This window comes from Streptomyces sp. NPDC015032, from assembly GCF_043080425.1.
In the GTDB taxonomy this organism is placed as follows: domain Bacteria; phylum Actinomycetota; class Actinomycetes; order Streptomycetales; family Streptomycetaceae; genus Streptomyces.
On record NZ_JBIBVN010000006.1, the window covers coordinates 113,100 to 169,406 of the forward strand.

50 protein-coding genes, 2 pseudogenes and 1 riboswitch (2 of these 53 running past the window's edge) are annotated in these 56,307 nt (G+C 70.9%); of the genes and pseudogenes, 32 read left to right on the forward strand and 20 right to left on the reverse strand.

What is annotated here, in order from left to right; all coding sequences use genetic code 11:
• Together ACF08M_RS12270 and ACF08M_RS12275 are read left to right on the forward strand one after the other, a co-directional pair.
• Positions 1-552: the 3' portion of a DUF3516 domain-containing protein gene (locus tag ACF08M_RS12270; protein ID WP_392185159.1), read on the forward strand. It extends 1,962 nt beyond the left edge of the window; the window shows 552 of its 2,514 coding nt (coding positions 1,963-2,514); the start codon falls outside the window, past its left edge; its stop codon occupies positions 550-552.
• Between the two features lie 49 nt (positions 553-601).
• The gene (locus ACF08M_RS12275; protein WP_392185160.1) at positions 602-1,474 is read left to right on the forward strand and encodes an acyl-CoA thioesterase; all 873 of its coding nucleotides are present in this window, start codon (positions 602-604) and stop codon (positions 1,472-1,474) included.
• Between the two features lie 12 nt (positions 1,475-1,486).
• On the opposite strand, the gene ACF08M_RS12280 is transcribed toward ACF08M_RS12275, so the two are convergent.
• Complete coding sequence (locus tag ACF08M_RS12280) at positions 1,487-1,750, reverse strand: DUF6011 domain-containing protein (RefSeq protein ID WP_392185161.1); 264 nt, start codon at positions 1,748-1,750, stop codon at positions 1,487-1,489.
• A gap of 68 nt (positions 1,751-1,818) precedes the next feature.
• Here ACF08M_RS12280 and ACF08M_RS12285 point away from each other — a divergent pair, with 68 nt between their 5' ends.
• On the forward strand, positions 1,819-2,538 hold the full coding sequence (locus ACF08M_RS12285; protein WP_392185162.1) for a hypothetical protein: 720 nt from the start codon (positions 1,819-1,821) through the stop codon (positions 2,536-2,538).
• A gap of 57 nt (positions 2,539-2,595) precedes the next feature.
• On the opposite strand, the gene ACF08M_RS12290 is transcribed toward ACF08M_RS12285, so the two are convergent.
• The 3 genes from ACF08M_RS12290 to ACF08M_RS12300 form a co-directional block, all read right to left on the reverse strand.
• On the reverse strand, positions 2,596-2,877 hold the full coding sequence (locus ACF08M_RS12290; RefSeq protein ID WP_392185163.1) for an SHOCT domain-containing protein: 282 nt from the start codon (positions 2,875-2,877) through the stop codon (positions 2,596-2,598).
• 103 nt (positions 2,878-2,980) lie between these two features.
• Positions 2,981-3,427, reverse strand: a complete 447-nt coding sequence (locus tag ACF08M_RS12295) for a DUF6325 family protein (RefSeq protein ID WP_392185164.1) — start codon at positions 3,425-3,427, stop codon at positions 2,981-2,983.
• A 265-nt stretch (positions 3,428-3,692) separates the two neighbouring features.
• Positions 3,693-4,130 (reverse strand): hypothetical protein, encoded by a 438-nt coding sequence (locus ACF08M_RS12300; RefSeq protein WP_392185165.1) that lies wholly within the window; start codon positions 4,128-4,130, stop codon positions 3,693-3,695.
• A gap of 496 nt (positions 4,131-4,626) precedes the next feature.
• Between ACF08M_RS12300 and ACF08M_RS12305 the strand changes: the two genes are divergently transcribed.
• Positions 4,627-5,115: a glutathione peroxidase gene (locus ACF08M_RS12305; protein ID WP_392185166.1), complete on the forward strand. Its 489-nt coding sequence runs from the start codon at positions 4,627-4,629 to the stop codon at positions 5,113-5,115.
• A gap of 145 nt (positions 5,116-5,260) precedes the next feature.
• Here ACF08M_RS12305 and ACF08M_RS12310 read toward each other — a convergent pair whose 3' ends face one another.
• Positions 5,261-6,487: an acyl-CoA dehydrogenase family protein gene (locus tag ACF08M_RS12310; protein WP_392185167.1), complete on the reverse strand. Its 1,227-nt coding sequence runs from the start codon at positions 6,485-6,487 to the stop codon at positions 5,261-5,263.
• A 173-nt stretch (positions 6,488-6,660) separates the two neighbouring features.
• Between ACF08M_RS12310 and ACF08M_RS12315 the strand changes: the two genes are divergently transcribed.
• Positions 6,661-7,311 carry a TetR family transcriptional regulator gene (locus ACF08M_RS12315; RefSeq protein WP_392185168.1) on the forward strand — a complete coding sequence of 217 codons (651 nt, stop codon included), beginning with the start codon at positions 6,661-6,663 and terminating at the stop codon, positions 7,309-7,311.
• Positions 7,312-7,323: 12 nt separating this feature from the next.
• Here the strand turns inward: ACF08M_RS12315 and def are convergent, their stop codons facing one another.
• A complete protein-coding gene (gene def / locus ACF08M_RS12320) occupies positions 7,324-7,869 on the reverse strand; it encodes a peptide deformylase (protein WP_392185169.1) in 546 nt (181 codons plus the stop codon).
• Between the two features lie 114 nt (positions 7,870-7,983).
• Here def and ACF08M_RS12325 point away from each other — a divergent pair, with 114 nt between their 5' ends.
• The 5 genes from ACF08M_RS12325 to ACF08M_RS12345 all read left to right on the forward strand — a co-directional run bounded on the left by ACF08M_RS12325 (position 7,984) and on the right by ACF08M_RS12345 (position 12,441).
• On the forward strand, positions 7,984-9,222 hold the full coding sequence (locus ACF08M_RS12325) for a MurT ligase domain-containing protein (protein WP_392185170.1): 1,239 nt from the start codon (positions 7,984-7,986) through the stop codon (positions 9,220-9,222).
• A gap of 34 nt (positions 9,223-9,256) precedes the next feature.
• Positions 9,257-9,982: a type 1 glutamine amidotransferase gene (locus ACF08M_RS12330; RefSeq protein WP_392185171.1), complete on the forward strand. Its 726-nt coding sequence runs from the start codon at positions 9,257-9,259 to the stop codon at positions 9,980-9,982.
• 143 nt (positions 9,983-10,125) lie between these two features.
• Positions 10,126-11,154 (forward strand): 6-phosphofructokinase, encoded by a 1,029-nt coding sequence (locus tag ACF08M_RS12335; protein ID WP_392185172.1) that lies wholly within the window; start codon positions 10,126-10,128, stop codon positions 11,152-11,154.
• Positions 11,155-11,265: 111 nt separating this feature from the next.
• The gene (locus tag ACF08M_RS12340; protein ID WP_392185173.1) at positions 11,266-12,216 is read left to right on the forward strand and encodes a cytochrome c oxidase assembly protein; all 951 of its coding nucleotides are present in this window, start codon (positions 11,266-11,268) and stop codon (positions 12,214-12,216) included.
• Positions 12,217-12,282: 66 nt separating this feature from the next.
• The gene (locus ACF08M_RS12345; RefSeq protein WP_389799927.1) at positions 12,283-12,441 is read left to right on the forward strand and encodes a hypothetical protein; all 159 of its coding nucleotides are present in this window, start codon (positions 12,283-12,285) and stop codon (positions 12,439-12,441) included.
• A gap of 35 nt (positions 12,442-12,476) precedes the next feature.
• On the opposite strand, the gene ACF08M_RS12350 is transcribed toward ACF08M_RS12345, so the two are convergent.
• Positions 12,477-12,872, reverse strand: a complete 396-nt coding sequence (locus ACF08M_RS12350; protein ID WP_392185174.1) for an SSI family serine proteinase inhibitor — start codon at positions 12,870-12,872, stop codon at positions 12,477-12,479.
• Positions 12,873-13,315: 443 nt separating this feature from the next.
• Positions 13,316-14,920: an alkaline phosphatase D family protein gene (locus tag ACF08M_RS12355; protein ID WP_392185175.1), complete on the reverse strand. Its 1,605-nt coding sequence runs from the start codon at positions 14,918-14,920 to the stop codon at positions 13,316-13,318.
• 310 nt (positions 14,921-15,230) lie between these two features.
• On the opposite strand from ACF08M_RS12355, the gene ACF08M_RS12360 reads away from it, so the two are divergent.
• The 5 genes from ACF08M_RS12360 to ACF08M_RS12380 are packed head-to-tail and all read left to right on the forward strand — an operon-like array spanning position 15,231 to position 25,379.
• Positions 15,231-18,149, forward strand: a complete 2,919-nt coding sequence (locus ACF08M_RS12360) for a family 78 glycoside hydrolase catalytic domain (protein ID WP_392185176.1) — start codon at positions 15,231-15,233, stop codon at positions 18,147-18,149.
• The gene (locus ACF08M_RS12365) at positions 18,146-19,453 is read left to right on the forward strand and encodes an extracellular solute-binding protein (RefSeq protein ID WP_392185177.1); all 1,308 of its coding nucleotides are present in this window, start codon (positions 18,146-18,148) and stop codon (positions 19,451-19,453) included. The genes ACF08M_RS12360 and ACF08M_RS12365 overlap by 4 nt, the downstream gene beginning before the upstream one ends.
• Positions 19,450-20,412 carry a carbohydrate ABC transporter permease gene (locus ACF08M_RS12370; RefSeq protein WP_392185178.1) on the forward strand — a complete coding sequence of 321 codons (963 nt, stop codon included), beginning with the start codon at positions 19,450-19,452 and terminating at the stop codon, positions 20,410-20,412. Before ACF08M_RS12365 ends, ACF08M_RS12370 begins: the two co-directional genes overlap by 4 nt.
• Positions 20,409-21,293: a carbohydrate ABC transporter permease gene (locus tag ACF08M_RS12375; protein ID WP_392185179.1), complete on the forward strand. Its 885-nt coding sequence runs from the start codon at positions 20,409-20,411 to the stop codon at positions 21,291-21,293. Before ACF08M_RS12370 ends, ACF08M_RS12375 begins: the two co-directional genes overlap by 4 nt.
• A gap of 9 nt (positions 21,294-21,302) precedes the next feature.
• Positions 21,303-25,379 carry a hypothetical protein gene (locus tag ACF08M_RS12380; protein WP_392185180.1) on the forward strand — a complete coding sequence of 1,359 codons (4,077 nt, stop codon included), beginning with the start codon at positions 21,303-21,305 and terminating at the stop codon, positions 25,377-25,379.
• Positions 25,380-25,404: 25 nt separating this feature from the next.
• On the opposite strand, the gene ACF08M_RS12385 is transcribed toward ACF08M_RS12380, so the two are convergent.
• The 3 genes from ACF08M_RS12385 to ACF08M_RS12395 are packed head-to-tail and all read right to left on the reverse strand — an operon-like array spanning position 25,405 to position 29,833.
• The gene (locus tag ACF08M_RS12385; protein WP_392185181.1) at positions 25,405-27,585 is read right to left on the reverse strand and encodes a trehalase family glycosidase; all 2,181 of its coding nucleotides are present in this window, start codon (positions 27,583-27,585) and stop codon (positions 25,405-25,407) included.
• A complete protein-coding gene (locus ACF08M_RS12390) occupies positions 27,582-29,615 on the reverse strand; it encodes a beta-galactosidase (protein WP_392185182.1) in 2,034 nt (677 codons plus the stop codon). Before ACF08M_RS12390 ends, ACF08M_RS12385 begins: the two co-directional genes overlap by 4 nt.
• Positions 29,612-29,833 (reverse strand): hypothetical protein, encoded by a 222-nt coding sequence (locus tag ACF08M_RS12395; RefSeq protein WP_392185183.1) that lies wholly within the window; start codon positions 29,831-29,833, stop codon positions 29,612-29,614. Before ACF08M_RS12395 ends, ACF08M_RS12390 begins: the two co-directional genes overlap by 4 nt.
• A 296-nt stretch (positions 29,834-30,129) precedes the next feature.
• Between ACF08M_RS12395 and gcvPA the strand changes: the two genes are divergently transcribed.
• The 6 genes from gcvPA (at position 30,130) to ACF08M_RS12425 (ending at position 37,081) form a co-directional block, all read left to right on the forward strand.
• Entirely contained in the window at positions 30,130-31,521 is a 1,392-nt protein-coding gene (gene gcvPA / locus ACF08M_RS12400; RefSeq protein ID WP_392185184.1) for an aminomethyl-transferring glycine dehydrogenase subunit GcvPA, read from the forward strand.
• Positions 31,518-33,110, forward strand: a complete 1,593-nt coding sequence (gcvPB, locus tag ACF08M_RS12405) for an aminomethyl-transferring glycine dehydrogenase subunit GcvPB (protein WP_392185185.1) — start codon at positions 31,518-31,520, stop codon at positions 33,108-33,110. Before gcvPA ends, gcvPB begins: the two co-directional genes overlap by 4 nt.
• On the forward strand, positions 33,107-34,354 hold the full coding sequence (locus ACF08M_RS12410; protein WP_392185186.1) for an ATP-NAD kinase family protein: 1,248 nt from the start codon (positions 33,107-33,109) through the stop codon (positions 34,352-34,354). The genes gcvPB and ACF08M_RS12410 overlap by 4 nt, the downstream gene beginning before the upstream one ends.
• A gap of 37 nt (positions 34,355-34,391) precedes the next feature.
• Entirely contained in the window at positions 34,392-35,138 is a 747-nt protein-coding gene (locus tag ACF08M_RS12415; protein ID WP_392185187.1) for an SDR family NAD(P)-dependent oxidoreductase, read from the forward strand.
• A 49-nt stretch (positions 35,139-35,187) separates the two neighbouring features.
• On the forward strand, positions 35,188-35,850 hold the full coding sequence (locus tag ACF08M_RS12420; protein WP_392185188.1) for a GntR family transcriptional regulator: 663 nt from the start codon (positions 35,188-35,190) through the stop codon (positions 35,848-35,850).
• A 181-nt stretch (positions 35,851-36,031) separates the two neighbouring features.
• Positions 36,032-37,081 (forward strand): NAD-dependent epimerase/dehydratase family protein, encoded by a 1,050-nt coding sequence (locus ACF08M_RS12425; RefSeq protein WP_392185189.1) that lies wholly within the window; start codon positions 36,032-36,034, stop codon positions 37,079-37,081.
• A 75-nt stretch (positions 37,082-37,156) separates the two neighbouring features.
• Here ACF08M_RS12425 and ACF08M_RS12430 read toward each other — a convergent pair whose 3' ends face one another.
• From ACF08M_RS12430 to ACF08M_RS12445, 4 genes and pseudogenes are all read right to left on the reverse strand, one after another.
• Positions 37,157-38,734, reverse strand: coding sequence for an alpha/beta hydrolase (locus ACF08M_RS12430; protein WP_392185190.1), 1,578 nt, complete (start codon positions 38,732-38,734; stop codon positions 37,157-37,159).
• Positions 38,735-38,892: 158 nt separating this feature from the next.
• A pseudogene (locus ACF08M_RS12435) lies at positions 38,893-39,415 on the reverse strand (urease accessory protein UreD); the annotation flags it as partial.
• A gap of 294 nt (positions 39,416-39,709) precedes the next feature.
• Entirely contained in the window at positions 39,710-39,994 is a 285-nt protein-coding gene (locus tag ACF08M_RS12440) for a type II toxin-antitoxin system Phd/YefM family antitoxin (protein ID WP_392185191.1), read from the reverse strand.
• 561 nt (positions 39,995-40,555) lie between these two features.
• Entirely contained in the window at positions 40,556-40,891 is a 336-nt protein-coding gene (locus ACF08M_RS12445; RefSeq protein WP_392185301.1) for a DUF1214 domain-containing protein, read from the reverse strand.
• A gap of 71 nt (positions 40,892-40,962) precedes the next feature.
• Here ACF08M_RS12445 and ACF08M_RS12450 point away from each other — a divergent pair, with 71 nt between their 5' ends.
• Positions 40,963-42,591, forward strand: coding sequence for an IS200/IS605 family accessory protein TnpB-related protein (locus ACF08M_RS12450; protein ID WP_392185302.1), 1,629 nt, complete (start codon positions 40,963-40,965; stop codon positions 42,589-42,591).
• A gap of 42 nt (positions 42,592-42,633) precedes the next feature.
• On the opposite strand, the pseudogene ACF08M_RS12455 reads toward ACF08M_RS12450, so the two are convergent.
• The 3 genes and pseudogenes from ACF08M_RS12455 to ACF08M_RS12465 form a co-directional block, all read right to left on the reverse strand.
• Positions 42,634-43,500, reverse strand: a pseudogene (locus tag ACF08M_RS12455) (DUF1254 domain-containing protein); the annotation flags it as partial.
• A gap of 937 nt (positions 43,501-44,437) precedes the next feature.
• On the reverse strand, positions 44,438-45,235 hold the full coding sequence (locus ACF08M_RS12460; protein ID WP_392185192.1) for an APH(3') family aminoglycoside O-phosphotransferase: 798 nt from the start codon (positions 45,233-45,235) through the stop codon (positions 44,438-44,440).
• A gap of 81 nt (positions 45,236-45,316) precedes the next feature.
• Complete coding sequence (locus tag ACF08M_RS12465; protein WP_392185193.1) at positions 45,317-45,604, reverse strand: hypothetical protein; 288 nt, start codon at positions 45,602-45,604, stop codon at positions 45,317-45,319.
• A 107-nt stretch (positions 45,605-45,711) separates the two neighbouring features.
• Between ACF08M_RS12465 and ACF08M_RS12470 the strand changes: the two genes are divergently transcribed.
• From ACF08M_RS12470 to ACF08M_RS12480, 3 genes are all read left to right on the forward strand, one after another.
• On the forward strand, positions 45,712-46,347 hold the full coding sequence (locus ACF08M_RS12470) for an ATP-dependent Clp protease proteolytic subunit (RefSeq protein ID WP_392185303.1): 636 nt from the start codon (positions 45,712-45,714) through the stop codon (positions 46,345-46,347).
• Between the two features lie 7 nt (positions 46,348-46,354).
• Positions 46,355-46,663 carry a hypothetical protein gene (locus ACF08M_RS12475; protein ID WP_392185194.1) on the forward strand — a complete coding sequence of 103 codons (309 nt, stop codon included), beginning with the start codon at positions 46,355-46,357 and terminating at the stop codon, positions 46,661-46,663.
• A 403-nt stretch (positions 46,664-47,066) separates the two neighbouring features.
• Positions 47,067-47,231, forward strand: a riboswitch (cyclic di-AMP (ydaO/yuaA leader).
• Positions 47,232-47,234: 3 nt separating this feature from the next.
• A complete protein-coding gene (locus ACF08M_RS12480; RefSeq protein ID WP_392185195.1) occupies positions 47,235-47,708 on the forward strand; it encodes a C40 family peptidase in 474 nt (157 codons plus the stop codon).
• Between the two features lie 745 nt (positions 47,709-48,453).
• Here ACF08M_RS12480 and ACF08M_RS12485 read toward each other — a convergent pair.
• A complete protein-coding gene (locus tag ACF08M_RS12485; RefSeq protein ID WP_392185196.1) occupies positions 48,454-48,885 on the reverse strand; it encodes an ATP-binding protein in 432 nt (143 codons plus the stop codon).
• A gap of 203 nt (positions 48,886-49,088) precedes the next feature.
• On the opposite strand from ACF08M_RS12485, the gene ACF08M_RS12490 reads away from it, so the two are divergent.
• The 3 genes from ACF08M_RS12490 (at position 49,089) to ACF08M_RS12500 (ending at position 51,184) form a co-directional block, all read left to right on the forward strand.
• A complete protein-coding gene (locus ACF08M_RS12490) occupies positions 49,089-49,949 on the forward strand; it encodes a helix-turn-helix domain-containing protein (protein ID WP_392185197.1) in 861 nt (286 codons plus the stop codon).
• 24 nt (positions 49,950-49,973) lie between these two features.
• Positions 49,974-50,180, forward strand: coding sequence for a DUF397 domain-containing protein (locus ACF08M_RS12495; RefSeq protein ID WP_392185198.1), 207 nt, complete (start codon positions 49,974-49,976; stop codon positions 50,178-50,180).
• A 545-nt stretch (positions 50,181-50,725) separates the two neighbouring features.
• Entirely contained in the window at positions 50,726-51,184 is a 459-nt protein-coding gene (locus tag ACF08M_RS12500; RefSeq protein ID WP_392185304.1) for an NUDIX domain-containing protein, read from the forward strand.
• Positions 51,185-51,219: 35 nt separating this feature from the next.
• On the opposite strand, the gene ACF08M_RS12505 is transcribed toward ACF08M_RS12500, so the two are convergent.
• Positions 51,220-52,401, reverse strand: coding sequence for an 8-amino-7-oxononanoate synthase (locus tag ACF08M_RS12505; protein ID WP_392185199.1), 1,182 nt, complete (start codon positions 52,399-52,401; stop codon positions 51,220-51,222).
• Positions 52,402-52,543: 142 nt separating this feature from the next.
• Here ACF08M_RS12505 and bioB point away from each other — a divergent pair, with 142 nt between their 5' ends.
• The 4 genes in view from bioB to ACF08M_RS12525 are tightly spaced (at most 60 nt apart) and all read left to right on the forward strand, a layout consistent with a single transcriptional unit that may run on beyond the window.
• Positions 52,544-53,722, forward strand: a complete 1,179-nt coding sequence (gene bioB / locus ACF08M_RS12510; RefSeq protein ID WP_392185200.1) for a biotin synthase BioB — start codon at positions 52,544-52,546, stop codon at positions 53,720-53,722.
• The gene (locus ACF08M_RS12515; RefSeq protein ID WP_392185201.1) at positions 53,715-55,019 is read left to right on the forward strand and encodes an adenosylmethionine--8-amino-7-oxononanoate transaminase; all 1,305 of its coding nucleotides are present in this window, start codon (positions 53,715-53,717) and stop codon (positions 55,017-55,019) included. The genes bioB and ACF08M_RS12515 overlap by 8 nt, the downstream gene beginning before the upstream one ends.
• A gap of 1 nt (position 55,020) precedes the next feature.
• A complete protein-coding gene (gene bioD / locus ACF08M_RS12520; RefSeq protein ID WP_392185202.1) occupies positions 55,021-55,728 on the forward strand; it encodes a dethiobiotin synthase in 708 nt (235 codons plus the stop codon).
• 60 nt (positions 55,729-55,788) lie between these two features.
• On the forward strand, positions 55,789-56,307 hold the 5' portion of the coding sequence (locus tag ACF08M_RS12525; protein ID WP_392185203.1) for a class I SAM-dependent methyltransferase. Its footprint extends 159 nt past the window's final position; only the first 519 of its 678 coding nucleotides appear in the window; its start codon is at positions 55,789-55,791; its stop codon lies beyond the right edge, outside the window.

Sequence of the window (56,307 nt, forward strand, 5' to 3'; positions counted from 1 at the left end):
CTCGAGCACACCATCCCGGACGACATCAAGTCCGAGGACCTGGAGGACCTGATCGCCTGGCTCGGCGAGATGGTCCGCCAGGTGGACTCCAGCCTGCTCGACGAGTGGGAGCAGCTGGCCAACCCGGAGGTGGAGACCGCCGAGGAGGCACAGGAGCGGGCCGACGAGGTGAAGCCGGTCACGGCCAATGCCCGCGCCTTCCGGGTACTGGTGCGCAACGCGATGTTCCGCCGGGTCGAGCTGGCCGCGCTGGACAAGGTGGGCGAACTCGGTGACCTGGACGGCGACGCGGGCTGGGACGAGGACGCGTGGGGCGAGGCGATGGACGCCTACTGGGACGAGTACGACGACCTGGGCACCGGTCCGGACGCCCGCGGGCCGAAGCTGCTGAAGATCGACGAGGACGCCGCGCACGGTCTGTGGCGGGTGCGGCAGACCTTCGCCGACCCGAACGGCGACCACGACTGGGGCATCAGCGCGGAGATCGACCTGGCCGCTTCCGACGAGGAGGGCCGGGCCGTCGTCCGGGTCACCTCGGTGGGGCAGCTGTGAGGGCGTACGCCGTGGGGGCGGCGCCGCTCGGGGAATGGAGACGAACCGCATGACGAACCCCGCCGAGCGCCTGGTCGATCTGCTCGACCTGGAGCGGATCGAGGTCAACATCTTCCGTGGGCGCAGCCCCCGGGAGTCCCTGCAGCGGGTCTTCGGCGGGCAGGTGGCCGGGCAGGCGCTGGTCGCGGCCGGCCGTACCACCGACGGGGACCGGCCGGTCCATTCGCTGCACGCCTACTTCCTGCGTCCGGGGCGTCCGGGTGTGCCGATCGTCTACGAGGTGGAGCGCGTCCGGGACGGCCGGTCGTTCACCACCCGCCGGGTCACGGCGGTCCAGCAGGGCCGGACGATCTTCGATCTGACGGCGTCGTTCCACCGGCCGGAGGAGCCGGGGTTCCAGCACCAGCTGCCGCCCGCCCGCGAGGTCCCCGGCCCCGAGGAGCTGCCGACCGTCGCCGAGGAGGTGCGTGAGCACCTCGGTGCGCTGCCGGAGGCGCTGGAGCGGATGGCGCGTCGGCAGCCGTTCGACATCCGGTACGTCGACCGGCTGCGGTGGACGCGGGAGGAGGTCGAGGGCGCGGACCCGCGCAGCGCGGTCTGGATGCGCGCGGTCGGCCCGCTGGGCGACGACCCGCTGGTGCACACCTGCGCGCTGACGTACGCCAGCGACATGACGCTGCTCGACGCGGTCCGCATCCCGGTGGAGCCGCTGTGGGGCCCGCGTGGATTCGACCTTGCGTCGCTGGACCACGCGATGTGGTTCCACCGGCCGTTCCGGGCGGACGAGTGGTTCCTCTACGACCAGGAGTCGCCGATCGCCACCGGCGGCCGGGGGCTGGCGCGCGGCCGGATCTACGACCGCGGGGGCAATCTGCTGGTGTCCGTGGTGCAGGAGGGACTCTTCCGCAGCCTCGGCGCGTAGCCGGGTGACGGTTCAGATGCCGGGGAGCGGGTCCTGTTCGACCTCGTGGCGACGGGTGCGGATCTCCGGGGGTGCCGGGTGCAGTTTGGCGTCGCAGGCGGGGCCGAGACCGGTACGGCGTGACTCCGTACCGGTGAGCGGGCGACCGCACATGCGGCAGCGCACCACCGGTCGGCGGGCGGACGGGCCGGCCGGACCGTCCTCGGGGAGGGGCTCGGCTCCGGACTCGGGGAAGGGTCCGGGCCGGGGTTCGGGGAGGGGGTCGGCGCAGTCCACGAATCGATCTTCTCAGGCACCCGTCTACTCTGCGACTTCCCAGTAGCGCACGACGGAGGAGTTCGCGGGTGAGCAGCGTGCTGACATTGAAGCCGGTCCCCCGGCCGACGAAGGACAGGCAGGCGGAAAAGAAGGCGGAACAGGACGCCGCCCGGGAAGCGGTCGCGCCCATCGGCCATGTCGTCGAGTTCACCGACGCCCCCGGCGGCGATTCCCGGGTGGTCGCCCATGTGGAGCGCGAACTCCCGCCCGGCGGGATACCGGCGTATCTGGAGGCCCGCAAGACGGGTGCGCGTTCCTTCGTCCTGTGGGCCGACCCCGACCGCCGGGCCCGGCTGGCCACCCTGTCCACCGCCTCGGCGGCCGACGGCGTCGCCACGTACCAGGTGTGGGGCGCGCAGGGCGAGCTCATCGGCACGCTCGTCCGTGAGAAGGCCCTTTCCGGGAAGGGGCTGCGAACCCGCTGGACGGTCGCCCAGACCGGTTGCCCGGAGGCGGTCGGCCTCAAGGGCCGGATCTTCTGGTGGTACGTGTGGTGGCTGCTGCTGCCCATCCAGGTGGCCATCGGTGTCGGCAGCCTCCTGAGCGGCAGCGGCGATGCGGCGCGCGGGCCCCGGCGCATCATCTGGCGGGCCGGCCAGGAGGTCCCGTTGGAGTTCCGGTCGGACGACGACGAGGTCCATGTCCACGCCGCGTGGGTCGACTGGCGGCTCGCCGCCGCGCTGTCGGCGCTGATCCGCACCTTCGACAGCTGGATGGGCACTCCTTGGGACGACAAGCGCCGGTGAGCCGGGCGCCCGTCCGGAGATGGCTGCGGAGCGGGCCCCGAACGCGCCCCCGACCGGTCAGGAGGCGAGGATTCTGGCCTTCTGCGCCTCGAATTCGGTGTCGTTCAGCACTCCTCGGTTCTTGAGGTCACCGAGCTCCTTGAGCTGGCCGATCTTGTTGCTCATCTCTTCCTCCGGCGCGAGGGACGTGGGAGCGGGCGGCGGCGGGGCGGCCTGGGCCCGGGAGGCGTCCTGCCGAGCCCAGCGGCCCGCCTGCCGCCGGGAGACCCGGTTGGACACCGAGGTGGCGGTTCCGGCGATCACCGCTGTACGGGCGACGCCACGAAGAAGGCCTGGCATGGTGCATCTCCTTTGACTGACTCTGCGGGGTCGGCGGGCCCGGCGGAGCTCCGCCGGGACGGCCGGCCCGGCGGTTCCGCGAACGGTTCGGGCCCCGAACGGGTCAGGCCCTGGACTCGGCCGCGTCGAGCGAGGCCAGGACTTCCTGGATGGGGATCCGCCCGTTGGCGACGAGGCGTCCGCCGGAACGGCGCAGGGCGGCCGCGAACGGTGCCGCCCACACGTTCTCGTAGATGAGGATTCCGGCAGCGCTGCCGGGTTCGAGGACCGTGCTCGCCTCGTCGATGTCGTCACGGCCGATCAGTCCCGAGGACACCCCTTCGAACACGATGAGTTCGTCGCCGCCGTCCCCGGTCAGCTCGGAGAGTTCCACGCCCTCGACCGAACCGTCCGGGTTCTTCCTGACGAACGTCAGATCCAGGATCCGGATGATGCCCCGGTCGACCAGGTCGACCAGCAGGGGCAGTCCTTCACCCGTCACCCGGTTTCCCGCCGGGAACTCGACCACCAGATAGTCGATCGGTCCCGTCTCGTCGCTCTCGCCGGTCACGTCAGCTCCTCAGACATCTCGACTGCCCCGGTTCCGCCGGAGGCCACGGCCTCCGTCATTGCACCAGCGGGCGGACCGGAACGCATCTCGGCCACGGGCCCGGAGGGCGTGGTCCCTCGTTGGGCCATTGGACTGATGGCGAGTCACTCGCCCGGCCGAGTGGTGCGAGCCGTACCACTCCTGTCCCCGCCGCCGCGGATGGTGGTCGCGCGCGGACGGTCGGTGGGGCAGGCCCGCGTTCCTGCGGGGAAGGCGGAGAGATGCGTCAGGCGATCTTCTCCTGCTGCGGTTCCGCGCACAGTGCCCAGAGGATGAAGACGTTGATCGCGATGAGCACGATGGACCAGAACGGGTAGAAGGGCAGCCAAAGGAAGTTGGCGAGTGCGCCCAGGCCCGCCAGCACGATGCCCACGACGCGTGCCCAGGTCGCACCGGTGAGCAGCGCACAGCCCGTGAGGAGGATGACGGCGCCCAGGATGAGGTGGATCCAGCCCCATCCCGCGAGGCTGAACCGGTACACGTAGTTGTGCGTGGCGATGAACAGGTTGTTCTTGGTGATGGCCGCGATCCCTTCGAAGATCGCCATCGCCCCGCCGAAGATCATCAGAACCGCGGCGAAGGCGGTCCAGCCGTACCGGATGGGAAAAGGCGTACGCGGGGTGGCGTCACGCGCCACACTCGGCCCGCTGCTGGCACTGGCCATATCGGCCTCCTCGGGTAGCAGAGCAGCCCCGGTGGCACCGCGTGGGCTCGCCGGGACCTCCCGAACCAGCGTGGCACGACAATGTCCTGTCAGCAGAACAACCGTGTCCCGGCCGCACCTCCGGGCCCTTCGCGCTTCCACTGCCCGGGGCCGGATCAGGTCCGCTACGCGCTGTTGATCGTCCTGCCGTGAAGACCGTGCACTATGTGAACCCGCCGACGGCCGCGAAAGCCGTGAGACCCCTGGGAGGACCTGCCTCATGACCGGGGGTGTTCCGGTTTCCCGACCCGAACTGGTCACCTAAGCCGATGAGTTGGCTACCCTCCTGGTGGAGAACGCGGACGGCGGATCATCGACGGGCCGTTGCCCCGCACATGGGGAACCCGCGGACCGGCCGCCGAATCCGAACATCCGGGCGCTGGGGGGTTCGGGTTCGTGGTGATCAACCGGTGGGCACGACAATGGCTGTGGAAGCCACCCTCACAAGGAGAACCTCATGACGCTGTACGACATCCCCCTGCGCACGCTCACCGGCGAGCCCACCTCCCTGGCCGACTACCGCGGCCGGGCGGTCCTCCTGGTGAACGTCGCGTCGAAGTGCGGGCTCACCCCGCAGTACGCGGGCCTGGAACGGCTCCAGAACGCGTACGGGGACCGCGGTTTCACCGTGCTCGGCGTGCCGTGCAACCAGTTCGCCGGCCAGGAGCCCGGAAGCGCGGAGGAGATTCGGACCTTCTGCTCGACGACGTACGGCGTCAGCTTCCCGCTGCTGGAGAAGACCGACGTGAACGGCGAGGAACGCCACCCGCTCTACGCCGAGCTGACCGCCCTCGCGGACGAGGACGGCGAGGCCGGTGACGTCCAGTGGAACTTCGAGAAGTTCCTCATCTCCCCGTCGGGCGAGCCGGTCGCACGTCTGCGCCCGCGCACGGAGCCGGAGGACCCGGAGCTCATCGCCGCCATCGAGTCCCAGCTGCCCGCCTGACCGGTTCCGCTCTCGGCGCTGGACGTCCGCCCTTTCCGGCGATGGCCGGACGGCCGGGATTCCGGCCCGTCCGGCCATCGAGGACCGCGGGGTGCGGGCGGCACAAGCAGGAACCGCGCGCACCACCGCCCCACCCCGCCCCGCGTCAGCGGATCGGCATGCCCGAGAGGGTGCGGGCGATCACCAGGCGCTGGATCTCGCTCGTGCCCTCGAAGATCGTGTAGATCGCCGCGTCCCGGTGCATCCGCTCCACCGGGTACTCGCGGGTGAAGCCGTTGCCGCCGAGGATCTGGACGGCCTGCGCGGTGACCTTCTTCGCCGTCTCGCTCGCGTACAGCTTGGACATGGAGCCCTCGGCCGAGGTGAACGGCTTGCCGGTGGTCGCCATCCAGGAGGCGCGCCAGACCAGCAGCCGGGCCGCGTCGATCTGCGTACGCATGTCGGCGAGCTGGAAGGCGACGCCCTGGTTGTCGATGATCGGCCGGCCGAACTGGGTGCGGGTCTTCGCGTAGTCCAGTGCGACCTCGTACGCCGCACGGGCGGTGCCGACCGCCATGGCGCCGACCGCGGGGCGGGAGGCCTCGAAGGTCGCCATCGCCGCGTTCTTCACCCGCTCGCCACCGGACGCGGCGCGCTCGCGGGCCCGGGCCAGGCGCTGGTCGAGCTTCTCCTTGCCGCCGAGCAGGCAGTGGCCGGGGACGCGGACGTCCTCCAGGACGACCTCGGCGGTGTGCGAGGCACGGATGCCGTGCTTCTTGAACTTCTGGCCCTGGGAGAGGCCGGGGGTGCCCGGCGGCACGATGAACGAGGCGTGCCCCTTGGAGCCGAGCTCCGGGTCGACCACGGCGACGACGACATGGACGTTGGCGATCCCGCCGTTGGTCGCCCAGGTCTTGGTGCCGTTCAGCACCCACTCGTCCTTGGCCCGGTCGTACACCGCACGGGTGCGCATCGAGGCGACGTCGGAACCCGCGTCCGGCTCGGAGGAGCAGAAGGCCGCGACCTTGACGTCGTCGGCGTCGCCGTACATCTGCGGGATCCAGGTGCCGATCTGCTCCTCGGTGCCGTTGGCGAGGACGCCCACGGCCGCCAGGCCGGTACCGACGATCGACAGGGCGATGCCCGCGTCCCCCCAGAAGAGCTCCTCCATCGCCATCGGGATCCCGAGCCCCGTCGGGTCGAAGAACTGCTGGGCGTAGAAGTCGAGGGAGTAGATGCCGACCTTGGCCGCCTCCTGGATGACGGGCCAGGGCGTCTCCTCACGCTCGTCCCACTCCGAAGCCGCGGGACGGATCACATCCGCGGCGAAGCCGTGAAGCCAGTCACGGACCTGCTTCTGGTCATCGTTGAGTTCGAGCGTGAACTCCGACATGTTCCCCTCCACGTACTACCCTGAAAACCACTCGTTACCTACGGTAACAGCAGTCTGTTACCGACAAGTAGCCTCTGTCAACCGCCCGGGTTCCCATCCGCACGCCGCCGGGCGGGGTGTTACGTTGCGCAGGCAGGACCCAATGTGCATGGCCAGGGGCGGGGAGAGGCGACATGGAGACCACACGACAGGCCGAACGGCAGCGGACAGCGGCCGAGAGCCGCCGCCGCGAGCTGCTCGAAGCCGCCGACCGCGTGGTGCTCAGGGACGGACCGGGCGCCTCGATGAACGCCATCGCGGCGGAGGCCGGAATCACCAAGCCCATCCTCTACCGGCATTTCGGCGACAAGGGCGGCCTCTACCGCGCCCTCGCCAAGCGCCACACCGACGCCCTGCTGATCGCCCTGCGGGCGGCGCTGGACGCACCCGCCGAGCGCCGTCGGCGCGTGGAGTCGACGCTCGACACCTATCTGGCGGCGATCGAGGCCCGCCCACAGGTCTACCGCTTCCTGATGCACCCGTCCGACGATTCGGCGCCGTCGACCGAGCAGGGTTTCGATGTCGGACGGCACTCCGCGCCGCTGCTGCGCAGGCTCGGCGAGGAACTGGCCCTGGTGATAGCCGAGCGGGTGGACCTGGGCCCGGACAACGAGGCCATGGCCCGCATCTGGGGCCACGGCATCGTCGGCATGATGCATGCCGCGGGCGACTGGTGGCTCGGGGAACGCCCCTGCTCCCGCGAACAGTTGGTGCGCAGCCTGGCGGATCTGCTGTGGGGCAGGCTGGCAGATGCGCGCGACCGGCCCGGCGGTCCGGGATTCTGAGGCGCCGTACGGTCAGCCGCCTTTCGCCCAGGGCGCCCGGCGGGCCGCGCGCAGCGCCCTCGCCCTGCGCAGCCCGGTCAGCCGGTCCGTGTAGACCATGCCGTCGAGATGGTCGCACTCGTGCTGGAGGCAACGGGCGAAGAAGCCGGTCCCGGTGACCCGTACCGGCTCGCCCGTGACGGTCACGCCCGCGACGACGGCACGGTCGAAGCGCGGCGTACCGGCCTCGATCCCGGGCAGTGACAGACAGCCCTCCGGACCGCGTACGGTGATGCCGTCCGCCTCGACCAGCTCCGGGTTGACGAGATGTCCGAGGTGACGGACGTCGTCGTCGTCCGGGCAGTCGTAGACGAACACCCGCAGCGGAACGCCGACCTGATTGGCCGCGAGCCCGACGCCCTGGGCCGCGTACATGGTGGCGTACATGTCCTCGACGAGGCGGGCGAGCGAGGGACCGAAGTCCGTGACAGGCTCGCACGCGCCGTGCAGCACCGGGTCACCGAGCAGACTCATGGCGTGAATCAGTCCGGAACTGCCGGGGATCGGGCGGTTTCGCATGGCGGCAATCGTACGTTCCACGTGACCTCCGCCTCCCCGGCGGTGCCGCGGTGCGGCCGTCCCGCCGGACATCGATAGGCTGGGCGTGGACCGATGCAAGGAGGATCTAGGACGATGGCAGGCAACACGGAGCCGCTGTCGCCGCGGGCGAAGCTGGCCGTGACGGCGGGTAAGGCCGCGGCAGCGGTGTCGCGCGCTGCGGGGCGCGGCAGCGGATCGGTGATCGGCGGCCGGGTGGCACTCAAGCTCGACCCCGACCTGCTGGGGCGGCTGGCGCAGCACCTGGACGTGATCCTCGTGTCGGCGACGAACGGCAAGACGACGACGACCCGGCTGATCGCGGAGGCACTGCGGGCCGCGGGCCCGGTCGTGTCCAACGCTCTCGGCGCGAACATGCCGGCAGGCATCACCTCGGCACTGGCGGGCGGCTCGGACGCGAAGTACGGCGTCATAGAGGTCGACGAGAAGTATCTCGCCGGGGTCGCACGCGACACGACGCCGAAGGTGATCGCGCTGCTCAACCTCTCCCGCGACCAGCTGGACCGCGCCGCGGAGACCCGGATGCTCGCGGAGAAGTGGCGTGAGGGGCTGTCCGGCTCGAAGGCCGTGATCGTCGCGAACGCCGACGATCCGCTGATCGTCTGGGCGGCGTCCTCCTCCCCCAACGTGGTGTGGGTCGCGGCCGGCCAGGCGTGGAAGGACGACGCCTGGTCCTGCCCGTCCTGCGGCGGTGTGATGCAGCGCCCCGGCGACGACTGGTTCTGCGGCGAGTGCGGATTCCGCCGCCCGGCCCCCAGCTGGGTGCTGCACGGCGACTACGTCCTGGACCCGCACGGTTCGGCGTGGCCCATCCACCTCCAGCTGCCCGGCCGCGCCAACAAGGCCAACGCCACCAGCTCCGCCGCCGTGGCCGCCGTCTTCGGTGTGCCGCCCCAGGTGGCGCTGGAGCGGATGTACCAGGTGCAGGCCGTCGCGGGCCGCTACGACGTGGTCAGCTTCCTCGGCCGTGAGCTGCGGCTGCTGCTGGCGAAGAACCCGGCGGGCTGGCTCGAAACGTTCTCGCTGATCGACCCGCCGCCCACCCCGGTGGTCCTCTCCGTCAACGCCCGCGGCGCGGACGGTACGGACACCTCCTGGCTGTGGGACGTGGACTACACCCAGCTCGCCGGTCACCCGATCTTCGTGCTCGGCGACCGCAAGCTGGACCTCGCGGTCCGTCTCGAAGTGGCCGGTCTCGACTTCCGGGTCTGCGAGAGCCTCGACGAGGCCGTGCAGCAGTCCCCGCCCGGCCGTATCGAGGTCATCGCCAACTACACCGCCTTCCAGGACCTGCGCCGTCGTGTCGGCAACTGACCCCGGCCCCGGCCACCTCCGGAGAGGACGAAGCATGAGCAACGGTCTGCGTCTGGTCTGGGTCTACCCCGACCTCCTCAGCACCTACGGCGACCAGGGCAACGCGCTGGTCGTGGAGCGCCGGGCCCGGCAGCGCGGCCTCGACGTGCAGCGCGTCGATGTCCGCAGCGACCAGCCGGTCCCGACGTCCGGCGACATCTATCTGATCGGCGGCGGTGAGGACCGTCCGCAGCGGCTCGCCGCGGAGCGGCTGCGCCGCGACGGCGGGCTCAGCCGGGCCGCGTCCAACGGCGCGATCATCTTCTCGGTCTGCGCCGGGTACCAGATCCTCGGCCATGAGTTCATCAACGACCTCGGTGAGCGCGAGGCCGGTCTCGGGCTGCTCGACGTGGTCTCCACCCGCGGCGAGGGGGCCCGGTGCGTCGGTGACGTACTGGCCGACATCGACCCGCGCCTCGGTCTGCCACCGCTGACCGGTTTCGAGAACCACCAGGGCGTCACCCATCTCGGCCCGACGGCACGCCCGTTCGCCCGGGTGCAGTTCGGCGGGGGCAACGGCACCGGTGACGGCACCGAGGGCGCGTACAACGACACCGTCTTCGGTACGTACATGCACGGGCCCGTGATGGCGCGCAACCCGCTGATCGCGGATCTGCTGCTGAAGCTGGCGCTCGATGTCAACGCCCTGCCGCCGACGGACGACCGCTGGTACGAGGCGCTGCGCGCCGAGCGCATCGCGTCGGCGACCCAGCCCGCCTGATGAGGCACATTTCGCTCAGCTGAGCGGCGTCCAGCAGGCGGACGCCCGGTTCGGTCCCGCCACCCTGCGCCGGTAGGGTGGCGGGGATCCAACCGGACGACGTGGTCCGGTCGTCGGCCCACGTTGCAAAGGTTTCCCGGGCAATGCGAATTGGTGTACTCACCTCCGGCGGCGACTGCCCCGGCCTGAATGCCGTCATCCGTTCTGTCGTGCATCGCGCGGTGGTCGACCACGGCGACGAGGTCATCGGCTTCCACGACGGATGGAAGGGTCTCCTGGAGTGCGACTACCGCAAGCTCGACCTCGACGCGGTCGGCGGCATTCTCGCCCGCGGCGGTACGATCCTCGGCTCCTCCCGGGTCCAGCCCGCCCATCTGCGCGGTGGCGTCGAACAGGCCCGGGGCCATGTCGCCGATCTCGGCCTCGACGCGATCATCCCGATCGGCGGCGAGGGCACGCTGAAGGCGGCCAACCTGCTCTCCGAGGCGGGCCTGCCGATCGTCGGTGTACCGAAGACGATCGACAACGACATCGCCTCCACCGATGTGACGTTCGGCTTCGACACCGCCGTCGGTGTCGCCACCGAGGCCCTCGACCGGCTGAAGACGACCGCCGAATCGCACCAGCGGGTGCTCATCGTCGAGGTCATGGGCCGCCACACCGGCTGGATCGCCCTGCACTCGGGCATGGCCGCCGGTGCGCATGCCATCGTCGTGCCCGAGCGGCCCTTCGACATCGACGAGCTGACCGAACTGGTCGGCAAGCGCTTCTCGGCCGGCAAGAAGTTCGCGATCGTGGTCGTCGCCGAGGGCGCCAAGCCGCGCGAGGGTTCCTCCATGGAGATCGAGCGGGGCACCACGGACATCTACGGGCACGAGCGGTTCGCCGGGATGGCGACGCAGCTCTCCGTCGAACTGGAGCAGCGCCTCGGCAAGGAGGCCCGCCCGGTGATCCTCGGCCATGTGCAGCGCGGTGGCACCCCGACCGCGTACGACCGGGTGCTCGCCACCCGTTTCGGCTGGCACGCGGTCGAGGCCGCGCACCGCGGCGAGTTCGGCATGATGACGGCGCTGCGCGGCACGGACATCGTGATGGTGCCGCTGAGCGAGGCCGTGGAGACCCTGAAGACGGTCCCGGCCGAGCGGTACGCCGAGGCGGAGTGCGTGCTCTGAGCGACACCCTGTCCGACGAACTGCCCCCGGCCGCAGCTGCGGTCGGGGGCAGTTCTACTCTGGTCGGGACAACCGGCACGAAACGGGGACGTCCCCAGCGGGAGTGAACAGATGGATCACAGCGGGCACGGCATGAACATGGATCTGCCGCCGTTCACGCTGGGACGCGGGCTCCAATTCTCCGCGGACCCGTTCTTCCTCATCGGCTGCCTTCTCGCGATCGGCCTGTACGGGTACGCCGTACTGCGGCTGCGCGGGCGCGGGGACAGCTGGCCGGTCGGCCGGACCGTGTTCTTCGTCGTCGGCGTGCTGTCCATCGCCCTGGTGATGTGCACGAAGCTGAACGACTACGGCATGGTCATGTTCAGCGTGCACATGGTGCAGCACATGGTGATCAGCATGCTGTCGCCGATCCTGCTGCTGCTGGGCGCTCCGGTGACCCTGGCGCTGCGTGCGTTGCCGGTCGCGGGCCGTGGCCGCACGGGTCCGCGCGAGCTGCTGCTCAAGCTGCTGCACAGCCGGTACATGAGGGTCATCACACATCCGGTCTTCACGATTCCGATGTTCATCGCCAGCCTGTACGCCCTGTATTTCACCCCGCTCTTCGACTTCCTGATGGGTTCGAAGACCGGACACATCGCGATGATGGTGCACTTCCTCGCGGTCGGCCTGGTGTTCTTCTGGCCGATCATGGGCGTCGACCCGGGGCCGCACCGGCCCGGCTATGTGATGCGGATGCTGGAGCTGTTCGCTGGGATGCCGTTCCACGCGTTCTTCGGCATCGCGCTGATGATGGCGACGACGCCGATGGTGGGAACGTACAAGCATCCGCCGGCCTCGCTGGGCATCGACGCACTGAGCGACCAGGGCTGGGCGGGCGGGATCGCCTGGGCGTTCAGCGAGATCCCGTCGGTACTGGTGCTGATCGCGCTGGTCTTCCAGTGGTACCGCTCCGAGCAGCGGGCCGCCAAGCGTTCCGACCGTGCGGCCGACCGGGACGGGGACCAGGAGCTGCAGGCGTACAACGCCTATCTCGCCTCGTTGCAGGCGCGCGGACAGTAGCGGTGTGCATGCCTCCGGGGTGACGATGGCCTCCACGGCCAGGCGGCCGAGGAGGAGGGTACGGACATGTCCGGATCCACGAAGACCATGGGCGTGATCACCGTGGCGGCCCTGGTGGCGGTCACCGCCTACACGGTGGCGCTGGGGAGCAGTGGCTGGCTCTGGTTCGGGTGGGTGGTGCTCGGGCTGATCACCCTGGGGATGGCCGCGACGCGCGAATCCTGAACCGGCCGGCTCGTCCGACTCAGGACTGGCCGGACTCAGAAGCGGAAGACCGGTCCGGTGGCCGCGTCCAGCTCACAGGCGTTGGGGAACGTCTTCCGCCAGGCGACGGGCCGCCCATCCCACTGGCCGGTGGCGGTGGCCGTCACCGGGTCGTGCTCCTTGGTGCACAGGTGCGGGTCGCCGGGCAGAGCGTCGAGGTCGCCCGCCGCCTCGTCGATCGCCGCGCAGGCGGCGGCCGCCTCGGGGTGCCGGGCATCCGGGGCGGGCGGGCAGAACAGCTCGACGCCACGGACCCAGGTGTTCTCGCTGCCCGAGACGGTGAGGAAGAGTCCGCGGTCCGGCAGCGGGTCGCCGGACGGGGCGGCCGCAGCGGGCACCGCGGCGGTGAGGGTGAGCAGGGCGGCGGTGGCGAGAGCGGCGCGCAGGCGCATCGAAGCACTCCTGTGACTCGGGGGATGCGGGGCGCCCCCCGAGCAACGGACCGGAGGATCTCGGCAACCGGCCTGGGATGTCTCGCGTGTCCAGGACGCCCCGCCTTCAGGAACCCGGCAAGGTGATCTCGAAAATCGGCACCGGGCAAGGCACCGCGCCGCGGATCCCGCCCTCCGGGGCCACCGGTGGGTCCGGCTGGCGTACAGGCGGACAGCGGTCCGGCCCTCGACTGGATTCGTCCGGCGGGTCCTCCCGAGCGCCTGCCTCCGCCCTGGTCGGACGGCTGTCGCCGCGGCCACCGCGATCGTCTGCGCGACCACCCTCGTCGGCTGTTCGCACAGTGGCGGCACCAGCTCGTCGTCCGCCGGCACCCCACCACCCGTCTCATGTCCGGCACGGCCCGCCCCTGCCGCTCTCCCGGCAGGGGGCGGCCGGTGGTTTCTCAGGCGGGCTGGATCCCGGGCCGGCCGGCCTCGGTCACGAGGGAGGTGCGGGTCGAGACGGGGGCGCCGGGGGTGGTGACGTACGGGAGGATGCGGAAGTCGGCGCGGCAGCTCTCCCGGGTGAGCGCGCAACGTACGTAGCCGCGCTGGAAGTTGGTGAACTTGATGTGTTCGTTGGCCGCGAGGAGCCGGGCCCCGGAGGGGTCCAGATCCATCCCGTCCTTCGTGGTGGAGATGGATGAACCGACGAACTCGACGCCGATCGTGGGTGATTCGGGGTCGTCGAAATCCTGCTTGAGATCGGAGGCGAGGTGACGGTGCATGTCGCCGGTGAGGACGACGGGGTTGCTGACGCCTCGGTCGGTGATCTCCTTGAACAGCCGTCGGCGCGCGTCCACATAGCCGTCCCAGAAATCCATCACGAATGACTGGCCGGGACCGGGATCGGTGTCGACCTGGGTCACGGGGATCTGCTGGGAGATCATGTTCCACGTCGTGTCGGAACGTCCGAGGCTGCGGTGGAGCCACTGCTCCTGTTCCGGTCCGAGAATCGTGCGGCCGGGTGTCAGCCGTTCGTCGCAGCCGCTCCTGGTCCCGTCGCCGCAGGGCTGGTCGTCACGGAAGAGCCGGGTGTCCAGGATGTGGAAGGTGGCCATCCGGCCGTAGCGCAGGCTGCGGTACATCCGGGCCTCGAAACCGTTGGGCCTGTTCGGCAGCCGCAGCGGCAGATGCTCGTAGTACGCCTGGAAGGCCGCCGCCGCGCGCTGCCGGAAGACCGCCGGGTCCTGGTCGGGTTCGGTGTCGGCCTTGGACCTGTCCCGGGCCCAGTTGTCCTCGACCTCGTGGTCGTCCCAGACGACGGCGAAGGGATGGACCCGGTGGGCGGCGATGAGGTCGGGATCGAAGCGGTGGAGGGCGTGGCGGTTGCGGTACTGGACGAGGTCCATCGGCTCGGGGCGCAGTTCGGCCGCGACCGGGACGTTGCGTACGCCGCCCATGGCGTCGATGGCGTTCTCGTAGATGTAGTCGCCGAGGTGGAGGATCAGGTCGACGTCCTCCTCGGCAAGGTGCCGGTAGGCGGTGTAGAAGCCTTCGAACCAGGCCTGGCAGGAGACGAAGGCGAAGTCGAGTTCCTTGGGGCGGCTGTGCGGCGGGGGCGCGGTGCGGGTGCGGCCCACAGGGCTGTGCACACCGCCCACGCGGAAGCGGTAGTAATAGTGCCGGCCCGGTTGGAGTCCGGAAACCTCGATGTGGACGGAGTGGGCGAGCTCGGGCACCGCCCGGGTCCGTCCCCGGCGTACGACGGACCGGAAGTGTTCGTCGCGGGCGACCTCCCACTGGACGTCGACGGATAACGGCGGCATGCCCCCGGTCCCGTCCGGAGCGAGGGGCTCGGGCGCGAGGCGGGTCCACAGCACGAATCCGTCCGGCCAGGGATCGCCGGAGGCGACTCCCAGCGTGAACGGGTCGTCTCGGAAGGGCGTGTCGCCCCAGGCGCGGCCCGCCGACAGGCCGGCCGCGGCGAGGGCCAGGGCGGCCGTCCCGCCGAGCATCGCCCGCCTGCCGAACCCTCCGCTGCCGCCTGCCTCACTGTCCATTCGCATGAAGCTCGTCCCTTCGTCAGGCGGGATCCCGTGCGGTACGAGGTGGGATCGGCGCATGATTTCACGTCTGCCCATGTGGTAATCACAGGCTGGATATCACAGGGGAATCACACGCCACAAGACCGCGCGCCGATGGCCGCAATTCCTTTCACAAGCGCCCAGTTGGGGAGAGATCGGCGATTCACCGGGACGACCGGGCGCCGGGCCGGCAGCGCTCTTGACACCCCTCAGGGGTGCTCATAGTCTCCACGCCACAGAATTAACGTTAGATTTCACATCGGGAAAATCGGTGCGACGGGAGGACGTGCTCGTGTCCGGTTCCCCGGCAGCGGATGTACCCGCCTCCCGTCCCGCCGAAGGAACAGCAGCCGGCCGCCGTCCCGAGGGCCGGACGCTCCGGCCGTACGGCCTGCGCTGCGAACACCGCACGGCCCCGCTGGGGATCGACGAACCCGCTCCCAGGCTCTCCTGGCGGCTGGCGTCCGACCGCCGCGGGGACGACCCCGTGGCCTACCGGGTCCGTGTCGCCGAACGCCCCGAGGACCTGGACGGGCACCGTCAACTCCTCTGGGACACGGGCCGGGTGACGGACTTGGCCGCGACCGCCACCGTGTACGCCGGGCCCGCTCTGCGAGGCCGTACGCGCTACCACTGGCGGGTCTCCGTCTGGCCGGCCGGAACGGCGGCGCCCGCCGAGGCCACGTCCTGGTTCGAGACCGCCTTCACCGGACCCATGGGGTGGCAGGCCTCGTGGATCACTCACGACCCGCGTCCGGTCGAGGTCGTGGACGCTCCCACCGAGGGCGCGTCCGCCCTCGACAACCACGGACTCGCCCCGTGCCCCGTACTGCGACGCGCCTTCACCGCCTCGCCGGGCGCGCATGCCCGGCTCCATGTCAGCGCGCGGGGGCTGTACGACGTCCGGCTCAACGGCGTACGGGTCGGTGACGCCGAACTCGCACCCGGCTGGACCGACTACCACCGCCGCGTCCAGTACCAGACGTACGACGTGGGCGACTTGCTGCATGAGGGCGAGAACGTGCTCGCCGCGACCGTCGCCGACGGCTGGTGGAGCGGGTTCGTCGGCTTCGAACCACGCCGGGCCGGAGCGCACTACGGCTCGTTCCCGCAGTTCCTGGCGGAACTTCACCTCATGGGCCGGGACGGCCGGAGCACCACGGTCGTCACCGACGGGTCCTGGCGCACGAGCACGGGAGTCATCCGTCACGCGGATCTGCTGATGGGCGAGTGCCACGATCTGCGGCGCGCCGCCGACGGCTGGGAGCTGCCCGGTTTCGACGACAGCGGCTGGTCCCCGGCGCTGGTCACGGACGCCGATCACCGTCGGCTCGTGGCATCCGTCGACGAACCCGTGCGGGCGACCGCCGAGCTGCGCCCGTCCTCGGTCAGACGTGTCTCCCCGGACACCCATGTCGTCGACTTCGGCCAGAACCTCGCCGGACGCGTGCGGCTACGGATCGGTGAACTCGCGGCCGGAGCACGGGTGGTGATCCGCCACGCCGAGGTGCTGGACGCGTCGCACCGGCTGTACACGGCCAATCTGCGCACTGCCGCCGCGACCGATGTGCTCATCGGGGACGGGCGACGGCACTTCGTGTTCGAACCGCGGTTCACGTACCACGGGTTCCGGTACGCGGAGATCAGCGGGCTCCCGGAGCTGTCCGAGTCCGATGTCGTCGCCGTGTCGCTGCACAGCGACACGGCGTGGGCCGGCGAGTTCGACTGCTCGGACGCCGAGCTCCGCCGGCTCCACGACTGTGTCGTGTGGGGGCAGCGCTCGAACTTCGTCAGTGTGCCCACGGACTGCCCGCAGCGCGACGAGCGGCTCGGCTGGCTGGCCGATGCGCAGGTCTTCCTGCCCACTGCCGCACTCAACGCGGATGTCGCCGCGTTCTTCACCAAGTGGCTGCGCGACATCGACGACGCCCGTACCCCCGACGGCGGCTTCAGCAACGTCGCCCCGCGTCTCGTGGGCGTCTGCGACGAGGGCGCCCCGGGCTGGGGCGACGCGGGTGTGATCATCCCGTGGCACCTCTACCGCACCTACGACGATCCGCGCTTCCTCGACCGGGCGCTGGCGGGCATGTGTGCCTGGGTCGACCTGATTCACCGTCACAATCCGGGCCTGGTCTGGCACAGGCGAGTGGGTCCGCACTTCTCCGACTGGCTCGCCCCCGGTACCCCCACCCCGCGCGACGTCGTCGCCACGGCCTGTTTCGCACACAGCGCCCGGCTCACGGCGAAGGCGGCCGACGCTCTGGGCAGGAAGGACGTGGGGGACCACTACCACCGGCTGGCCGACGACGTCCGTCGCGCCTTCGCCGAGCGCTTCGTCACCGTGGAGCGCACCGCCGCCGGGCCTGCCGCCGTACGCATCGCAGGGGACACCCAGACCGGCTATCTCCTCGCGCTGGCCCACGAGTTGCTGTCCGAAGACCTCGTCGAAGCCGCCGCACACCGTCTCGCCGAACTCGTCGAGTCGGCCGGGCCCGCCCTCGTGACCGGCTTCCTCGGGGTGGCGCTCGCGGCCCCCGTTCTCGACGAGTACGGGCGGGCCGACCTCGCCCACGCACTGCTCAACCGTGCCGAAGTGCCGTCGTGGCGGTTTCCGCTGCGGTACGGCGCCACCACGATCTGGGAACGCTGGGACGGATGGACTCCCGAAGCGGGGTTCCGCGCACCGGCGATGAACTCCTTCAACCACTACGCGCTCGGCTCGATCGGCGAATGGCTCTACCGCGGTGTCGCCGGGCTCGGCCAGGCTCCGGACTCCACCGGATACCGGCATCTGCGAGTACGGCCCCGCCCTGGTGCCCTGCGCCGCGCGAGCGCCCGCCACGAATCGGTCCGCGGCACCGTCGAGGTGAGCTGGGAGAGACGGGGTGGCCGGATCGCCCTGTGCGTACTGGTGCCGCCCGGTGCCATCGCCGATGTGTACGTGCCCACCGCGGACCCGCGCTCGGTCCGCGAATCGGGCGTGGTCCCGAGAGTCGACGACCGTCACATCACCCTGATCGCGGCCGCCTCCGACCACGTTCTCCACCGCGTGTCCTCGGGCAACTACCGCTTCACCGCGACGTATCCACCGGCCGACGGCGGTGTTGGGACGCCTCCGGCCGCCCGGCCGTCGCCCGCCCCGGGCCGACGCCCGGCAGGACCGGCGGCGAAACCACCGTCCGTACGTTCGCACGAGGAGGACACACCATGACGACGGGTTCTCACAGCCGGCCGGGCCGGGGCGCGATCGGCCGCCGGGGGTTTCTCCGCACCGGCGGCGGCGTCGCGGCGCTCGCCGCCCTTCCGCCCGCCCTGACGGCCTGTTCGGATTCGGGCGGTGGCTCGGGCAAGCTGCGCGTCGTCGGCGTCGCCGACCAGCAGAAGCCGGTCGAAGAACTCGTCACGCTGTACCGCAAGTCCCACCCGGACAATGAGTTCGCCACCTCCTTCGCACCCACGGACCAGGTACAGACAGTGGTGCGCACCCAGCTCGCGGGGGGCAACGCCCCCGATGTCCACGTGCTGTATCCCGGCAGCGGAAGTGCCATGTCCATGATCGAACTGGCCAGGGCCGGTCTGCTCGCCGACCTCAGCGACCAGTCATGGACGAAGGAGGTCCCGGCGGGATTCCACCCCGCATACCGGTACGAGGACAAGACGTATCTGTATGCGGCGGGAAGCAGCGCCATCGGCGCCATCTACAACAAGAACGTCTTCGCGGAGGCCGGAGTCGAGCCGCCCGGAACATGGGGCGAACTGCTCGACCTCTGCGCCACGTTGAAGGCCAGGGGCGTGATTCCGATCGCGCTCGGTGCCCAGACCCCCTGGGTCACCCAGCTGATCACGTACGCCCTGGTCCCCAACGCCGTCTACGCGAAGAACCCCGGCTTCGACGCCGAGATGGCCGCCGGAAAGGCACACTTCCGCGGCTCCGGGTGGGCCGACGCGATGGGCAAGTACCAGGAGTTGCAGCGCCGGGGCTTCTTCAATGACAACCCCAACGGAACGACGTACGAACAGCAGACCTCGTTGGTCGCGAGCGGCAAGGCAGCGATGGCCGTCCAGGTCTCCGCCGTACTCGCCGGCTTCCGCCGGGCCACGAGGACGCCGGGCGATCTCGGCATGTTCCCGTTCCCCGGCGGTGACGACGCGGCGAATCTGTGGATTCCGGCGGGTGTCGTCGTCGGCCTCGGGGTCTCCGCACGGTCCGGCGAGAGGGCCGGAGCGAAGAGGTTCGTGGAATTCCTCGGCAGACAGGAGAACGTGGACCGCTGGGCGCGGTCCGTCGCCGCCATCCCGTTCAGGCGCGGCGCATCCACCGCGATCGATCCCGTCCTCAAGGGCTTCCTGCCCATCATCGACGACAACCGGGCCGTCCCGTTCATGGACCAGAGCTGGCCCAACGCCGAGGTGCAGCCCGCCCATTTCGCCGCCGTACAGAACCTGCTCGCCGGCAGGACGGACATCGACGGCGCTCTGGGACAGATGGACGAGGCCTACGGGAAGAAATCGTGACGGGCACCTCCGAGAAGGCCTTCCCGGGCACGGCCGGCACGGCCGATGCCGGGCCGCGGACCGGCTCCGGCCACCCGGCCCGGCACCGCGACCACTCCACCCCGCCGTGGATCTTCGTGGTTCCGGCGCTCGGCGTGTACGGCCTCGTCGTCCTGTACCCGAGCCTGGCCGGGATGATGTACGCCTTCACCGACTGGTCCGGCATCGGCGGCTTCTCCTTCACCGGCCTGGACAACTTCCGCACCCTGCTCGACGACAGCCGGGCCCTGGAGTCCGTCGGCAACACCCTGCTGCTCACCATGGCCGTCGTCGTCGTCCAGAACGTTGCCGGCCTGCTGCTCGCGCTCGGCGTCCACACCACCATCAGGTCCCGCGCGCTGCTGCGGCTGGTCTTCTTCGCGCCCGCCGTCGTCAGCCCGGTCATGGTCGCGATCCTGTGGAAGTACGTCTACAACCCCGACAGCGGCGCCGGACTCAACGGTGTCCTCGGCGCGGTCGGCCTCGGCGGTCTGCGGCAGGACTGGCTGGGAGATCCCTCGCTCGCCCTGTGGTCGGTGGCGGCGATGGTCGTGTGGCAGTACGCCGGTTACTCGATGGTCGTCTTCCTCGCCGGCCTCCAGGGGGTACCCGCCGAGCTCCACGAGGCCGCGAGGATCGACGGTGCGGGCTCCTGGCAGCGATTCCGCCACGTCACCTGGCCGCTGCTGGCCCCGGCCCTGACAGTCAACCTCATGCTGTCGACCATCGGCGGTCTCAAGCTCTTCGACCAGGTCTACGCCGCCACCAACGGCGGCCCCGGTACCTCCAGCGAGACGCTGTCGACCGTGCTGTACAAGGAGGCGTTCGTCTACGGGAAGTTCGGCTACAGCACCGCTGTCGCCCTCGTTCTCGCGCTGTTCGTCGCCGCGGTCTCCCTGGTCCAGCTCCGCTTTCTGCGCGCGAGGGAGGTCACCACGTGAGCATCGCAACGGCCCGCGGACCCGCGAGACGGAAACCCGGACGCGCAAGGCACGGGGGCCGCGGACCGCGGTACGGACGGTATGCCCTCGAACTGCTCATGGTCGCGGTCGCCGTCGGGTTCCTCTTCCCGGTGTACGCCCTGGTCGCCCTGGCGCTGAAGGACCCCCGGCAGATCTCCGACTCGCCCCTCTCGCCGCCCTCACCACCCACCCTCGCCAATTTCGGCGATGCCTGGTCCTCCGCGTCGCTGGGGCCCGCCCTGCTCAGCAGCACCGTCATCACCGCGGCGAGTCTGCTGCTCCTCGTCGTGCTGGGTTCCACGGGGGCCTACTACCTCGCGCGCCGCGCCCGCGGCCTCGGCTACGGGCTGTACATCCTGTTCCTGCTGGGCATCGTGCTGCCGTTCCAGCTCGGCATGATCCCGCTGTACGAACTCGTCGACGACCTGGGCTGGCTGGGCACGTACCAGGGCATGGTGCTCTTCTACACGGGCATCCAACTGCCTTTCACCGTCTTCCTGTACACCGGATTCGTCCGGGCCCTTCCGCAGGACTACGCACAGGCCGCGCTCATCGACGGCTGCGACCACCGGCAGGCGTTCACCCGGATCGTCTTCCCCCTGCTCCGTCCCATCACCGGCACCGTGATCCTCCTGAACGCCGTGTTCATCTGGAACGACTTCTTCACCCCGCTGCTGTACCTGGGCGGGTCCGACAAGGAGACCGTGCCCGTCGGCATCTTCGCCTTCGTCGGCCAGTACGTCTCCGACTACGGACTCGTCTTCGCCGGACTGGTGCTGGCCGCGCTGCCGGTCCTGGCGGTGTTCGTGATCCTCCAGCGCTATGTGATCAAGGGCTTCGCGAGCGGGCTCAAGGGCTGAGGACATCTCATGACACACCCGGTGCGTCCACCGCTCCCCCCGGCCGTCGCGACGGTCCTCGCGGAGCCGCCGCGCGCCTTCTCGCCCACCGCCATCTGGTGGTGGAGCGGCGAACGGCTCGACCGCGCACGGCTGCGGGCGCAGCTGGAACGGTTCACGGAGGGGGGTGTGCACCACCTCGTTATTCTCAACCTGGCGCCTTCGGGCCCGCTGTTCGGCTCCGACGCCGACGACCCGCCCTTTCTGTCCGACGCGTGGTGGGCTCTGCTCGACGGCGTGTCCGAGGACGCCGGCGAACTCGGTGCGAGCCTGTGGTTCTACGACCAGCTCGGATTCTCCGGTGCCGACCTCCAGGCGCGCCTCGTCGACGAACAGCCGGCGTACGCGGGGTGCCGGCTCGACCGCCTGTGCGGCGTCGTCGACTCCGCATCCCCGCGGGCCGGAGAGCTACGGTGTCCCCCGGACGGCAGGCCGCTCGCGGGCCGCGCCGAGCCGGTGGACGCCGACGGCCGGACGGTCGGCCCGGCGGTCCCGGTGACCGTGGCGGACGGGGCCGTGCGGGCGCCGGGGCCGGGCCGGTGGCGACTGACGCTCCATCACCATGTGCCGTTCGGTTTCGACTACCTCGGTGCCCAGGCGTGTGCGGCACTGCTGGACCGGGTGCACGGAGCGTTCGAGCGCCGGCTCGGCGACCGGCTCGGGACCGTGGTCGTCGGCTCGTTCCAGGACGAACTGCCGTCCCTGCCCACCTGGTCCACCGGTTTCGCCGACGCCTTCGCGCGCCTTCGCGGGTACGACATCACGGCACGGCTCGACGCCCTGTACGACGACAGCACGGATCCGGACACCCACCGGATTCGCCGCGACTATCAGGTGACCCGCGCCGAGCTGGCCGAGGAGGCGTTCTTCCGGCCGCTGGCCGCCTGGCACGACCGGCACGGTCTGCGGATCGGCTGCGACCAGCAGGACCCCGCCCGCGCCGGACACCCCCTGGCGGGCGTGGAGTTGTACGCCGACTACGCCCGCACCCACCGCTGGTTCTCGGCGCCCGGCTCGGACCATCACGGGGACGCCCGTATCCACTCCTCGCTGGCCCATCTCTACGGCCACCCCCGCACCTGGATCGAGGCCTTCCACTCCACCGGCTGGGGCGGCACGCTGGAGGAGACGTTCGACTGGCTGCTGCCGTGGCTCCGCGCCGGTGCGACCCTCTACAACCCGCATGCGGTCTACTACACGACGAAGGGCGGCTGGTGGGAGTGGGCGCCGCCCGCGACCGACTGGCGTCAGCCGTACTGGCGCCACCACCGCGTCTTCGCCGACGCCGTGACCCGGCTGTGCGCGATCCTGAGCCTGGGCCACCATCTGTGCGACATCGCGATCCTGCTGCCGACCACGACGGCCCAGGCCGGCACCGCCCTGGACGGGGTCACGGACGCGGCGGCGCGGGCCCAGGCGGTGTATCTCCAACTCGTCGGCGACATGGCCTGGTTCCGTACCCGGCCGGGCGTCATGGACCGGCTCGGCCTCGACGCCGATGTCATCGACGACGCGTCCGTCGCGCGCGCCCGGGTCACGCCGTCCGGCGACGGAGTGCGGCTGAGGGTCGCGGACGAGGCGTACGCCGCGGTCGTGCTGCCCGCGTGCACGGTCCTCGAGCACGACACGGCACGGCGGCTCACCGAATTCGCCTCCGCCGGGGGGACGCTGATCGCGCTCGGCGCCCTGCCCGAGCACGTCGTAGGCCCCGGGACGGCGGGGGTGCTCGCGGGGCTGCGCGCGTGCTTCGCGGACGGGCGCGCCGTTCTCGTCCCCGGCACGGACGATCCCTCCGACGCGCTCACCGCCGCGCTCGCGGGGGTGCACCCGGTGGTCCGGGCCCCGGTTCCCGCGCTCGCGCGGCGTGTGGACGGCGCCACGGTGGTGTTCCTGACCGCGGCCGCCCCGCGGGCGACCCGGGCCGCCGTCGCGGCCCCCGACGAGCGGGGCGCCGCGCTGGGCTGGCTGGACGCCCGGTACGACTTCGACCCGGACCGCTACGCGCGCTGCGCACGGGTGCGGGTACGCGTACGGGACGCGGTGGGCCCGGTCGTCCTGGTGGACCCGTTCGGCGCCGCGCCGCGCACCCTGCCGGCGCGTCCCGCCGGTGACGACGCACGGGCCGTCGAGGTCGAGGTCCCCTTCGACACGGGTCCCGCGGCGGTGCTCGTCCTTCCGGACCGGGGACCGGAAGCGGCCACGCCCGAAGCATCCGCGGCACCGGGGGCCGCACCGGTCGCCACCATCGTCGAGATCCCTCCGGACGCGGATTGGGACATGGTGCTCGTGCCGACCCTGGACAACACCTGGGGTGACTTCGCCCGCCCCGCGACCGGCCCGCCCACCGGCCCGGCCGTCATCGAGTGCCGGACCTTCCGGCACCGGGTGGAGGCTCCCGGCGAGGACGGCGTACGGGACGGATGGGCCACGGGGCCGGACCGCGACGATGAGCCGGCCGGGGACATGGTCCACGCGACGTTCGGCCCGCGCGCGGTCGTGCTCCGTGAGGGCCCGGGCGGCCGGGGCACCCAGTCGGTACTGGAGTGGTCCGACACCCTGGGTGTGTACAAGGACCCGGTCCACCGGGCCGTTCTGGGGCCCAAGGGCCATGTGCCGGAGGAGTTCGTGCTCATCGGCCCCACGTCCGCCGGGGAGGTGGCGCGGTTGCGCGTGGAGCTGCTCCTCGACGCGGCCTTCGACGGACACCTCGCGATCGGGGCCGCGGCGGCGAAGCGGGCCCGGCTCGACGGCGTCCCCGTCGATCTGGAGGACGGGGGCCACCTCGCGATGGGCCCGGTGCGAGTACCGGCGGGGCGCTGTCTGCTCGAACTGGATCTGGTGCCTGATCAGGAATGTGCTCTGCGGGCACATATCGCGCTCGTCCGCGATCCGGAGCGATACCGGCGCCCGGAGTGGATTCACGCCTCCGGGGCGATGGGCACGACGGTGCACCTCCCGGCGCTTCCCGTCCGGGCTGTCGTCCAAGTGGCCGCGCGCGTGCCCTGCGTACTGCGTGTCAACGGGCAACTGATGGGCAGACAGGGCGGATTCGACCCCTACGCCGAGCACGCGGTCCCGCGGGTGCGGCGGTACGACGTGGCGGCGGCCCTGCGCACCGGAGACAACGACCTCACGGTCGAGACGTCCGGCGACGACGGGGCGGTCCTCGTGGACGCGGTTTTCGAAGACGGCGACGGTGACCGCGTGGCGGCCCTGCACAGTGACGCCCGGTGGTGGGCCGGGGACGGGCGGGGGCGGGTGCCGGTCGCGGTGCGCCGCGAGCCGGTGGGCGACCCGGCCGCCCTGCATCTGCGCCGCCGCCCTCATCCGCTGCCGGGCGCCGCCTGGCTGGACCCCGACGCGGACGACGGCACGGTGGTACCGGTCCGTCTCGCGGTCCCGGGGCACCCGGGTGCGGTGGCCTGGCTGTGGTGCCGACTGCCTCCCGGTGCGGTCCGGCTGACCGCGCGCGTGCACGGCGCGGCGACTGTCCTCGTGGACGGTCGCGCGTGCACGGCGTCCGTCGACGTCGTCGACGCCCGGGGGGTCCGGACCGTGGCGGTCGACCTGCCGGCGGGCGGCCCTTCCGGTCCGCGGACCGCGGCCCTGCGCGTGCGGACCCGCCCCGGGTACGAGGGGGGTGCCGCACTGGCCGGTCCGGTGCGCTGCGAGGTCGGCCCGGGACGGATCCGCGTCGGCGACTGGGAGACGCACGGCCTGGCCGAGTACAGCGGCGGTGTGCGGTACCGCCGCGACGTGACCCTGCCCGCCGGGGCCGCAGCGGGGCGCGTATCGCTCGACCTCGGGCGGGTTCGCGGGACGGCGGAGGTGCGGGTCGACGGCATGGCCGCGGGGGTGCGGGTGTGTTCCCCGTACGTATTCGATCTGACGGGTCTGGCCGGGCCAGGGACCCACACCCTCCACATCACCGTGTTCGGGACGCTGGCACCCCGCCTGGACGCGACGAGTCCGACCCACTTCGTCTTCCCTGGCCAGCTTGTCAACGGCCTGCTGGGTCCCGTCCGGCTGCGGGTCGGTGGTTCCTGACCCGTCCGGTCCTCGACGCACCCGGCTACTTGTCTCCGGTCAGCATCGGCAGCAGCAGCGCCGCGGACCAGCTGAAGTTGGGCGCGTTGAGGGGTGCTCCGGTGGTCGGGTCGTAGTTCTCCATGATCGGTCCGTTGCCCGCGAGGCCCGACGCGTGGGTGAGGAGCTGCTCCGTCAGGGCATCCGCGTCCCTGCCGTAGCCGTGGCGGCGCAGGCCACCGAGGGCGAAGTACGCCTGGTCGAGCCAGACGGGGCCGCGCCAGTAGGCGGTCGGCGAGAAGTAGGGAGAGCTCTTCGCCGCGGTCGGGAACGGGACGGGGGTGGCGAACTCCCCCGGGTCCGTCAGCTTGTCGCGCACGGCACGGGCCTGCGCCTCGGACGCTGTGCCGGTCCACAGCGGGACGGCGCCCTCGATGCCGCGGCCACGGTCCGTGAGCGGTGCGCCGCTGCCGAGCGCGGTGTCATGGAACCAGCCGTCCGCGGGGTCGTACATCGTCCGGCGGACGGCGGCGGACGTCGCGGCGGACCGCCGCTTCCATCGCTGGGCGTCGGTGCCGCGGCCCAGCGAGTCCGCGATGCGCGCCAAGTAGCCCTGGTCGGCGGCGAGATAGGAGTTCAGGTCGACGGACTCCTGGTTGAGGGAGTGGCCGAGGAGTGTTCCGTCGGCCGCCCGGTTGGCGACGATGCCGGTGCCGAGGGCGGCGTCGAAGCGGGGCGCGTTGTCCATGCCGCTCTCCCAGGCCGCGGCGAGGCGCCGTTCCTCGGCCGAGTTGTTGGCGGGGTCGATGGTGGCGCCGTACTCGGCGAGGCCGTTGTGATCGTGGTCGCGGTTGCGGTACCACCAGGCTTGGTAGGCGGCGAGCTTCGGGTACATCTCGCGCAGGAACGCCTTGTCCCCGGTCTTCGCGTACACCTCCCAGACGGCCCAGGCGGCCAGCGGGGGCTTGGAGTTGCGCTCGTTCCAGTTGCCGCCGCCGCGCGAGGGGTCGTTGTAGAAGATGGCGTCGGGGATCATCCCGGCATCCTGCGGGCGGGTCGTGGAGTCCGGGCCGATCTGCCAGTCGAACATGGCGCGGATCTGCGATTCGGCCAGCTCGGGTGCGAAGCGTGCCGTGCCCACAGCCTGCTTCCAGGTGTCCCAGGCCCAGATGCCACCGGTGAACCACTTGTAGGAGATCGACGGCGTGATGCCGTCGTGTTTGATCTGCCCCGCCGCGCTCCGCCAGTTGGTGACGAGTGTCTCCAGCGACTTCACGGCCGTGCGCCGCCGGTCGGCCGGCACGCCCTCGGTCACCCCGGCAACATAGCGCCGCCAGCGCGCGTCGGATGCGGAGACGACGGAATCCGGGCGCGCGAGTACGTCGCGGATCCTGGCCTTCTCCTTCACCCGCTCGGCGGCGGTGAAGGTGTAGGACTCGGTCCAGTCGAAGCTGTGCGAGCGCCCCGGAGCGAGGGTCACCGGTTCCACGGTCGCGGTCCGGTACGTGTCGCCGTCCACCGTCGTGCGGACGGCGTCCTTGTGCGTGACGTCGAAGCGCTCCGTCCCATCGGTGAGGTAGTCCCAGGTCTCCCGGACCTTCGCGAAGCCGACGCCGACACCGGAGCCGGTGGCGGTCAGTGAGGGCGCGTCGCGCATCGGCCGGTCGGCGGGCCGCAGCAGGCTGCCCGTCCAGTCGGCGCCCAGCGTCCGGGGGGCCGGGCCGGTGTTGCGGACCGCGGCCCGCACCAGGGCGCTGCGGCCGGTGGCGAAGCGGAGGTCGAGGGTGAGGCGCAGGCCGCGGCCGAGGTCGTACGACTGGAGGAGCCGGCCCGGGAGCGAGGTGAAGCGTGGCGCGCCTCCCCCGGCCAGGTCGAGGGTGCGGCCGTGTTCGGTGAGGCGGATGCGGCTGAAGGACTTGCTGAGCCACCAGGGATATTCCTGGGCGATGTAGAGGGGTCCGGAGAAGCCGCCGTAGGCGTCGTCGTCGCCGTCCTTCGGCAGGGCGTAGGCGTGCCAGGCTCCCCGGTCGGCGAAGACGTTGACGGGGTTGTTGTCCCGGTCGTCGCCGGGCTGGGCGGCGGCGGGCGTGCCCTGCAGGTCGAGGACGTCGGCGTACGAGGAGGGCGGCTTCGGGTGCGGGTGAGCCAAGGCCGGCTGCGGTACGGCGAGGGCACCGCCGGCGAGGAGAAGTGCGGTCAGGGCGCGCAGGGGCCGGTGTCTGGTCACTTGTCGGTCTCTCCAAGGGAGTCGGTGGCAACGCGCAGGACGGCGGCGCCGAGCGGGCCGAGGTCGATGTGGTCACGGACGGCGGCTCCGGTGAGCAGGTCGGTGCCGCCGGCCGCGCAGGAGCCGGTCAGCTGCGTCCGCGTGTCGTGATCGGTGTGGTTGAGGACGAAGAGGTACGTGCCCCGCGTGCCGGAGCGCACGGTCGCCTCGACGCCCTCGGGGACTTCGAGCACGGGGCGTACGCCCGCCGACCGCAGTGCGCCGTCGAGCACGGCTGCGATGCCGTCGCCGAGGTGGGCGCTCGTGTACCACGCGGTGCCGGCGCCGTAGGGGTGGCGGGTGACGGCGGGGCGGCCGGTCAGTTCTCCGGACGCGTACGAGTCGACGACCTCGGTGTCCGGGGCGTCGGGCTCCATCCACTCGCTCCACCGGGTGGCTTCGGCGCCGGAGTCGAGCCGTACCGCCTCACCGTCGGAGATCGGCCAGAACTCGTCGACGGACACGCCGAGTACGGCCCGCAGCGGCCCCGGCGCACCCCCGTCGTGGATGTGGTCGTGACCGTCGACGACGCCGCTGAAGGGGCCGCACACGAGGTGGCCGCCGCCGCGCACGTAGGCGGCGATGCGTGCGGCGTTCTCGGGCCGCACGAGGTGGAGGTTGGGTGCGAGCACCACCCGGTAGCCGCCGAGGTCCGCGTGCGGGGGCACGAAGTCGGCGGTGACGGCACGGGCGTGGAGGGCCGCGTACCAGGGGCGCAGGAGGTCGGGCCAGCGCATGCGGGCGGAGGGGTGGTCGTCGGCCTCCAGGGCCCACCAGGAGTCCCAGTCCAGGACGATCGCCACGTCGGCCCGGGTGGTGGCTCCGGTGACCTCACCGAGCCGGGCGAGTTCGGCGCCGAAGCGCACGGTCTCCCGCCAGCCGCGGGAGGCGGTGCCGCGGTGCGGGAGCAGCGCGCTGTGGTACTTCTCGGCACCGGCGCGGGAGGCTCGCCACTGGAAGTACATGATGCCGTCGGCGCCGCGGGCCAGTGCCTGGAGGGACCAGAGGCGTTGCAGGCCGGGCTTCTTGGGGACGTTGACCGGCCGCCGGCTGACGGCGGACGGCGCCTGTTCGAGGAGCAGCCGGGGCCGGCCGCCCTTGAGGGAGCGCATCAGGTCGTAGGTGAGGGAGGCGTTGACGTGGGCGCGCGGATCGGCGGGGTCGGGGTAGGCGTCGTCGGAGACGAAGTCCTCGTGCTCGGCCCACTTCCAGTAGTCGAGTGCCTTGAACATCGACATGAAGTTCGTGGTGGCCCGGATGCCGGGGCTGAGTTCTCTGAGTGCCTCGCGTTCGGCGCGGTGGCATTCGAGCAGGGCGTCGGAGCAGAACCGCCGCCAGTCCAGGAGCTGCGTCGGGTTGACGGGTCCCGGAGCGGTGCGCGGCGGTTCGATCTCGTCGTACGTGCCGTAGCGCTGCGACCAGAAGGCCGTGCCCCAGGCGTGGTTGAGGCCGTCGATCGTGCCGTACCGGTCGGTGAGCCAGGCGCGGAAGCGGTCGGCGGAGCGGGCGCAGAAGCATTCGGTGATGTGGTCGCCGTACTCGTTGTGGATGTGCCAGAGAGCGAGGGCCGGATGGTGTGCGTAGCGTTCGGCGAGGGCCCGGGTGAGGCGGAGGGCGGCGGCGCGGTACTCGGGCGAGGAGGGACAGTAGTGCTGGCGCGAGCCGAATTCGAGGCGGACACCGTCGGCCGTGACCGGCAGGATCCCGGGATGGGCGCGAACCAGCCACGCGGGCGGGGACGCGGTCGCGGTGGCCAGGTCCACGGCGACGCCGTGGGCGTGCAGCAGGTCGAGGAGCCGGTCGAACCAGGCGAAGTCCCATGTGTCCGGGCCGGGTTGAAGCCGTGCCCAGGAGAAGACACCGACGGTCACCATCGTGACGCCTGCCTCGCGCATCAGCTCGGCGTCCTCGGCCCAGACGTTCTCGGGCCACTGTTCGGGGTTGTAGTCACCACCGTGGAGGACGCCCGGGACCCGGGTCAGGCGGTTCATCCCTTCACCGCCCCGTCGAGGAGTCCGGCCACGAACTGCCGCTGGAAGAGAAGGAAGAGGGCCATCAACGGAAGGGTGGCGAGGAGGGAGCCGAGCATCAGTCCCGAGTAGTCGATGCGGGAGAGCCCCGTCAGGGTGTTGAGTGCGACGGGCACGGTGTATTTGTCCTCCGAGTTGAGCATGAGCAGCGGCCAGATGAAACTGTTCCACTGCGCCATGAACGTGAAGATGACCACCGTCCTTCTCGCCGCCGATGGTGCGGGCGGCTCCGCCGCCCGCACCGCCCATGGCACATCCGCCGACCAGTGACGATGCCGCGGTCGCGAGACCTGTGGCCATAACAACCCTTCGGGTGGGGCTCGTTGACACTCTTGCCTCCTGGAGCCTGAATGCCTAATGCTGTATTCAGAACACTGAATGACGGAGCCCGCCGTCAAGAGGTGTACACCCAAAGACTTTTGCTGCTGTGGTCCATGACTGACCCGACCGAGTCGGCTCACGCGAAAGGCGCGGCATGACGTCACCCCAGGACTCCGTCCACTCCTACACCCACCCCTACATCCCGAACGCGGTCCCGGCCGTGCGGCAGGCGATGCTCGACGAGATCGGCGCGGCGAGCGTCGAGGAGTTCTACGCCGACATCCCCGACGGCATCCGGCTGCACCGCCCCCTCGATCTGCCGGCCCCGCTGCGTTCGGAGGCCGAACTCACCCGCCACATGGAGGAGTTCCTCGGCCGCAACACCTCGACACGGCAGACGCTCAGCTTTCTCGGCTCCGGCTGCTACCAGCACCACGTACCGGCGGTCGTGGACGAGGTGGTCAACCGCAGCGAGTTCCTCACGGCGTACGCCGGCGAACCCTACGAGGACCACGGCCGCTTCCAGGCGCTGTGGGAGTACCAGTCGATGATGGCCGAGCTGCTCGACGTCGAGATCGTCAACGTCCCGGTGTACGACGGCTTCCAGGCCTCGGGAACCGCCCTGCGCATGGCCGGCCGGATCACCGGCCGTCGCCGCGTGCTCGTCGCCACCGCGATCGACACCGACAAGCTCTCCCGCATACGCGACTACGTACGCCCCGACCACGACGTGACGGTCGTCCCGGTCGCCCCGGGCACCGGGTGCGCCGACCTCGACGCGGTACGTGAAGCACTCGCCGCCGGTGACACGGCGGCGGTGTACGCGGACACGCCCTCCGCACTCGGCATCGTCGACGAGGCGCTGCCCCGCCTCGCCGAACTCGCCCACGAGGCAGGGGCGTTGTTCGTCGTGGGCTGCAATCCGCTCACGCTCGGCGTGCTCGCACCACCCTCCGCGCACGGCGCCGACATCGCGTGCGGCGACATCCAGCCGCTCGGCCTCCACCAGAGCTTCGGCGGTGGCAATGCGGGCTTCATCGCCACGCGCGACGAGGAGGCACTGGTCGCCGAGTACCCGTCACGCCTGTTCGGCCTGGTACCGACGACCGTCGAGGGCGAGTACGGCTTCGGCGACGTCGCCTACGAGCGGACCTCGTTCGCGCTGCGCGAGGAGGGCAAGGAGTGGGTCGGCACGGCCGCCGCGCTGCACGGCATCGGCGCCGGGGTCTATCTCGCGCTGATGGGACCGCAGGGCATGCGGGAGATCGGCGACACGATCCTCGCGCTCACCGCGTACGCCCGTCGGCGCCTCGCCGAGGTACCCGGCATAGAGGTCCCGTACGGCGACACCCTGCACTTCGCCGACTTCACCGTCCGCTACACGGGCGGCAGGACCGCCGCCGAGATCCGCGCCGGGCTGAAGGAGCGGGGCATCTTCGGCGGCGTACCGACCGGCGAGCACGAAGCCGCGTACTGCGTCACCGAAGTCCACACCAAGGCCGACATCGAGCGGCTCGCCGCGACCCTGGAGGAGATCGTCAAGTGACCGCTCCGCACACGCCCGTGTCCGTCTCCCCCGAGGAGGCACGCATCGCCGGCAAGCCGCGCCTGCGCCGTTTTCAGCAGGCGTCCTGGGACGAGAAGCTGATCTTCGAGCTCGGTTCGCCGGGCGAGCGGGGCGTCCTGGTGCCGGCCGCGGACCCGTCCATCCCGAAGGCCCGGATACCCGCCGTCCTGCGTCGCGCCGAGCCGCCCGCGCTGCCGGAGATGTCCCAGCAGCAGGTCCTGCGCCACTACTTGCGACTGTCGCAGGAGAATCTGGGCGCCGATCTGAACATCGATGTCGGCCAGGGCACCTGCACCATGAAGTACAGCCCCAAGGTCAACGACCAGTTCGTCCGTGACCCACGGATAGCGGCGCTGCACCCGCTCCAGGACGAGGACACGGTCCAGGGCGTTCTCGGGATCATCCATGGCCTGGAGCAGCTCCTGAAGGAGATCTCCGGCATGGACCGGGTCTCGCTCCAGCCGGGTGCCGGATCCGCCGCGATCTACACGAACGTCGCCATGATCCGCGCCTACTTCGCCGCGCGCGGCGAGTCGGAGCAGCGCGACGAGGTCATCACGACGATCTTCTCCCACCCGTCGAACGCGGCCTGTGCAAAGACGGCGGGCTTCAAGGTCATCACGCTCCACCCGGACGCGGACGGCTACCCGGACATCGAGGCCCTCAGGGCGGCGGTCGGCCCGCGCACGGCGGCGCTCCTCATCACGAACCCCGAGGACACGGGCATCTACAACCCGCGCATCGAGGAGTTCGTGCGGATCGTGCACGAGGCGGGTGGCCTGTGCTCGTACGACCAGGCCAACGCGAACGGCATCCTCGGCATCACGCGCGCCCGGGACGCGGGCTTCGATCTGTGCCACTTCAATCTGCACAAGACGTTCTCGACGCCGCACGCGTGCGGCGGCCCGGCGGCGGGCGCGTGCGCGGTCTCCGCGGACCTCGCCCCGTATCTGCCGCGTCCCACCGTCGAGTTCGACGGTTCGGCCTACCGTCTGGACGACGACCGGCCCGAGTCGGTCGGCAAGATGCGGCCGTTCTACGGCGTCGTACCGAACCTGGTCCGTGCCTACGCCTGGATCATGTCGCTGGGCGCGGAGGGCCTGCGGGCCGCCGCCGAGACGGCCGTCCTCAACAACAACTACCTGCTCCACAAGGTCCGGCAGATCCCGGGCGTCTCCATCCCCTACGCGGCGGGGCGCCCGCGCGTCGAGCAGGTCCGCTACAGCTGGGAGAAGCTCCACGAGGACACCGGTCTGCACTCCGAGGACATCGGCCTGCGCGCCGCGGACTTCGGTACGCACTACTGGACCAGCCACCACCCGTACGTCGTGCCGGAACCCATGACACTGGAGCCGACGGAGTCCTACACCCGCGCCGACCTCGACGAGTACGCGGCGATCCTCGCGGAGATCGCCCGTGAGGCGTACGAGGACCCGGAGACCGTTCGCACGGCACCGCACCGCTCGGCCATCCACCGGGTCCGCCCGGAAGCCCTGGACTCCCCGGCGACCTGGGCGGTCTCCTGGCGCGCCTACCGCCGCAAGGTGCTCGGCGAGGCCGGCCGGTGACGAGGATCGGCCTGGTGGTCAACCCGGTCGCCGGCCTCGGCGGGCGGGTGGGCCTGGGCGGCACCGACGGCCCGGACCGGCCCCGGGTGGCGCTCTCGCTGGGCGCACGTCCCTTGGCAGGAACGCGCGCCACTGCGGCTCTGGCCGAACTGGCGGCTCGTGCAGGACAGTTGACAGAGTTCAGGGGTCCTGCGCGGGACGGCCGGGGCGGCGAGTCGAACGAGATCAGCGGTACGCGGGCCGGGGCGGCGGCCGTCGCCCCGGTCGGCCACCCGCCGGGCTCCGGACTTCTCGTCGTCACCGCCGCCGGCCCCCTGGGCGCCGACTCCGTCGCCGCCGCGGGGCTTGCGGGGCGGGTCGTGTACGCCGCGGGCGCCGATAGGCACACCTCGGCCGCGGACACGGCCGCCGCGGTGCGGGCCGTCGTCGCGGAGAACGTCGGCCTCCTTCTCTTCGCCGGCGGCGACGGCACCGCGCGGGACGTGCTCGGCGCCCTCCGCAACGTGCCATGCCCGGTCCTCGGCGTACCGACCGGTGTGAAGATGCACTCGGCCGTCTTCGCGGTCAACCCGCGCGCCGCGGGTGAAGTCGCGGCGGCGTGGCTGGCCCGCAGAAGCACCGTCCGGCTGCGGGACGCCGAGGTGATGGACCGGGACGAGGACGCCCTGAGCGAGGACCGCGTCGCCTCGCGGCTCTTCGGATGGCTGCCCGTCCCCGATGTGCCGGTCCGCGTACAGCAGCGCAAGGCCGGCAGCACCGTCACCGCGCCCGAGGCGGTCGGCGGCATCGCGGCCGATGCCGCCGAACGCGTCGGGGACGGGCTGCTGGTGCTCGGCCCCGGCAGCACCACCCGGGCGGTCGCGGCGGCGCTCGGCGCGGAGGTCTCGCTCACGGGGGTCGACGTGCTCCGCCTGCGGCCCGGCCGTCAGCCGCGCATCGTGGCCCGCGACGCGGGCGAGGACACCCTCCTCTCCATCGGCCCCGCCTGGATCGCCCTCTCCCCCATCGGCGGCCAGGGCTTCCTGCTCGGCCGCGGCAACCAGCAGATCTCGCCACGCGTCCTGCGCGCGGCGGGCGGCCGCGAGCGCCTGCTCGTGCTGTGCACGGAACAGAAACTGGCCGCGCTCGGCGGCCGCCCCCTGCTCCTCGACACCGGGGACGACGCGCTCGACGCGGAACTGTCCGGCCACCTCCCCGTCATCACCGGCAGGCGGCGCACGTCGCTGTACCGCCTGGCCACATGACCTCTCATGCCTCCCATTGCCCCAGAAGGAGCCCAAGATGATCTCCCTTGACGGCAAGCGTGCCATCGTGACCGGCGGCGGAGCCGGAATCGGCCGCGCCACCGCCCAGGTCCTCGCGGAGCTCGGCGCCCGCGTGGTGATCGCCGATATCGACACGGACGGCGGCGAACGCACCGCGAAGGACACCGCAGGGACCTTCGTACGCTGCGACGTGTCACGGCGCGAGGACTGCGAGGCCGTCGTACACACGGCGCAGGAGCGGTTCGGCGGCGTGGACGTCCTCTTCAACAACGCCGGCATCATCCGCCGCTCCACGGTCTGCGAGATCACCGAGGACGACTGGGACCTGGTGATGGCCGTGAACATCCGCTCGGTGATGCTGATGAGCCGCCTCGTGATCCCGGGGATGGCGGCCCGGGGCGGTGGTTCCGTCATCAACACCGGTTCCGGATGGGGCATCCGCGGCGGCGGCCGGGCCGTCTCGTACTGCGCGTCGAAGGGTGCCGTCGTCAACATGACCCGCGCGATGGCCATCGACCACGGCCCCGACAACATCCGCGTCAACTGTGTCTGCCCCGGTGACACGGCGACCGGAATGCTCGCCGAGGAGGCCCGCCAGCTGGGTGAGAGCTCCGACGCGTTCTACGCCGACGCCGCCGATCGGCCGCTCGGCCGGATCGGGCAGCCCCGCGACATCGCCCGGACCGTGGCGTTCCTCGCCTCCGACGCCTCGGCGTTCTTGAGCGGAGCGATCATCCCGGTCGACGGCGCCGGTACCGCGTGACCCGCCGGTAGCGGATAATCGACCGGACCCAAGGGGAGGGCAGCCTCACATGCCAATCGAAAATCGCCCGCTGCGCGAACAGGTCAAGGAGGAACTGATCAAGCGCCTCGGGCGCGGCACGATCGCGACCAGCGAGCCGATCAACGAGGGGCAGCTCGCCACCGAACTCGGCGTCAGCCGTACCCCGCTGCGCGAGGCACTGATCACGCTGGAGCGCGAGGGCGTCATCACCAGCGAGCGCGGCAAGGGCTTCCGCTTCACGCCGCTCAGCGCCCAGGAGTTCCGTGACCTGTCCGCGATCGTCGCGACGCTGGAGGCGCTCGCCCTGGAGTCCAGCGATCCCGAGCACCTGGCGGCCACGGCCCCCCGCCTTCTCGAGGAGGCACGCGCGTTCTCGGCCCCGCAGGCCCCGCACGACGTCATAGAGCGTTACGACGACGCGTGGCACGACCTGCTGCTGTCCGGCTGCACGAACAACCGCCTGATGAAGCTGATCACCTCCCTGAAGGTGACGATGCACCGCTACGAGCGGGTGGCCCTGGGCGACCAGGACATCCTGGAGCGTTCGGCGGTGGAGCACGAGCGGATCGCCGAGTGCCTGCAACGTGGCGACCTCGACGCGGCCGTCGCGGCGCTCAAGGAGAACTGGAACAGCGGGATGCACCGGATCCTGGAGCATCTGAAGGACTCACCGCGGGCGCCGGGATCCTGACGAGGACGGCAAGGACGCAAGTGTGCGGGTCCAGACTCCGGGACGTGACCCGCGCGGCTGCGGCGGTGAGGGAGCCGGGCCGGGCGATCGGGGAAGTTCCCGGAACTGCGACGCTGACAGCGGATCCGCGCAGGGTGAACTCCGCTGGTCCGGGCCGCGGTTCCGTCCTAGCGTGCCCGTCATGGCCAAGGGAAACGCATGGGTTCTGGGAGCGACGGGACAGATCGGGCGAGCGGCCGTGCGGGCGCTCGTCGAGGACGGCTGGGAGGTGACGGCCGCTTCCCGCGGCGGGGGCCGGGACACGCGGTGGGACAGCGCGGTGCGCACGACGGCTCTCGACCGGGACGAGGGCGGGGCTCTCGCGGCCGCACTGGGCGACGGTTGTGACGTCCTGGTCGACATGGTGGCGTACGGCGCGGACCACGCCCGCCAGCTGACCGGCCTCGCGGACCGGATCGGTTCGGCGGTGGTCATCTCCAGCGGTGCGGTGTACGAGGACGATCAGGGGCACAGCTTCGACACGCAGGGCGAGCCCGGCGGAGCCCCCCGCTACCCCGTTCCGATCCCGGAGACACAGCGCACCGTTTCGGCCGGCGATGCCACGTACGCGACACGGAAGATACGGCTGGAGCGGGATCTGCTGGCGGCGGGGGGCGTGCTGCCGGTGACACTGTTGCGCGCCGGGGCGATCCACGGGACGTACTGCCGCTCTCCCCGCGAGCTGTGGTTCGTGAAGAGGCTCCTGGACGGCCGGGGACGACGGGTGCTTTCGTACGGCGGTACGTCCCGATTCCATCCTGTTCACTCCTCCAACGTGGCCGAGTTGATCCGGCTCGCCGCCGGGCAGCCCGGTTCGCGGGTGCTCAACGCCGGGGATCCGCAGGCACCCACGGTCGCGGAGATCGGAGAGGCCGTCGACGCGGTGCTCGGCCGGAGCACCGAGACCGTGCTGATGGCGGGCGCGCCCGGGGAGGGCGGCGTCGGTTCGACCCCGTGGAGCGCCCCCCACTCCATCGTGTACGACATGACGGCAGCCGAGCGGGAGCTCGGGTACCGGCCGGTGACGGGTTACGCGCAGTCGCTTCCGGAGACGGTCGAGTGGATCGCCGCCCGGCTGAAGGACAAGGACTGGAGGGATGCCTTTCCCGCCATGCTGCGGGCGTACGGGGAGAAGCTCTTCGACTACGCGGCGGAGGACGCCTGGCTGGAGGCGTACGACCGCCGGGCGTGAGGCGGAGCCCGTACGCGAGAACGGGCGGCCGGTGGTGCGGGACCGCCGGCCGCCCGTGCCCGTGAGATGTGACCGCTACGGCTTCGGTGTGGCGTGCGGAGCGCACGTCACGTCGCTGCGGTCGGTCCTGCCCGTGAGCAGGTAGGTGTCCACCCGCTCGTTGATGCAGGGGTTGACCAGACCGGTGACGCCGTGCGAACCGGCGTCCCGCTCCGTGATGAGGCGCGAACCCTTGAAGCGCTTGTGCAGTTCGACGGCACCCTGGTACGGGGTGGCCGCGTCATGCGTGGACTGCACGATCAGCACCGGCGGCAGGCCCTTGCCGGACTTGACGTTCAGCGGGGTCTGCTGCTTGGTGGACCACGTCGCGCAGGGCAGGTTCATCCAGGCGTTCGACCAGGTCATGAACGGGTACTTCTGGTGCAGCCGGGTGTTGTCGCGGTCCCACTTCTGCCAGTTGGCGGGCCACTTGGCATCCGCGCACTCGACCGCCGTGTACACGGCGTTGCCGTTCTCCGAGGAGATGTTCCCCGCGGTGTCCGACATGTCCGGGCCCGCCGCGTCGACCAGAGCCTGGGTGTCGCCGCCCAGGTAGTCGCTCCAGGTTCGGGCGACGGGCGCCCAGGAGGAGTCGTAGTACGGCGCGCTCTGGAAGAAACCGATGAGCTCGGCGGGGCCGACGACGCCACCGATCGGGTTCTTCTTCGCGGCGGCGCGCAGCTCCAGCCACGCCTGCTCGACCTTCGCGGAGGTGTCGCCGATGTGGAAGACGGAGTCGTTCTTGGCGACCCATGCCTTCCAGTCGTCCCAGCGTCCCTGGAAGGCGATGTCCTGGTTCAGGTTGGCCTGGTACCAGATGTTGTCCTTCGACGGGTCGACGACGCTGTCGACGACCATGCGGCGGACGTGGTCCGGGAAGAGGGTGCCGTAGACCGCGCCCAGGTAGGTGCCGTAGGAGACGCCCAGGTAGTTGAGCTTCTCCTCGCCGAGGGCGGCGCGGATGACATCCAGGTCGCGCGCGGTGTTGGGCGTGGTCATGTGCGGCAGCATGTCGCCGCTGCGTTCCGCGCAGCCGTCCGCGTACTCGGCGGCGAGCTTGCGCTGGGCACGCTTGTCGGCCTCGGAGTCGGGTACGGGATCGGCCTTGGGGGCCTTGACGTACTCCTGGGGGTCGACGCAGGAGATCGGCGCGGAGTGGCCGACGCCGCGAGGGTCGAAGCCGACGAAGTCGTACGCCTTCGCCGTGTTCGCCCAGATCGCGTTCTTGTTGGTGATCCGGGTGGGGAACCGCATCCCCGAACCGCCGGGGCCGCCCGGGTTGTAGAGCAGGGCGCCCTGTCGCTCGTCCTTCGTACCGGTGCTGACGTGCCGGTCGACGGCGAGCTTGATCTGCTTGCCGTCGGGCCTGGCGTAGTCGAGCGGCACGGTCACCCAGCCGCACTGGATCGGCTTGGCCAGGGCCCAGTCGGCCGGACAGTCCTTCCAGTCGATGCCGGACCTGGCCGCCCGTGCCGCGGCGACCTGAACGCCACGTGCCTCGGGACCGCCGTGGTGCCGGCTTTCGGCAGTGGCCGCCGGTGCGGTTACCGCGCCCGCTATGAGCGTGCCCGCGATCAGAGCGCCGGCCGAGCCGAGCACTGCTGTGCGTCTCAAGTGGAACCTCCCCCACTATCCGAAGCGCCACCGGTGGTGGCGCGATTCATTCGGGACCTCTCGCGGATCTTGTCGTCTGTGAGGTTCCTGAGAACAGGCCGCACACCCACTTCTTTACCGAATCGATAACCGGACACCCGTGTCCCGCTGAGCGGTGTTCAGCCTGTCCGGGCGTCGAGTACGTCGTTCAGTGCCCCGCCCAGGACCCTGCGCAGCAGGCGCGCGTCGGGGGCGACCGCTGTCACCAGCACGGCCGGACCGGCGAGCGGAGTGAGGACGGCGGCCGGTCCCAGCAGGCGCGTTTCGGGGTATTCCTCCGCGAATAACGGGTCGACAACGAGGAGTTGGCCAACAGCCCGATGGCTGCCCAGGACGGCCGCACCATCCCAGCCGCCGGGCGCTCCCGGCCCGTACGCCACCTGCTGGTCGATGAGCGGACGGCCGGCGCGATGCACCGTGAGCCGGCTGCCGAGAGTGCCGGTGCCCTCGCCGTGACGGCCGAGGATCTGCTCCGCGCGCAACACCAGCCGTGCGGTGGAGGCGAGTTCGACCCGCGTGGTCATGCGCAGAGTGCTGCCGTGCGCCGAGACGAGCTGCTCCGGCAGCCAGCGGAGCTCGGCCCGGCTCCCCCACGCTCAACTCGATGTCGTACGCGGCGGGTCCGGCGCAGGCTTTCTGCCCCTACCGACCGCCGGCGCGCTCCCGGACTCTCCGGCGACGCCACCGCGGCGCAGAGGCCGGGCCGCACCGGCGCTCATCGGCGTGACCACCCCGACCGAGGTGGGCGCCGCGGCGCCCACCGGCAGTCAGCCCGGCGTGCTCATCGGCGACCGGTGGGCCGGGGCGCTCGGGCTCACCGTGCCGCCCATCGGCGGCACGGTGACGGGGGCTCGCCGCACAGGCATCCGGTACCCTCCGCCCACCGCCGGCAAGGTACGGCACGGGCACATCCGCGTCGCGGCCCGCCGGAAGCGCTCAGCCGCCCGGCTCGCGATGCCCCCGGTGTTCCGCCGCGATGCCGAAGCGCCGCCGTTCGCCGGGAGCGGACACCGAGGAGCCGACCGAGGAGACCGAGCTGATCACCTGCTCCTCGGCAGCCGCGCCGTCGGTTTCGAGTCGCTCCAGGTCAGCGGCCGAAACGAGCGCCACGAGCGGCTTGCCGTGCCGCGTCACGACCACTCTCTCGCCGCCGTAGACGACGCGGTTGATCAGTTCGGCGAGCTCAGCTCGGGCTTGCGTCACCGGAATCTCGTAGGCCATGCTCCCTAGCCTATGTAATGAAGGTCAGCCGTCCAGGTCAGCAGGCTGGAGTCCAGGAGGCCACGACCGGCTCGGTGGTGGCCCGGGCCGTCGTGCCCAAGTGCCGCGACGGCCGTTCCTTGCCGCCGATGTGACCTGGTCACCATCACCATGGGGAAGATCAGCGAGAACAAGCCGGCGGCCTCCTGCTCAGGCTGTTTCGCCTGGGGCCAACTGCCCGGCCGGTTCTGCCGCGGCTGCTCTACCTACGGCCGGCAACACGCCGTCGGCGAGTGCGTCGGCTGCTGGCTGCCGGCGGCCGGTCCCAGTCGATGACAAGCACGGATACTGCCGCCTCTGTCGAGCTCAGGCGACCTGGGCGATCAAGGGCCCGTTTCTCGTTGTGCTGGGCTTGGTGATCGCCTCGCGGGCCCCGTCAGAACGCAAAAGACCGCCAGCCCATGCGTGGGCTGAGGGTTGTGCGCCACCGACTTCACTGCCGCTGACGGACTGTTCACCCTGGCCGTGGTCCTGACCTGTCGTCGCCGCGCCGCGCTCGACCGACCTCGGGCGGGCGGCGTCTCAGTCGGCGGCGATGACGGGCGGGAGGGTGAAGGTGCCGTCGAAGACCGCGTCCTGGGGTTCGTACAGGCGCAGGATGGGCCGGAAAGGTCGTCCGGGCGGGGTGGGCAGCCAGTTGGCGCGGCGGTCGGGGTCGGAGGGCTCGGTGGGCTGCAGGTAGAGGGGCAGGGAGCCGTCGGCCGCGTAGGTCAGCTCGGGGGTGCGGTCGCCGATGGAGTAGCGGTCGGCGGGATGGTGGGCTGCTGTTGGTTTGCTGCGTTGAAGTGAGTTGTGGTGAGCATGAGTGAGTCCTGTCGGCGGCTTCGTGGGGTGGGAACGGGGGTTCTGGGGTCGAATGGGTGACCTTGGCGGCTGGTGCTCGTTGGACTGGGTAGCGGGTGTCCGGCCTTGAGGGAGGGGGTGTTGTGGTGGGTGGTGTGCGGGAGTTGGCGGCGCCGTTCGTGGTGGCCGGGCCGTGCGGGGTGGCGGTCCGGGACCGTCTCAAGCACCTCACGCCCCGCGACGAGGAGGTTCTGCGTGCGGTCGGTGAGCACCAGGGCCGTCTGGCTTCGCGCGATCTGAAGGCCCGTTGTGCGGATGGTCTGGAGCACAGCAAGGAGACCTGGGCGTCACGCAAGCGGGACCTGACCGGGGTGTCGTCGTCGCGGATCGCGGGTGCGATCACCAAGGCCACCCACGACCAGTGGGCGCTCGCCCGACGCTGCCAGGCTGCGCACATCCAGACGCTGGAAGCCGGGATCAGGACGCTGCGGCACCGCCTGTCCCTCCCCCTCGGCGCTCCGGGCACCAAGCGGGCCCCAGGCGGCTACCGGTCCAGGGGTGAGTGGTTCCACAAGTCCCGCCGCCTCGCGGCGCTGGAAGCCCGGCATGATGCTGCGGTCCGTGACCGGCAGGCCGGACGCGTCCGGGTCGTACGGGGCGGCAAACGCCTCCTCCACACCCGCCACCACCTCACCCGGGCCCGGCTGACCGAGGAGCAGTGGCGGGAGCGCTGGGAGGCGGAGCGCTGGTTTCTTGCCGCCGACGGCGAGTCGGGGAAGCGGTTCGGGAACGAGACCATCCGCGTCACCCCGGACGGCGAGATCAGCATCAAACTGCCCGCCCCACTCTCCCACCTCGCCAACACCAAACACGGCCGGTACACCCTCACCTCGACCGTAAGGTTTGCGCACCGGGGCGTGGAGTGGACCGACCGCATCACCACGAACCGGGCCGTCGCCTACCGCATCCACCTCGACACGAACCGCGGCCGCTGGTACCTCACCGCGTCCTGGCAACGCCCCGTCGTCCAGACGATCCCGCTGGCCACCGCCCGCGCCCGGGGCATGATCGGCGTCGACACCAACGCCGACCACTTCGCCGCCTACCACCTCGACCCACACGGCAACCCCACCGGCGACCCGCACCGCTTCCCCTACAACCTGTCCGGCACCGCTACTCACCGCGACGCCCAGATCCGCCACGCCCTGACCCGCCTGATCAACTGGGCCAAGCAGGCCGGTGTTGCCGCGATCGCCATCGAGGACCTCGACTTCACCACCGAGAAGACCCGCGAGAAACACGGCCGCAGGAAACGGTTCCGGCAGCTGATCTCCGGCATCCCGACCGGCAAGCTCAGGGCCCGGCTGGTCTCCATGGCCGCGGAGCAGGGCCTGAGCATTGTCGCGGTCGACCCCGCCTACACCAGCGTGTGGGGTGCCCAGCACTGGCAGAAACCACTGGCCACCCCCAAGCGAAAGATGTCCCGTCATGATGCCGCCGGCATCGCGATCGGACGACGCGCCCTCGGACACCCGGTCCGGCGTCGGACGGCACCGCCCCCACACGACCGGAGAGATCGTGCGGGGCATCGGACCGCCCAGGCCAGGCCAGGCACCCGAGGACGTGAGGGAACCCGCCCACCCGCCACGGACCACGCCCCCAAAGACGTGCCGCCGAACGGGACGAGAAAGCGGCAACCCAGCGCATCCAACACCGTTCGGGACGCGCCCAGCACACATGATTGGGTCCAGGACCCACTCATGCACACTGGTTAGGAACGGTTGGCGACCAGGTAGTAGTCCGAGCGAGTACATGGTGATCGACCAGAAGGCGTCGACGGGCGGCAGCGTGCCGAAGCGCATGGTGTAGGCGCGGCTGCCGTCCAGTTGTCGGCCGTCGCCGTCGACGAACGTCATGGCGTACGCTGCCTCGTAGCCGTGGTTGCCCCACAGTCCGGCGCGGGCGGCGGCGGCCCGGACCGTGCGGGCCTGCGCGCGGTCGGGGATGATCCAGCGCGGGTCGTGCTCGGTGCCGACGCTGAAGTGGTCCAGGTTGTAGTCGAAGGCGTGGTAGGCCAGCCGCCAGCCGTTCTGCTCGGGGCCGACGCCGTGCTTGGTGAACTGCTCCATCTGCTCCTTGCCCGCCCGCAGCCCGGCGCGCAGGGCTGCGGAGAGTGCCGCGTCCGCGCTGGTGTAGGGCGAGGCGGTCTTCAGCAGCCCCAGCGGCTGGAACTTCTGCTGGTAGTCCTGGTCGTCGGTGGCCGGCGGCAGCGCCCGCATCCACAGCCGCAGCTTCTCGAAGAACTCCAGGTCCTCGCCCACGCCCGGGCCCGGCGACGCCGGCCGGCTCCAGGGTGAGGGCCTGCTGCAGGGCGGCCACCGCGGGCAGGTCCTCGGCACGGCACCGTCCCAGCCGGGCGGCGTGATCAGGAAGGTTCCCGCACCGGTTCCGGTGGCCCGGCGCCCGACGTAGGCGAAGTTGTTCGTCCACGCGTCCACGAACTGCAGCACGTAGTAGCGCCCGGCCGTGTCCGGCACCCGCAGCAGCAGCGGGCCCGCGCCCAGGTCCAGCTGCGCCATCGAGTAGACCGTGTCGTTGTTGATACTGACGAAGGTGTCCTCGGGCCCGGCGAGCTTGCCGGCGTGGCTGAAGGCGTTGAACGGGGCGGGCGCCATGTTGCCCATGTGCGGTGAACCGCTGCACCTGTTCCAGAATGAACACCGGCGGGTAGCCGTAGACGTACGCCTCGGCCGCCAGTACCTCAAGGTCCGACATCACACACCCCGCATCGTTCGAAGACTCCGGTGTTCGGATCGTCACCCGGTATGGGCCCTCCCGCCACCGGTCCGCTCCGGGCGCCGCGAAATGCCGCGGTCACCTGCAACGCTCCTCAGCGCGGGATGGCGTCACTCGACAGCCCCGAAACTCCCTGACCACCGCATTCCGTCGGTGCCCCACTGACACCGCCCAGCCGGGGCCGCGTGGTCCTCACCCGGCCTGTCCCCACTGCCCAGCGCGGAAGCACGAGGCGGGCCCTGGCCGCGTCTTGTCAGGGAGGCAGCCCCCCGGGGCCCGCACCCCACACGCTGTCGAGGCCGCAGCCACGGCCCCTTCGGACACTCCCCCCTGAGCCGGTCACCCGATCAGCGGCTCCCAATCACGCCGGAGTGGCTCCCAATCACCGCGGAGACCACCGGCCGTGGTCGAGTACATCCCCGCCGCAGGAACGACCGAGCGCATGGTTGTCGGGCTCAGCCCGATCTGGCGCCCCCTTTTCCTGGCCGGAGGTCGACTGGGAGCAGCTACGCGCAGTGGAGAAAGGCTGGCGCTCGCCGCTCGCGTCGCTGCGCCCGGCACCGGCACCGGCACCGGCACCGGCACCCGCCAGCCGTTCCTGCTCTGGGCAAGATCCGTTTCAAGACGGGCCCTGGTTCGGCGCAGCGCCGGTCGGGTCGCGGGCCTGGCTGGTCGTGGTCGGCGCGGTCGACCCGGCGGCGTAGCAGCTGCTCGTCATCACGGTCCATCCGTTCAGCCTGGCAGCCGCCACTGACAGCCGGGGCCGGTCGCGTCACCTGCGGAAGCGGAAGAGCCAGGTGCCGTCGGCCGGGCCCACGCCCGGTATCAGAAGAACTCGTCCAGGAGCTGGTAGAAGGCGGTCTTCGCCGGATCGACGCGCTCCGCGCCGTACCGCTCGACGAAACGCTGTACGCAGTGCGGACCGAACCACGGGTCCTCCTCGCGCGACAGTTCGCGCATCGCGAGGGCCAGGTCGGCGTGCCGGTCGGCGCGGCCGAGCCGGCCCACGTCGATCACCCCGGTCAGCCTGCGCGTCTCCGGGTCGAGCAGCACGTTGTCGGGGCACAGGTCCCCGTGGCAGACGACCAGGTCCTCCCGGGGCGGGCGGGTGCGTTCGAGTTCGGCTCGAAGTCGCCATTCCGACCAGCCTGCCCGCTCCTCCTCCAGGTCGTCCAGGTCGACCAGGCCCGCCTCCAGGTGGTGCAGCGCCTGCGGGATCATCACGTCCAGGCTCGCGTCGAACGGACACTCCGCGACGGGCAGTTCGTGCAGCTGCCGGGCGACGTCGGCCATCACCTCGGCCACCTCGGTGCGCTGCGCGGTGGGCCATTCCTCGGCGGCCGAGATGCCCGGTACCGCCTCGGTGACCAGCCAGGAGACGGTGTCGCCGGAGCCCAGGCCGACGACGCGCGGGACTGGCAGGCCCTGCGCCGCCAGCCATTCCAGGCGGTCGGCCTCCGCCTTGAGGTCGAGGCCGGTGTCCGGCTGGACGGGGACGAGTTTGGCGTACAGCTCGCCGGGGCCCGTGAGGTGGTGGACGAAGGCTCCGGAGTCGCCTTCGGTGACCGGCGTCCAGGTATGGCGGGGGTAAAGCTTTTGGACTTCTTCGTACGTGTCGCTCATGGGAGACACCCTGGCCGATGCCCGGACCCCGCCGTGGGCGTCACGCAGCACAGGGGCGGGAATGAGCCGTTCCCGCTGCGGTCATGACGAGGTGGCGGACGGTTTTCCCGTGCCGTCACCGCTGCCGTCGCCTTCCGGGGGTTCGAGGTTCTGCACCTTGCGCGCCTCCTCGACGATGGTCAGCACCGCGTCCGGGGTGGCCGGTGACAGCCCCTCGGCGCGCAGCGCCAGGTTGCGGACCCGGAAGTCGCGGAGCGCGACGGCCGGCCGGAGCTGGGAGTTGACCCGTTCGGCCATGTCCTCGCTGAGGAAGTACTCGGGCGGCACACCGAAGTACTCGGCGAGCACGTCGAGTTGCTCCAAGGTCACGCCTCCATCATAATTTTCTGTACGTCCTGTACATTTTTTACAGACACTTGCGCAGGCCCCGCTTGCGCGAGCCCCGTACAGATCCCGGAGGAGAGGCTTCGCCCATGCTGTTCCGCCCCGCCGCCCGCCATGTGCTGCCCGAGTTCACCGAGCGCACGACCAACGGGACCCGCACCCTCGACCCGTACTCCAAGCTGCTCGCCGAACGGATCGTCTTCCTCGGCACCCCGGTCGATGACACCGCGGCCAACGACCTGATCGCCCAGTTCATGTATCTGGAGCACGCCGCCCCGGACCGGCCCGTCTCCCTCTACATCAACTCCCCCGGTGGCTCGTTCGGGGCCATGTCCGCGATCTACGACACGATGCAGTACCTCACCTGCGAAGTGGAGACCTACTGCCTCGGCCAGGCGGGTTCCTGCGCGTCGGCGCTGCTCGCGGCGGGCGCTCCCGGCAGGCGGCACGCCCTGCCCGGCGCCCGGGTCGTCGTGCAGCAGCCCGCACTCACCGAGCCGATGCAGGGCCAGCCGTCCGATCTGGAGATCGAGGCACGGGAATGGGAACGGGTCCACGAGATGCTCATCACACTGCTGGCCCGTCATACCGGCCGTGATGCCGGCCGGATCGCCGACGATATCGAGCGCGATCTCATCCTCGACGCCCCGGGGGCCAAGGCATACGGCCTGGTGGACCACATCACGGAGAGCCGGAAGTCCTCGCTCCCGCCGCAGGGCACGCGGTGAACGCCCGATGCAGCCGTCCGAGTTGCCGCCGCTTCCCGCACTGACGTGCGCCGAGGGGGAGTTCATCGACCGCTATCTCGAAGTCCTCGACCAACTGGGCCGGATCAACCCGGCCCACGGAGGCGACACCTACAGCGCGCTGCGGGCCGCACAGGCGCTGGCCTCACGGGCGGGCGCGCTGCGGGACGCCCTCGCGTCGATGCACGAGCGAGGCGAGGCACAGCTCCACGCCGTCACCCTGGCGCGGGCACTGCGAGTGCTGGACGGGGAACGACGGGCCGGACGCGTCACCGTACCCCCCGCTCCGGCGAGTTGATCAGCCGTTTTCGCACCGGACCCCGACGCGGCCGGCCCAACTCCCCGCGCCCCACTCGAAGGGGCAGCCAACTCCCCTTCGCGACACGCCCGGTGGCCACATCGGAATTCCTAGCTCTTTCGGCGTAGAAAGTCCCCCTCACGAGGGACATCTCAACTTGCGTTTTCCGGGTGATCAGTGGGCGGAATCTTTGATTCCGCCCCTGGTACGGGGCTGGCCCGAGTGACCGTCGGGAACCTCCGAAAACATCCGCTCCACCCGAACGGGTCAGTCGTGAGGAGCCTCACAAATCACTGTTTCCCCTCGGAAATCCGGCAGTCGGTGAGTCAAGATCCCTGGGACGACAAGCCCCCGCCACCGCGGCGGGGCGGTCCGGGCGGACGCCGAGTCCTGCCGCCGCGCGGATGACTGGTCGACAGAAGTGGATCGGCAGGAGTGGAGGACCCGAGCACAACGGGCCGACCGGATCAATGGTCGGCCCTCGGGGTGAAGCCGCCGAGCGCGGCCGGGCAACTTCGCCAGCCCGAACCCGACAGGTCATCCTTCACAGGCGGCTGACGAAGGGTTGCGCATGACTGCGCAGGTTCATGTCCCGTCTCTGCTCGCCCGGGCCGGCACGGCCTCGGTTCTGACTCTGGCCGCCGTCGGCGGCACCATGCTCGTCCCGGGCGCGGCTCCGGAAGCCCAGGCGGCGACTCTCTCCATGAAGGCGCTGAAGGTCGCCGCGTCCAAGAAGGGATCGCCGTACAGGTGGGGGGCCACCGGCCCCAACCGCTTCGACTGCTCGGGCCTGACGGTCTACTCGTTCAAGAAGGCGGGCAAGAAACTCCCCCGCACGGCCCAGCAGCAGTACAACAAGGCCCGCCACATCTCGGCCTCGCACAGGCAACGCGGCGATCTGGTCTTCTTCCATTCCGGCCGCAGCGTCTACCACGTGGGGATCTACGCCGGCCATGGCAAGATCTGGCACTCGCCGAGATCCGGCGCGGTGGTCCGGCTGGAGAAGATCTGGACGAAGCGGGTCTATTACGGACGGGTCCGCTGACACCTGTCCGGCGGATCGCGGACCGGGGCGCGGACCTCGGCCGCGCCCTGCCGGGCGAGGCCCGCACTCCGGCGCCGGTCCGCCCCTTCTCGGCGCCGGAGGGACCTCGGCACGAGGGGCGTCGCCGCGGTGGCCGCCGGCGAGGTCGACCTCGCGCTGGGCCACGTGTACGAGCCGATGACCCCGGCCGGCCCTCCGGGGTACTCGCCGAGCCGCTGCTGGTCGAGGAACTGATCCTGATCACGGGGCGGGACAGATGCCGGCCGAAGGCGCTGGGAGACTGCCGGTGCCGGAGCTCGCGGGGCGGCCGCTGATCAGCAGCGCGCCGACCCATCGGCCGCGTGGCGGGGTGGAACAGGCGTTGGCCCAGGTGCGGCGACGGCCCGGCGACCGGGCGGTGACGGCGGGTGATCGAGCGGTCGAGGGTGTGCGGTCAGCGTGCGGTCGGGCATCAGCGCGACAGCCTTGGCGTCATAGGCCGGCAGCGAGCTGCCCACGAACAGGTGCCGGTCACGGTGCGGCCCTCGTACAGGTCGGGCGCATGCACGACATGCCCCTCGGTACGTGATGTGTCGGCGCAGACCGTCACGCCCGGGGTGAGGCCCCGAGCAGGATGAAACAGCACGGCTTCGGCCACCATGGATCTCCCACAGTCGTCGGGCAGGAACTGATCCACAGATCCAGCGCACTGCTCGGGGAGTGCGGCCGGCGGCCGACCGCGGGGAACGTCGCGGACGCAGGCCGGTCAGTTCTGTACGGGGATGCTCCACGGGAGCTCGATCCAGACCGTCTTGCCGCCGTCGGCGGTGGGGGTGACGGTGAGTCGGCCGCCGCATTCCTTGGCCAGCGAGCGAATGATCACCATGCCCCGCCCATTGTCCTGCTGAACGGCGGCGGGCAACCGCCGCGGCCGGCGTGGGTGGCTGTCCCTCACCCCCAGGTGCAGATTCTCCTCCCGCTCCAGCCTCAGCTCCACGGTGAAGGTGGGCGACTGCCCGAACGTGTGCTGGACGGCGTTGGTCGCGAGCTCCGAGACGATGAGCCGGATGCTGTCGGCGAACTCGGTGCCGACGGCGAGACCCCATTCCGTGAGCACCCGGTCCACATATCTGCGGGCCGCCGCGACCGAGACCGGCTCGCTCGGCAGAGTGACGTGTGCTTCTTGATGGTCTGCCATGGCGAGCCGTCCCTTTCCCACCCGGACCGACCCACGTTCGGCCCAAGTTGCGCTTCGCGCCAGATTGCCACTGATGCTGCCCTCTGTGACGGCGATCCACCAAGATATGCATATATCTGTCGCTCAATGCGGTGAACCTGCCGCGCAAGGCCGCATGCGGACGCCACACTGTCCGCTCGGCAGAAGAGGGAGGGAGGCCGCAGATGCACCATGGCCCTGCGGTACGACGCCGCAAGCTCGGGGAGGAGCTCCGGAGTCTGCGCCATGTGTCGGGACTGACCAGCCGGGACGCCGCGCGGATGCTCGGCTGGCACCAGTCGAAGGTGAGCCGGATCGAGACCGGTGTCAGTGGAGTGCGGCCGGCCGATGTGGCACGGCTGCTGGACACGTACGGCGTGGACGACCCGCAACTGCGCACGCTCCTGGAAGCGTTGGCGGGTTCGGCGGGCGGTGGCGGCACCGGCTGGTGGCATGCCTACCGTGGTCTGATTCCGCCCCAGTACCGCGACTTCATCAGCCTGGAGTCCCAGGCGCGTACCGCGCGGACCCTGGAGACCTCGGTGGTACCCGGGCTCCTGCAGACGGCGGACTACGCCCGTGCGGTGACCCTGGCGTCACTCGACGGATTACCCGCCGGCCAGCTGGACTCCCTGGTGGAGGTACGGCTCGCCCGGCAGGGGGTGCTGCGGACCGATCCGCCGCTGCGGCTGAGCGCGGTGCTCGACGAGGCGGTGCTGCGGCGCCAGGTCGGCGGGTGCCGGGTGATGCGAAACCAGCTGCGCCATCTGACCCGTGTGGCTCAACTGCCCCACGTGCAGCTTCAGTTGTTGCCCTTCTCGGTCGGCGGCTACGCCGGCCTCACCGGCCCTTTCGTTATCTTCTCATTTCCGAACACTTCTGATCTGGACGTGGTAGTTCTCGACCATTTGACGAGTAGCCTCTATCTGGAGCGGAAAGAAGACCTTGAGGCGTACAGCTCGGCCTTCCGCACGATGCAGTCACACGCGCTGTCGCCGCAGCACTCGTTGGAGCTCATCGCCGCGATCGACCGCGACGGTCAGTGACCCCGGACTGCCCGAGGGGGCGTCATGTCGGATTGCCTCGCACAGCACGAGTTACGGTGGCGGCGCAGCAGCCGCAGCACGGGTATGAACAACTGCGTGGAGGCCGCCCCGTTCGGTGACGGACGGCTGACCGTACGGGACTCCAAGGATGTGTCCAGGACACCGCTGCGGTTCTCCGCGGCGGCCTGGACCTCCTTCGTCTCCGGCCTGCACCGGGGGTCGGTCGGCTGACGGGGGCGGCTTGCGGGCGGGCGCCACGGGCGCGGGCCCGTCCAGGCCCTCATTGGCGCCCTGGACGGGCCCGGGTCGCCGCCGCGCTTGTCCTTCTCTACGCGCAACCCGTCATCCGCATCGTCCGCATCACTACCAACGACGTCATCGACGACGGGACCACCGTCTCCGTCCGGCTGGGAGATCCGCCCTCCCCACTTCCGGAGCCCGTCGCTGACCTCATGCGGGCATGCGTCCAGTCCTGCCAGCACCTGCCCTACGCCAGCAGCAGAAGCTCACAGTGGCTCTTCCCCGGCCGCCGGCCCGGACAGCCGATGAGACCCGGTCAGCCTCCAAGTCCACCTGCGGGAGATCGGCGTCCCGCCGCACCGCGGCAGGACCTCCGCGATCCGACAACTCGTCCTCCAGGCCCCGGCTCCCGTCATCGCGAAGGCGTTCGGTTACCACGACAAGACAGCCACTCGCCTGGTCACCGAAGCCGGAGGAACCTGGAGCCGATACGCCCCTGGCGACCATGAACGGCGCAGATGACTGACAATGCCGGGATGACCCGACCCAGAATCCGTGTCGCCGCATACGTCATCCGGAACCGCGCCGTCCCCGAAGTTCTGGTCCTCGACCACATCGGTATGCCGGAGGCCGGCACCCAAGTCCCCGCGGGGGGAGTCAAATCAGGCGAAGAACCAGAAGAGGCGGTCCTTCGAGAGGTCGCCGAGGAAACCGGTCTGCTGACAGCCACGGTCGTCCGACAGATTGCCGTGGAGAGCAAGCCCCATCCCGACACCGGTCAGCCACGACGAACCACTTTCTTCTTTCTGCAGGCATCGGCAGAAACCCGCGATGCGTGGAACCACCACGTCAAGGGCGCCGGAAAGGACGCCGGCCTCATCTTCACCTGCCGGTTCCTCCCCCTGCCTCTGGAACAACCCCTGGCGGACGACCAAGACGCATGGCTGGGCCACATTGCCCCGCGCTGGACCACCCTCACCGTCGACAGTCAGTAGTCAGAGGTCGGCCCAGCCGCTGAATACGCGACACCTCAGCATGCGGGCTCACCAGTCCCGAGGGCCGGAGCGGTCCGCCGCACGATCGCCACCGCGTCGGCGATCTGCTCCTCGGTCAGATCGGCTCGCGCGGTCAGCCGAAGCCGGGAAACACCGTCCGGCACCGACGGCGGCCGGAAGCACCCCACCGCGATTCCGGCAGTACGGCAGTCGGCCGCCCAGCGCACCGCCGCGTCCGCCGAGGGCGCCCGCACCGAGACCACGGCCGCGTCGGGGCGCACAGCGGTCAGACCGGCCGCAGTCAGTCGCTCGTACAGCGTGGTGGCGACCCCACGGACCCGGCCGACGCGTTCCGGCTCACGGCCGAGCAGCCGCAGGCTGCCCAGCGCGGCACCGGCGGCAGCCGGCGCGAGGCCCGTGTCGAAAATGAACGTACGGGCGGTGTTGACCAGGTGCTCGATGACCCGGGCCGGGCCGAGTACCGCTCCGCCCTGGCTGCCCAGGGACTTGGAGAGGGTGAGCGTGGTGACGATGCCGTCACCGCCCGCGAGACCCGCGGCCGCGGGCGCGCCCCGGCCGCCCTCCCCCAGCACACCCAGGCCGTGCGCGTCGTCGACGAGCAGCGCGGCACTCTCCGTCCGGCAGGCGTCGGCCAGTTCGGGCAGCGGCGCGGCGTCGCCGTCCACCGAGAAGACCGAGTCGGTAACCACCAGCGCGCGGCCCCCGTGCATGCGCAGGGCCTGGCGTACGGCGTCGGGATCGGCATGCGGCACGACTGCGGTCTGGGCCCGGGAAAGCCGGCAACCGTCCACGATGGAGGCGTGGTTGCCCGCATCGGAGACGATCAGCGAGCCGCGGCCGGAGAGCGCGGTGAGCGCGGCGAGGTTGGCCGCGTAGCCCGACGACAGGACCATGGCCGCTTCGAACCCGCAGAAATCGGCCAGTTCGTGTTCGAGTTCGGCGTGCAGCTCGGTGGAGCCGGTGACGAGACGCGACCCGGTCGCACCCGCGCCCCACCGGTGCGCGGCCTCGGCGGCGGCAGCGATGACCTCGGGGTGCCGGGTCAGGCCCAGATAGTCGTTGCTCGCAAGGTCCAGGAGTGCGGGTTCGGCGGGCCGGGGGCGGAGCGTACGGACAAGTCCGGCGTCCGCACGGCGGCGCGCCTCGTCGTCGATCCAGTCAAACGGAGAGAAGGGGGAGAAGGGAGAGAAGGGCATGAGCGGTCCCTTTTGTAGGCAGTTCACAGACCCTAGCCGGATGCGCAGCAGGTCATGGTGTGGCAATACACACACCCCAGACGGGCTCTGTTGTCCGGTTCCTCCTTGGCTACGGGTCATGCCGTAGGCCAGGATCAGTGCCATGGACCTCCTGAACACACTGGTGGACAAGGGGCTGCGGCGCGAGCTGCCGACCCGCGAAGAAGCACTCGCCGTACTGGCGACCTCGGACGACGATCTGCTCGACGTGGTGGCCGCGGCCGGGAAGGTGCGGCGTCAGTGGTTCGGGCGTCGCGTGAAACTGAACTATCTGGTCAATCTCAAGTCCGGGCTCTGCCCCGAGGACTGCTCGTACTGCTCGCAGCGACTCGGCTCGAAGGCCGGGATCCTCAAGTACACCTGGCTGAAACCGGATGAGGCGTCGAAGGCCGCTGCGGCCGGGGTGGCGGGTGGCGCCAAGCGGGTGTGTCTGGTGGCGAGCGGTCGCGGTCCGACGGACCGTGATGTCGACCGGGTCTCGGAGACCATCGAGGCGATCAAGGATCAGCACGAGGGCATCGAGGTGTGCGCCTGTCTCGGTCTGCTCTCCGACGGACAGGCCGACCGGCTGCGTTCGGCGGGCGCCGACGCGTACAACCACAACCTCAACACGTCCGAGGGGACCTACGGGGACATCACGACCACCCACACCTACGCGGACCGGGTGGAGACCGTGCGGCAGGCGCAGACTGCCGGGCTCTCCGCGTGCTCCGGGCTGATTGCCGGGATGGGAGAGAGCGACGCCGATCTGGTCGATGTCGTCTTCTCGCTGCGCGAGCTGGACCCGGACTCGGTGCCGGTGAACTTTCTGATCCCGTTCGAGGGAACCCCGCTGGCCAAGGAGTGGAACCTCACCCCGCAGCGATGCCTGCGCATCCTGGCAATGGTCCGGTTCGTCTGCCCGGATGTGGAGGTACGTCTCGCGGGCGGGCGCGAGGTGCATCTGCGCTCGATGCAGCCGCTCGCCCTGCACCTGGTCAACTCGATCTTCCTGGGCGACTACCTGACCAGTGAGGGGCAGGCGGGGCAGGCGGATCTGGACATGATCACGGACGCCGGTTTCGAGGTGGAGGGAGCGGGGACGACGACGCTGCCCGCGCACCGAGCGGAGGCGGGCGGCGGCTGTGGTTCGCACGACGGCGGCTGCGCGCCCAGCGGCGACCGGCCCGGGGACGGTGCCGAGGCACCGGTGGCCGGGGCCGAAGAGGTCCCGGCCGCGCGCACGGATCTGGTCGCGGTGCGCCGTCGCGGTGCGGGCACGGATCTCGCCCCCAATGCCTGAGGCCCTCGCCCCGGCCGAGCTGCGGTCCCTGGACCGGGCCCACGTCTGGCATCCGTACGGCCCGATGCCGGGACGTCAGGAGCCGCTGGTCGTGGAGTCCGCGTCCGGGGTGCGGCTCCGGCTCGCCGAACCGGCCCACGGACAGCGCGAACTGGTCGACGGCATGTCGTCGTGGTGGTCGGCGGTGCACGGCTACAACCACCCGGTGCTCAACGCAGCGGCACGCGGCCAGCTGGACCGGATGAGTCATGTGATGTTCGGCGGGCTCACCCATGAGCCCGCCGTGCGGCTGGCCACCAGGCTGGTGGAGATCACCCCGGAGCCGCTGCGGCACGTCTTCCTCGCCGACTCGGGTTCGGTGTCGGTCGAGGTCGCGGTGAAGATGTGTCTGCAGTACTGGCGCTCGGCCGGGCGGCCGGCCAAGCAGCGGCTGCTGACCTGGCGCGGCGGCTACCACGGGGACACCTGGCAGCCGATGTCGGTGTGCGACCCCGAGGGCGGCATGCACGAGCTGTGGTCGGGCGTACTGCCCCGGCAGGTCTTCGCGGACGAGCCGCCGGCCGGTTTCGAGGCGGATCCGGATGCCGCGTACGCGCGTCACCTGCGAGAACTGATCGCTGAGCACGCCGAACAGCTGGCCGCGGTGATCGTGGAGCCGGTGGTGCAGGGTGCGGGCGGGATGCGGTTCCACTCCCCCGCCTATCTGCGGGTGCTGCGCGAGGCGTGCGACGCGCACGACGTGCTGCTGGTGTTCGACGAGATCGCCACGGGCTTCGGCCGTACGGGAAAGCTCTTCGCCGCCGGGCATACCGGGATCTCGCCCGATGTCATGTGCGTGGGCAAGGCGCTGACCGGCGGCTATCTGACGATGGCGGCGACGCTGTGCACCTCTCGGGTGGCGGAGGGCATCTCGCGCGGCGAGGTGCCGGTGCTGGCACACGGACCGACGTTCATGGGCAATCCGCTCGCCGCCGCGGTGGCCTGCGCCTCCATCGACCTGCTGCTCGGCCAGGACTGGGAACAGGAGGTCCGGCGGATCGGTACGGGGCTGCGTAAAGGTCTCGCTCCGGCGGCGGAGCTGCCCGGGGTGCGCGATGTGCGGGTGCTGGGCGCGATCGGCGTCGTACAGCTCGACCACGAGGTGGACATGGCGGCCGCGACCCGGGCGGCGGTACGGGAGGGCGTGTGGCTGCGGCCGTTCCGCGATCTCGTCTACACGATGCCGCCGTATGTGACCGGTGACGACGATGTGGCGCGGATCTGCCGCGCCGTCTGCGCGGCAGCGCGGGAGGGCTGAGATGACGGTTCTGGTGGTGACGGGTACCGGCACGGAGATCGGCAAGACGATCGTGACGGCGGCTGTGGCGGCGGCGTGCCGGGATCGCCGCGTAGCGGTGCTCAAGCCCGCGCAGACGGGGCTGGCGCCCGGCGAGCCCGGGGATGCCGCCGAGGTGGTACGGCTGGCGGGAGGTCATGTGACCGCGGTCGAACTGGCCCGGTTCCCCGAGCCGTTGGCCCCGGCCACGGCCGCCCGCAGGGCGGGTCTCCCGCCGGTGCGGCCGTACGAGATCGCCGAGGCGGCCGAGAAACTGGCGACCGAGCACGATCTGGTGCTGGTCGAGGGTGCGGGCGGACTGCTCGTGCGGTTCGACGACGAGGGCGCGACCCTCGCCGACGCGGCCCGGCTGCTGGCCGCACCGGTTCTGGTCGTGACCCCGGCCGGGCTGGGCACGCTCAACGCCACCGCGCTTACCTCGGAGGCCCTGCGGGCCCGGGACCTGGAGTGTCTCGGTGTGGTGGTGGGCAGCATGCCCGCCGAGCCGGATCTCGCGGCGCGCTGCAACCTGGCGGACCTTCCGGTGGCGGCGGGCGCCCCGCTGCTGGGTGCGGTGCCGGCTGGTGCGGGGGCGCTCGGGCCGGCCGACTTCCGCGCACGGGCCGGGAGTTGGCTGGCGGCGGAGCTGGGCGGGAACCGGCCCCCGGATGAACGGCCGAGCCGTGGCTGACGGGGGAGAATCGAAGTAGCCGTACCGTGCGGGTCGAGCACCGTGCCGAGGAGGTCCGTCATGCGTCTTCGCAGCACGAAAATCCCGGAGGACGCGGTGCACCACCCTGTCTTCGCCAGGCTCTACGCCCGGCTGAGCGTGGCCGCGGAGACCGGTGCGGGACTGGCCTCGGTGCGCGCGGAACTGTTGTCCGGGCTGTCCGGCCGGGTCATCGACATCGGTGCGGGCAACGGCTTGAACTTCGCGCACTACCCGCCCGCGGTATCGGAGGTGGTGGCAATCGAACCCGATCGCACCCTGCGGCAGTTGGCGGTGCGGTCGGCGCTGCGGGCCGGGGTTCCGGTGGATGTGGTACCGGGCACGGCGGAGGCCCTGCCGGTGAAGAGCGAGGCGTTCGACGGGGCGGTCACCTCGCTGGTGCTGTGCACCGTACGGAGCGTGGAGCGGTCGCTCGCGGAGATCGTGCGAGTGCTGCGGCCGGGCGGTGAGCTGCGCTTCTTCGAGCATGTGCGGGCCGACGACCGGGCCATGGCAACCACCCAGCGGGTACTGGACCGTACGGTCTGGCCGCTGGTGGCC

Coding starts and splice junctions, on each gene's coding strand:
- ACF08M_RS12275 (WP_392185160.1), top strand. CDS start 602: ATGACGAACCCCGCCGAGCGCCTGGTCGATCTGCTCGACCTGGAGCGG.
- ACF08M_RS12290 (WP_392185163.1), bottom strand. CDS start 2,877: ATGCCAGGCCTTCTTCGTGGCGTCGCCCGTACAGCGGTGATCGCCGGA.
- ACF08M_RS12300 (WP_392185165.1), bottom strand. CDS start 4,130: ATGGCCAGTGCCAGCAGCGGGCCGAGTGTGGCGCGTGACGCCACCCCG.
- ACF08M_RS12305 (WP_392185166.1), top strand. CDS start 4,627: ATGACGCTGTACGACATCCCCCTGCGCACGCTCACCGGCGAGCCCACC.
- ACF08M_RS12310 (WP_392185167.1), bottom strand. CDS start 6,487: ATGTCGGAGTTCACGCTCGAACTCAACGATGACCAGAAGCAGGTCCGT.
- ACF08M_RS12315 (WP_392185168.1), top strand. CDS start 6,661: ATGGAGACCACACGACAGGCCGAACGGCAGCGGACAGCGGCCGAGAGC.
- def (WP_392185169.1), bottom strand. CDS start 7,869: ATGCGAAACCGCCCGATCCCCGGCAGTTCCGGACTGATTCACGCCATG.
- ACF08M_RS12325 (WP_392185170.1), top strand. CDS start 7,984: ATGGCAGGCAACACGGAGCCGCTGTCGCCGCGGGCGAAGCTGGCCGTG.
- ACF08M_RS12330 (WP_392185171.1), top strand. CDS start 9,257: ATGAGCAACGGTCTGCGTCTGGTCTGGGTCTACCCCGACCTCCTCAGC.
- ACF08M_RS12335 (WP_392185172.1), top strand. CDS start 10,126: ATGCGAATTGGTGTACTCACCTCCGGCGGCGACTGCCCCGGCCTGAAT.
- ACF08M_RS12340 (WP_392185173.1), top strand. CDS start 11,266: ATGGATCACAGCGGGCACGGCATGAACATGGATCTGCCGCCGTTCACG.
- ACF08M_RS12345 (WP_389799927.1), top strand. CDS start 12,283: ATGTCCGGATCCACGAAGACCATGGGCGTGATCACCGTGGCGGCCCTG.
- ACF08M_RS12350 (WP_392185174.1), bottom strand. CDS start 12,872: ATGCGCCTGCGCGCCGCTCTCGCCACCGCCGCCCTGCTCACCCTCACC.
- ACF08M_RS12355 (WP_392185175.1), bottom strand. CDS start 14,920: ATGCGAATGGACAGTGAGGCAGGCGGCAGCGGAGGGTTCGGCAGGCGG.
- ACF08M_RS12365 (WP_392185177.1), top strand. CDS start 18,146: ATGACGACGGGTTCTCACAGCCGGCCGGGCCGGGGCGCGATCGGCCGC.
- ACF08M_RS12380 (WP_392185180.1), top strand. CDS start 21,303: ATGACACACCCGGTGCGTCCACCGCTCCCCCCGGCCGTCGCGACGGTC.
- ACF08M_RS12390 (WP_392185182.1), bottom strand. CDS start 29,615: ATGAACCGCCTGACCCGGGTCCCGGGCGTCCTCCACGGTGGTGACTAC.
- ACF08M_RS12395 (WP_392185183.1), bottom strand. CDS start 29,833: ATGGCGCAGTGGAACAGTTTCATCTGGCCGCTGCTCATGCTCAACTCG.
- gcvPA (WP_392185184.1), top strand. CDS start 30,130: ATGACGTCACCCCAGGACTCCGTCCACTCCTACACCCACCCCTACATC.
- ACF08M_RS12415 (WP_392185187.1), top strand. CDS start 34,392: ATGATCTCCCTTGACGGCAAGCGTGCCATCGTGACCGGCGGCGGAGCC.
- ACF08M_RS12420 (WP_392185188.1), top strand. CDS start 35,188: ATGCCAATCGAAAATCGCCCGCTGCGCGAACAGGTCAAGGAGGAACTG.
- ACF08M_RS12425 (WP_392185189.1), top strand. CDS start 36,032: ATGGCCAAGGGAAACGCATGGGTTCTGGGAGCGACGGGACAGATCGGG.
- ACF08M_RS12440 (WP_392185191.1), bottom strand. CDS start 39,994: ATGGCCTACGAGATTCCGGTGACGCAAGCCCGAGCTGAGCTCGCCGAA.
- ACF08M_RS12460 (WP_392185192.1), bottom strand. CDS start 45,235: ATGAGCGACACGTACGAAGAAGTCCAAAAGCTTTACCCCCGCCATACC.
- ACF08M_RS12475 (WP_392185194.1), top strand. CDS start 46,355: ATGCAGCCGTCCGAGTTGCCGCCGCTTCCCGCACTGACGTGCGCCGAG.
- ACF08M_RS12480 (WP_392185195.1), top strand. CDS start 47,235: ATGACTGCGCAGGTTCATGTCCCGTCTCTGCTCGCCCGGGCCGGCACG.
- ACF08M_RS12485 (WP_392185196.1), bottom strand. CDS start 48,885: ATGGCAGACCATCAAGAAGCACACGTCACTCTGCCGAGCGAGCCGGTC.
- ACF08M_RS12490 (WP_392185197.1), top strand. CDS start 49,089: ATGCACCATGGCCCTGCGGTACGACGCCGCAAGCTCGGGGAGGAGCTC.
- ACF08M_RS12495 (WP_392185198.1), top strand. CDS start 49,974: ATGTCGGATTGCCTCGCACAGCACGAGTTACGGTGGCGGCGCAGCAGC.
- ACF08M_RS12500 (WP_392185304.1), top strand. CDS start 50,726: ATGACCCGACCCAGAATCCGTGTCGCCGCATACGTCATCCGGAACCGC.
- ACF08M_RS12505 (WP_392185199.1), bottom strand. CDS start 52,401: ATGCCCTTCTCTCCCTTCTCCCCCTTCTCTCCGTTTGACTGGATCGAC.
- bioB (WP_392185200.1), top strand. CDS start 52,544: ATGGACCTCCTGAACACACTGGTGGACAAGGGGCTGCGGCGCGAGCTG.
- ACF08M_RS12515 (WP_392185201.1), top strand. CDS start 53,715: ATGCCTGAGGCCCTCGCCCCGGCCGAGCTGCGGTCCCTGGACCGGGCC.
- bioD (WP_392185202.1), top strand. CDS start 55,021: ATGACGGTTCTGGTGGTGACGGGTACCGGCACGGAGATCGGCAAGACG.